This is a genomic window from Mesorhizobium sp. (genome assembly GCF_004962245.1).
GTDB lineage: Bacteria > Pseudomonadota > Alphaproteobacteria > Rhizobiales > Rhizobiaceae > Mesorhizobium.
The window spans coordinates 56,598-109,676 of sequence record NZ_SUHQ01000027.1 but is presented as its reverse complement, the minus strand read 5'-3'; the positions used below and the strand labels follow the sequence as shown (position 1 = coordinate 109,676).

The following is a 53,079-nucleotide window of genomic DNA, read 5'->3' as shown; positions in this document are numbered from 1 at the left end:
CGCCCTCCCTGATGATCCAGCGAAGTCCCTTGATATCGGGATGCCCGCGCGAGACTTCAGCGATCTCGGGATGCGAATGCGCCACGACCAGCATCAGGCGATCCACACCGACCTTGGCGCGCCGCAATATATCGGATTCAGTGCGCCCCTCGACCAGGCCGAAATCCGCCGTGCCGTCGAGGACATTGGTCTCGACCTGTCTGGTGTTGCCGATGGTCACGCTCAGCCTGACGGCGGGATAGGCCTCGTGGAAGGAGGCCAGCCGGCGCGGCAGCCAGTAGCTGGCGATGGTCTGGCTGGCGGCGATCGAAAGGCTGCCGGTGATCGTCTGCGAGACGTGCTCCAGCACATTGTGGGCGGCAGCCGCCCGTTCGAGCACGGCCTTGGCCTCGGGCAAGAACCGGCGCCCGGTCTGCGCAAGCTCGATGTTGCGGCCGACCCGGTTGAACAGCTGGACGCCATGCTGGTGTTCGAGCGAGCGGATGGCGGCCGACGCCGCCGACTGGGAAATACCCAGCAACTCGGCCGCCTTGGTCATATGCCCTCGTTCGGCGACAGCAACGAAGATCCGCAATTGGTCCAGGGTCATGTCTGATTAAGAAGCAAATTCGATCGGAATTACAAGAGCAACTTGTTAGACGGATCGATTGTTTTATTCTAAGTTCTTGCGCGAAATTGGAAAAATATCGCGACCAGGCCGCGAAGGGTAGAAAGTGATCGGGCGGTTCAAATCCCTGTTTGCCCATTGGACCCGCGGCCTCAGGCGGCGGTTTGCCGGCGACCGCTATCACCCGGAAGAGCACTACATGCGCGGCCCCGGGCCAAAAACGCGAGCCAAATACTCGGACCAAAAAAGCAGATCATGAGCCAAGTACCGCTGCGCGGCGCCAATTCCGCACCGTCCCAACGGCCGCTAGCCGACACGCGCGCGCCCGACGAGGGCGACGGCGTCGATACTTCGCCTGATGTCTCCGACAGCATCGCCAAGACCACCTGCTATATGTGCGCCTGCCGCTGCGGCATCGACGTCCACATCAAGGATGGCAAGGTCCGCTACATCAATGGCAACAAGGATCATCCGGTCAATCGCGGCGTGCTCTGCGGCAAGGGCAGCGCCGGCATCATGCAGCACTACAGTCCGGCCCGGCTGAAGAAGCCCTTGCTGCGCACAGGTCCGCGCGGCTCGGGAGAATTCCGTGAAATCGAGTGGGAGGAAGCCTTCTCGATCGCGACGGAGCGGCTTTTGAAAATTCGCCGGACCGATCCGAAGAAACTCGCCTTCTTCACCGGCCGCGACCAGTCGCAATCCTTGACCGGCTGGTGGGCGAGCCAGTTCGGCACGCCGAATTTCGCCGCCCATGGCGGCTTCTGCTCGGTCAATATGGCGGCCGGCGGCCTCTACACGATCGGCGGCTCGTTCTGGGAATTCGGTGAGCCCGACTGGGACAACACCAAATACTTCATGCTGTTCGGCGTTGCCGAGGACCATGATTCCAATCCGATCAAGATCGGCCTCGGCAAGCTCAAGGCGCGCGGCGCCAAGGTGGTTTCGATCAATCCGTGCCGCACCGGCTACAACGCCATTGCCGATGACTGGATCGGCATCCGGCCCGGCACCGACGGCCTGTTCGTGTTCGCCCTCATCCACGAATTGCTGAAGGCCGGCCGCGTCGACCTCGACTATCTCTTGCGCTACACCAACGCCCATGCGCTCGTCATCCAGGAGCCGGATGTTGCCGATGACGGCCTGTTCGTGCGCGACAGTGACGGCAATCCGCTGGCCTGGGACAGGGTGGCGAAAGTGCCCGTCAGCGCCACCGATACCGATGCAAAACCGGCGCTGACCGGTAGCTTCACGATCGATGGCTGCCGCTGCGTGCCGGTCTTCCAGCTCATCGCCGACCGCTATCTGCACGAGAGCTATTCTCCCGATGCGGTCGCCGAACGCTGCGGCATTTCAGCCGACACCATCCGCCGGATCGCTGCCGAACTGGCGCATGTCGCTTTCGAACAGGCGATCGAGCTGCCGGTGGCATGGACCGACTGGGCCGGCCGCCGCCACGAGACGATCAAGGGGCGGCCTGTTTCGATGCATGCGATGCGCGGCATCTCAGCCCATTCGAACGGTTTTCACACCTGCCGCGCCATCCACCTGCTCCAGGTGCTTCTCGGCACGGTGGACGTGCCGGGTGGGTTCCGCTTTAAGCCGCCCTATCCCCGTTCGGCGCCGCCGGGACCGAAGCCCGCGGGCAAGACCGTCAGGCCGATGATGCCGCTGGAGGGTATGCCGCTCGGCTTTGTCTGCGGCCCGGACGATCTGCTGGTCGATGACGCCGGCACACCGATCCGTATCGACAAGGCCTATTCCTGGGACGCGCCGCTCGCAGCACATGGCCTCATGCACACGGTCATCCGCAACGCCTGGGCCGGCGATCCCTACAGGATCGACACGCTGATGATGTACATGTCGAATGTGGCCTGGAATTCCTCGATGAACACCGTCGAGACGATGGCGATGCTGACCGACAGCGACGAGGCCGGCAAGTACAAGATCCCCTTCATCATCTATTCCGACGCCTATTATTCCGAGACCGTGCCGTTCGCCGATCTCGTGCTTCCCGACACCACCTATCTCGAGAGGCATGACTGCATCAGCCTGCTCGACCGGCCGATCAGTCATGCCGACGGGCCGGGAGACGCCATCCGCCATCCCGTCGTCGAGCCGGACCGCGACGTCAGGCCATTCCAGACGGTGCTGATAGAGCTCGGCGCACGGCTCGGCCTGCCCGGCTTCGTCGACGACGATGGCTCGGCCAAATACCACGGCTATGCCGACTACATCGTCAACCACGAGCGCACGCCGGGCATCGGCCCACTCGCCGGTTGGCGCGGCAAGGACGGAAACGCGATCGGCAAAGGCGAAGCCAATCCCGATCAGCTTCAGCGCTACATCGACAATGGCGGCTTCTGGCACCACGACTTCGCTGATGACCAGCGCTACTACAAGATGGCCAACCGCTCCTATCTCGCCTTTGCCGAGAACATGGGCTTCATCCCGAAAGCAGAGCCGATCGTCTTCCAGCTTTATTCCGAGCCGATTCAGCGGTTTCGCCTTGCCGCGCGCGGCCATGGACGGATGCTGCCGCCAGAGGCGGAGCGTGGCCGCATCGAGACCTATATGGACCCGCTGCCGTTCTGGTACGCGCCGTTCGAGGAAGCCACTGTCGACACCCAGACCTATCCGCTGCATGCGCTAACGCAGCGACCGATGCACATGTATCATTCCTGGGGCTCGCAGAACGCCTGGCTTCGGCAGATCACCAGCCAGAACCGGCTGTTCGTACACAATCGAACGGCAGCAAGCCTCGGGCTTGTCGATGACGACTGGGTTTGGATCGAGAGCATCAACGGCAAGGTCAAGGGACAGATCAAGCTGATCGACGGCGTCAACGCAGACACGGTGTGGACGTGGAATGCCATCGGTAAGCGGCGCGGCAGTTGGGGGCTGAAGGACGACGCGGCCGAATCCAATCGCGGCTTCCTGCTCAACCATATCATCGGCGACCAGACTTCCGCTGACGCCAATGGCAAGCGCTATTCGAATTCGGACCCGGTTACCGGCCAGGCGGCATGGTTCGACCTGCGCGTGCGCATCGTCAAATGCGCGGCTGAGGAAGCCGGCTTCACGGAGCCACGGTTCGAACGGTTCCAGCAGCCGCCGCGTTTCGAGCCTTCGCCGGACAAGCTCAGTTTTGGCGCCGAGTTCCGCATGAAAAGAGAAGCTGCCGAATGACCTGCCTTCCCGCCCATACCGACAAGAAGCTCGGCCTGGTCATCGACCTCGACACCTGTGTCGGCTGCCAGGCCTGCGTCACCGCCTGCAAGGAATGGAATACCGGCGGCCACATGGCGCCGCTGACCGACATCGATCCCTATGGCGGCAATGCCGACGGGGTCTGGTTCAATCGCGTGCACAGCTATGAGCACACCACCGAGATGGGCGGGCGCACCGTGAACTTCCCACGTTCCTGCCTGCATTGCGAACAGCCGGCCTGCGTCACCGTCTGCCCGACCGGCGCCTCCTACAAGCGCGCCTCGGACGGCATCGTGCTGGTCGACGAGGACAAGTGCATCGGCTGCAAATTGTGCAGTTGGGCCTGTCCCTACGGCGCGCGCGAATTCGACACCGATATCGGCGTGATGAAGAAATGCACGCTGTGCGTCGACCGCATCTATAACGACAACCTCGCCGAAGAAGATCGCGTGCCGGCCTGCGTCGCCGCCTGTCCAACCAGCGCGCGGCATTTCGGCGATCTCGGCGATCCGGAATCTGCGGTCTCGCGACTGGTGGTCGAGCGTAGCGGCGTCGACCTGATGCCCGAACTCGGCTATCGTCCGACCAACAAATACCTGCCACCGCGCGCCCACACGCAGCGCGCCGCATCGGTGCCGGCTCCGGCGCTCGAGCCGGTGCGGGCCGAAGGCGGTTTCCTCGGCTGGGTCGACCGCATGCTTTCGAACTGACCAGCAACCCGCCTCATGCATCCAGCCTTCTCCGTCGTCTTTTTCACCACCGCCACGGGCGCCGGTTACGGCCTGCTCGCGCTGCTCGGCGTGCTGGCAGGACAGGGATTTGTCCCGCCCGATTTCTGGTTCGGCCTCGTCGGCATGGGGCTGGCGCTCGGCCTGATCTTGGCCGGCCTGCTGTCGTCGGCCGGCCATCTCGGCCGGCCAGAACGCGCCTGGCGCGCCTTCTCGCAATGGCGCAGCTCATGGTTGTCACGCGAAGGCGTTGCGTCGGTCGCCACTTTCGTGCCGGCTGGGCTGTTCGCCGTCGGCTGGGTGTTTCTCGGTCGCACGGACGGCTGGATGGCCATCGCCGGGCTGCTGGCTGCCATCGGCGCGGTCGTCACCGTCTGTACCACCGGTATGATCTACGCCTCGCTGAAGCCGATCGCCCAGTGGCACAGCCGCTTCACTCTGCCCGGCTATCTGATCTTTTCGGCGATGACCGGCAGCGTGCTTTTGAATGCGCTGCTGCAGGGTTTTGCCATCGGCTCGAACACCCTTCTGGCGGTCTCCGTGCTGCTGACCTTGCTCGGCTGGGGCTGGAAACTGGCAACCTGGCGATACAATGACAGGCTGGAGATCCCGACAACCGCCAACACCGCGACGGGCTTGGCCCATGGTACGGTGCGATCGCTGGAATGGCCGCACACCGAGGAAAACTACCTGCTCAAGGAAATGGGCTTTCGCATCGCGCGCAAGCACAAGGCGCGGCTGCGCCAGATCACGCAAGTGCTGGCCTTCGCTCTGCCCACCTTGCTGCTGATTGCCGCGTTCGCCTTGCCATGGCCTTATGCGGCGGTGCTGTCGGCACTCGCAGCAATCGTCCAGTTCGCCGGCATGCTGGTCGAACGTTGGCTGTTCTTCGCCGAAGCGAAGCACACTGTCACCCTCTATTACGGCAGGTAGAGCCGCTCAGCCGGGCCTGAGCATCGCATGGGAGATCGCAAAAATGCGCTCAGTGCCGAGCATGTAGGCCATCAGCGTTTCGCGGCGAAACAGCCCGGCATAGGCGCGGTCGAGCACATTGAGCGAGCCGGTATAGGCGCCGAAGGCCGGCATGATCATGCGGCCGCCATCGCCGGCAAAGCAGCGTCGCCGCACCGAGCGGCCGCGCTGCACGATGCGGGCGCAAGGGTGCAGATGGCCAGCGACCTCGCCCTCCACCCTCACCGCCGAAGGCTCATGCCGGAAGACCAGGGAACCGACGGCCAGTTCGCGCACCGTCTCGCCGGGCAAATCGGCCGGCGCGTCAGGGTCGTGATTGCCGGCGACCCAGAACCAGTCGCGGCCGGCGATCAGCCCTTCCAGTCGTTCGCGGAAGCTCGAATGCATGCGCTCGGCGCCGCCGCCATCGTGAAAGCTGTCGCCAAGGCTGATGACGATCGCCGGCTGATAATCGGCAATCACCGCCTGCAGACGCAGCAATGTCGCGCCGGTGTCGTAAGGCGGAATCAGCGCGCCGCGCCGTGCCAGGGACGAGCCCTTTTCCAGATGCAGGTCCGACACCGCCAGCAATCTCAACTCGGGGAAGTAGAGCACGCCACGCGGATCGCAGACCGCGCGCTCATCGGCGATGCCGACCCGATCGGCTTCCGCGAATGTCGATGCCCTCGCCGCGAAATTCATATCAAACCAAGCTCATTCCCGGACCCATGGCCTCCTCGACCAGATCAGCCGCCTCCATCAGCAGCGTCTCGTTGGCGCCGCCGTTCACCGATTCCTTGCCGATCTCCAGCATGATCGGCACGGCGAGCGGCGAAATCTGCTCAAGGTGCTTATGCACGATTCGACCGCGGACACGCGAGAGCATCTCGGCAAGTCTGCTGACATCGAGCAGTCCGGCCGCGGCATCCGTCCGCGTCGCCTGCAGCAGGATATGGTCAGGCTCGTGACTGCGCAGTACGTCATAGATCAGGTCGGCCGAGACCGTCACTTGCCGCCCGCTCTTCTCCTGCCCTGGGAAGCGCTTCTCGATCAGTCCGGCGATCACCGCGCAGGTGCGGAAGGTACGCTTCAGCATCCAGCTGTCGTTCAGCCATGCTTCGAGATCGTCGCCTAGCATGTCCTCGTCGAACAAGGCAGCCAGCGAAGGCTTCCCGGCCTTGAACAGCGATGCCATGTCGTCCAGCGCCCAGACGGCCAGCGAATAATCGGTGGCGACAAAGCCGAGCGGCCGCGCACCGGCCCGCTCCAGCCGCCGCGTCAAAAGCATGCCGAGTGTCTGGTGCGCCAGCCGCCCTTCGAATGGATAGGCGACCATGTAGTGCCGGTTGCCACGTGGGAAGGTCTCGACCAGCAGGTCGCCGCGCTTGGGCAGCACCGATTTTTCCTTCTGTAATCTCAACCAGTCGGCCACCTGTTCGGGCAGCGCCCGCCAGCGATTCGAATCGGCCAGCATTCCGCGCACCTGATCGGCGAGATAGGTCGACAGCGGGAATTTGCCACCGGCGTAGGACGGCACGATGATGTTGGCGCCGGCACCATTGGAGACGACGCACTCGTTCTCCCGGATGCCCTCGAAACGAAGAACTTTGCCGGCAAATAAGAAACTGTCGCCGATGCGCAGCGTCTCGGCAAAATATTCCTCGATCTTGCCGAGCACCGGACCGCCCCGCCCGGCAAGGCCACGCCCTTGCCTGACATAGCGCACGTTCAGCTCCGGCATTTCCACGATGGTGCCGACATTCAGCCGATACTGCTGGGCGATGCGCGGGTGCGAGACGCGCCACATCCCGTCATTCGTCTTTCGAATACGAGCGTAGCGCTCATAACTCTTGAGCGCATAGCCGCCGGTGGCGACGAAGTCGACGACACGGTCGAAGGTGCTGCGTTCCAGCCTGGCATAGGGCGCGGCACTCCGCACCTCCTGAAACAGAAGGTCGGCGTCGAACGGTGCCGCGCAGGCGCTGCCCAGCACGTGCTGCGAGAGCACGTCGAGCGCGCCATCAATCAGAGGCGGCGTATCCTGCGCGCCGAGATAGTTGGCGTCGAGTGCTGCCCGGCATTCCAGCACCTCGAAGCGGTTAGCGGGAATCAGGATCGCCTTGGACGGTTCGTCCATGCGGTGATTGGCGCGACCGATACGTTGAGCCAGCCGGCTCGCACCCTTCGGCGCACCGACATGCACGACCAGGTCAACGTCGCCCCAGTCGATGCCGAGATCGAGCGTCGAGGTGGCGACGATGGCGCGCAGCGCATTCTCGCCCATCGCCTTTTCAACCCGCCGGCGCTGGCCGACATCGAGCGAGCCGTGATGCAAGGCGATCGGCAGAGAGTCCTCGTTTGCCCGCCACAGTTCCTGGAACAGCAGCTCGGCCTGGCTGCGGGTGTTGACGAACAAGAGCGTCGTGCGATGGCGCTTGATCGCCTCGTAGATTTCGGGAATGGCGTAGCGAGCCAAGTGTCCGGACCACGGCACGTGCTGTTCCGAGTCGAGGATGGAAATGTCGGGCTTGGCACCGCCGGCAACGGTGATCAGACTGGCCATCGCGGGCTTTGTTGAGATTTCGGGTGGATTCTGGCCGACCAGCCAGCGGCGCAATTCGTCGGGCTCAGCCACGGTAGCGGAAAGCCCGATCGTCTGCAGGCCGGGCACGAAGCTGCGCAGCCGCGCCAGGCCGAGTGCCAGAAGATGTCCGCGCTTCGACGTCACCAGCGAATGCAATTCATCGAGCACGACATAGCGCAGATCCTCAAAGAAACGCCTGGCGTCGGATGCCGCGATCAGCAGCGCCAGTTGCTCGGGCGTGGTCAGGAGGATGTCGGGCGGCACCAGCTTTTGCCGCTGGCGTTTATGCGCGGGCGTGTCGCCGGTGCGCGTCTCGATGGTGACAGGCAGGCCGATCTCTTCCACCGGTTTGCCGAGATTGCGCTCGATGTCGACGGCCAGCGCCTTCAGCGGCGAGATGTAGAGCGTGTGGATGCCGCGACGCGCCTGCCCCGGCTTTCTCCTTGGCCGGCCAGCCAGCTCGGTCAACGAGGGCAAGAACCCGGCCAGCGTCTTGCCGGCACCAGTCGGCGCGATCAGCAAGACCGACTGCCCCGCTTGGACGGTCGCCAGCAATTCGACCTGATGGGCGCGCGGCGACCAGCCCTTTTCCGCGAACCATTTGAGGAACGGCTCGGGCAAGTGCACGGCTGCATTCTGTTCGGCAAGGCGCGGCTGTTCTGTCACGCGCCAGAGGTAGCGCGACGGCGCGCAATCGCCAAGAAGAATCGGAACAAAAGGTGATCGAGCGTCTTCTTCCTTCTCCCCTTATGAGGGCTTGCGAGGGGAGAAGGGAAGGTTTGCGTCCTAAGGCCGTCGAAACCCAGTCGGCCCGCCATAGAGAAATCCGATGCGAGCTACGGCTTCCTTGAGCCCCTCTCGCGACACCAGCATGGTGTGGCCGTTGGCGTGGATCATGGTCTTTGCGTCGGTCATGATCGCGACATGGCCCTTCCAGAACACCAGGTCGCCGCGCCGCAGTCCGACAAAATCTGGCCCAGGTTCGAGCGGCTCACCGATGGTCGCCGCCTGCATATCGGAATCGCGCAACACGTTCTTGCCGGCCATGCGCATCGACAATTGCACAAGGCCGGAACAGTCGATGCCGAAACCGGAAGTGCCGCCCCATAGATAGGGTGTCCCGAGGAACGTCTCCGCGACCGTGACATAGTCAGCGGCAGCCTCGGCGACAGACCGCAAATGGCCCGATATGATCGCCTCGCCGGACGGCAGCAACGCATAATGCGTGCCGCGTGTTTCAGCAGCGCCCGTCACCGTCACCGCGGATCCCATCGACAGTTGCCCACTCACCGGAAACCGCAGATCCGGTCCCGGATAGAGGAAGGTGCGCGGCACCGAGACGATGTGGGTCGGCGCATGATACCGCCCGTCCAGCACCGTGTCAGCGACATAGCCGACATAGCCGTCGTGCTCAGCCTGGACCCAGGCCCAGCCCTCAACGTTCTCGAAGACGAGGACGTCGTCGCCGAACAGGGCTTGCGTGTTGACGCCAGCATCCGGGCGCGGCGCTTTGCGCATATCGGCCACGGACGCTGAAATCCGCGCTGGCCGGCCGGCGACAAAGCGGTCGGCGGCGACCTCGCCTTTCAGCCTGGCATCGGCGAGATCGGAACGAAAGGCGTGAAGGCGAGCATCCCTGGCGGTCAAATCGGCAACTCTTCAGAAGGGCGGTTCGGTCAGATGGGCAGTTCCTGGGCTTTGGCGATGATAACATCGCCGAAGCGCTCGACAAAGAGTGCGCCCTCGACGGTGCGCTTGACCAGCACATTGCGCTTGTCGAGTTCGTCGCGATGGCGCGACACCAGCTTCAGCGCACCCATTGTGTCGAGCGCGCGGGTGATCACCGGCTTGGTGACATTGAGCCGGGCGGCGAGCCCGCGCACGGTATGCGGTGGCGGGTCGAGATAGATGGTGAACAGGATCGCCGTCTGGCGCATGGTGAGGTCCGGCGCGTCGTCGCGCACCTGCGACAGCATCACCTGCTGCCACAGTCGCAAAGCCTGGCTCGGACGCATCGAAATCGACATCCGGCCAGCATGACGGCAAATTGTTTCGGTTCCGTTTCAGTCCTGAGGCCTGTTGTGGTGCCTTGGAACGTCAGGCGTAACGGTTCGAGATGACCCGCTCCAATGTCCGGATGCCTTGCGCCTCGCCACCAGCCAGCCCATGCGGGCGATCGGACGGGTTCCAGGCGAAGATGTCGAAATGCGCCCAGGCGGCGGTCTTCTCGACGAAGCGCTTCAGGAACAGCGCCGCTGTAATCGAGCCGGCGAACCCGTCCGACGTGACGTTGTTGATGTCGGCAACCTTCGAGGACAGTTTTGCGTCGTAGGGCCGCCATAGCGGCATGCGCCACAGCGGGTCCTCGACCGCGACGGAAGCCGCAATCAGATCGGACGCCAACGCTTCATCGCCAGTGTAAAAGGGCGGCAGGTCGGGACCGAGCGCAACGCGAGCAGCCCCCGTCAAGGTCGCCATATCGATCAGCAACTGCGGCTCGTCGTCGTCGGCCAGCGACAGGGCATCCGCCAGCACCAGCCGACCCTCGGCATCGGTGTTGCCGATCTCGACAGTGATGCCCTTGCGGCTCACCAGCACGTCGCCGGGCCGGAAGGCGTTGCCGGCAATCGAATTCTCGACCGCCGGGATCAGCACGCGCAGCCGGACCCTCAGCCCGGCGGCCATGATCATCGAAGCGAGGCCCAGGACGTTGGCGGCGCCGCCCATGTCCTTCTTCATCAAAAGCATACCCGAGGACGGCTTGATGTCGAGACCGCCCGTGTCGAAGCAGACGCCCTTGCCGACCAGCGTCACCTTCGGTGCATTCTTCGGCCCCCAAATCATGTCGATCAGACGCGGCGCACCGACCGATGCGCGGCCGACCGCATGGATCATCGGGAAATTCTTCCTGAGCAGGTCGTCGCCCTTGGTCACCGACATTTCGGCCTTGTAAGTCCTGGCCAGGGTCCGGACCGCCTTCTCCAGCTCGTCCGGTCCCATGTCGTTGGTCGGCGTGTTGACCAGATCGCGCGTCAGGAAGACGCCGTCGGCGATGCTGCGAACACGCGCCGCGTCGGCGCCGGACGGCAGCGAAAAACGCAGCGCCTTGCCGGGCTTCTTGCCGTAGCGGGTGAAAACATAGCCGCCGAGCGCCAGTGCGATGGCCCCGAGCTCCGGTTCGGCGGGCGCCGAGGCGAAATGCCAGTCGCCTTCCGGCAAGGCTCTCGCCAGCGTGCCGATAACAAGTGCGCCTTCGCTGTCGCCTATGCCGAACAGCGCCCCGGCAACCGCACCGTTTTCGCCAGGCACGACCAGCGTCCTGCCCGCCTCGCCGGAAAAGCCGTTGGCCCTGGCCCAGGCTAGCGTGGAGGGCGCCAGGCCTGCTGCCTCCAGTCTGTCCTTCGCAACCAAATGGACCGGTAGCGCGGCCTTCAGTTTTTTCTCAACGAGTTCGACAGGCATTCAGTGGTCTCCGGCTTCCGAGTCGGCGTTTCTTAACTATCCGTTAGGGTTAACAGAATATTTCTGCGGGAGGGAAGATGGCCGTTCAATGGCTACGCCTACGACTGGAGGGTCCGGTGCCGATGTCGATCAAACGCATGATGAACGCCACGGGAAAGCGGCTGATCACCACAGCGTTCACAATGGCGCTCGCGGCCAGCGTTGCCGGCTGCGGGACCAGCAAGTTGACGACCGGCTCTATCTCTCGCACCAGCGGCAAGCCGCTGGAAACCATGTCGGCCGGCGAGTTGCACAACGCGACGATCGCGCTCGGTCAGTCCTACGCCAAGAATCCGAACGACAAGCGGATCGCGACAAACTATGCAGCGGCGCTGCAGATGGATGGGGACGCCGACCAGTCGCTCGCCGTAATGCGCAAGCTGGCGATCGCCCTGCCGAAGGACCGCGACGTGCTCGCCGCCTATGGTAAGGCGCTCGCTGCCAACGGCCAGTTCGAGCCGGCGCTCGACGCGGTGCGCCGCGCGCAGACTCCGGAATATCCCGATTGGAAGCTGGTGTCGGCGGAAGCCGCGATTCTCGACCAGCTCGGCCAGAGAGACGAAGCGCGCCAGAATTACCGCAAGGCGCTGGACCTCAAGCCGAACGAACCTTCGATCCTTTCCAATCTCGGCATGTCCTACCTGTTGGAAGGCGATCTGCGCACGGCAGAGACCTATATGCGCTCGGCCGCCCAGCAGCCGAACGCCGACAGCCGCGTCCGCCAGAACCTGGCGCTGGTGGTCGGCCTGCAGGGCCGCTTCGACGAGGCCGAGAAGATCGCCTCGCAGGAGCTCTCGACCGAACAGGCGCAGGCGAACGTGGCTTACCTTCGCCAGATGCTCGCCCAGCAGAATGCCTGGAGCCAGCTCAAGGACCAGGACAAGGCGAAGCCTGCCACCAACTGACCGCCCCCCAACACTCATTCGATATGCCGAAAATGCCAAAGCCGCGTTGCATCAGCACCGCGGCTTTCGCGTGTATTGGCGCCTAGGCGAGGCTACTCGCTGCTGGATCTCGACTGATCGCCGAAGACGCCGCGCTGACTCACCTGGATGCCTGCAGGGCCTAGAATGATGGCGAACAGCACCGGCAGGAAGAACAGGATCATCGGCACGGTGAGCTTCGGTGGCAAGGCCGCTGCTTTCTTCTCGGCGACGTTCATGCGCATGTCGCGGCTTTCGCCGGCAAGCACGCGCAGCGCGTGCGCCACCGGCGTGCCGTAGCGCTCGGCCTGGACCAGCGCCTGCGACACCGACTTGACCGACTCCAGGCCGGTGCGACTTGCAAGGTTCTCGTAAGCCTGTTTGCGTTCCTGCAAGTAGGAAAGTTCAGCATTGGTGAGGATGAACTCTTCCGCAAGTGCCACCGATTGCGAGCCGATCTCGTCGGCGACCTTACGAAACGCCGCCTCCACCGACATGCCGGATTCGACGCAGATCAACATCAGATCGAGCGCGTCCGGCCACGCCATCTGGATCGACTGCTTGCGCTTGGTGGCGCGGTTGTTGACATAGAGCACCGGCGCGTAAAAACCCGCATAGGCGACGACGACGCAGACGAACAATTTGATGAGAGGCGGCTGCTCGGACAATCCTCCGAGCACGAACACATACATCGCGGCCAGCGCGAAGCCGACAAAGGGCAGGACCAGACGGAAGAAAAGGAACCGCGTCAGCGGATTCTGCCCGCGAAAGCCCGCCACTTTGAGTTTCTGCAACGTGCCTTCATCGGCCAGGGCGCGCCTCAGGTCCAGCCGGTCGACAATATTGCGCATGCCGATCGACTGTTCCTCGCGCAGGCCCTTGCGGCGGCGATCGGCCTCGACGGCAAGCCGCGCACGCTGCTTGGCGCGCAGTTCGTCACGCTCCAGCGCCACGGATTTCATGCGCGCCTTGAGCTGGTTTCCGCCAAAGGCCGGCAGCAGCGTGAAGACGGTCGCAAACACCGCGATGCCGACCAGCAAGGCAATCAGGAATGCCGGATCCGTAAGGGTTTTGACGACTTGGTCGGTCATGCCATCTCAATCCTAAACTTCGAAGTTCATCATCTTGCGCATCACCAGGATGCCGATCGACATCCAGACCGCTGAACAACCGAGGATCAGATTGCCGACGCTGGTGGTGAACAATGGCATGATGTAGTTCGGGCTTGTCAGGTAGACGAGAAAGGCGACGACGAAAGGCAAGGCGCCGATGATCACGGCGGACGCCTTCGCCTCCATGGACAGCGCCTGGACCTTGGCTTTCATTTTCTTGCGGTCGCGAAGCACGCGCGAAAGATTGCCCAGCGCCTCGGAAAGGTTGCCGCCGGCCTGTGACTGGATTTGGATGACGATGCCGAAGAAGCTCGCCTCCGTGCATGGCATCGTTTCGGCCATGCGGAGGCTGGCGTCGGGAATCGACAGGCCCATCTGCTGCGAATCGACGATGCGGCGAAACTCGGTCTTGACCGGTTCGGGAGATTCGTTGGCGATCAGGCGGATGGCGTCATTCAGCGGCAGGCCGGATTTGACAGCACGCACGATGATGTCGAGCGCGTTCGGAAATTCGTTCAGGAACGCCTTGACCCGGCGTGCACGGCAAAACGAGACGAACCAGCGTGGCAGGCCGAGGGCGCCGACCAGCAGAACACCCGGCAAGATAAGCAGCGGTGCGCCGATGAAATAGACAAGAAACGTCAGGACGACACCGCAAACGGCCGAGTAGAGATAGAAGCGCTCGAGCGAGACCTTCATGCCCGCCTGACGGATCTGGGCCTTCAATGGCGGCTTCTTGACGACGCGCTGGTTGGTTTTCTGCTTCTGCTCAAGATCCTTCAGCGAATCCTGGACCGACTTGCGCCGCTTGGCCGCTTCCGCCACGCGATCACGCGAGGCCTTGACGACGGCACCATCCGTCTCTGCGGTCTTGATCGTCTCAAGCCGCCTGCCGACTTGCTTCTCGGTGCTAATCCGGTTGAACAAAAGAGCATAGGCGACTGCGCCGGCGCTGAAGCCGGCGAGCACGATGAATGCCAATACGGTGCCGTCAATTCCGAACATCGACCCTGGCCCCTACGCCTCCAAACGCATCAGTCAGCGCGCTTCTCCATCGCCTCGAGCGCATTGGCGAGGCGCTGTTCCTCACCATAGTAGCGGGCGCGCTCCCAGAAATGCGGGCGACCAATGCCTGTCGACACGTGCTCACCCAGCAGCCTGCCGTTCGCGTCCTCGCCTTTTATATTGTAGAGGACGATGTCCTGCGTGATGATGACGTCGCCCTCCATTCCGATCACCTCGGTGATGTGAGTGATACGCCGCGATCCGTCACGCAGGCGTGCAGCCTGGATGATCACGTCCACGGAACCGACCACGATTTCACGCACGGTTCTCTGCGGCAGCGTGTAGCCGCCCATGGCGATCATCGATTCGATACGGTTCAGGCATTCACGCGGGCTGTTCGAGTGGATCGTGCCCATCGAGCCGTCATGGCCGGTGTTCATCGCCTGCAGAAGATCGAACACTTCAGGTCCGCGCACTTCACCGACGATGATACGCTCGGGCCGCATGCGCAGGCAGTTCTTGACCAGATCGCGCATGGTCACCTCGCCTTCGCCCTCGAGGTTGGGCGGGCGGGTTTCCAGACGCACGACATGCGGCTGCTGCAATTGCAGCTCGGCCGAATCCTCGCAGGTGATGACGCGTTCCTCGCGGTCGATATAGTTGGTCAGGCAATTGAGCAGCGTCGTCTTGCCCGAGCCGGTACCGCCTGAAATGACGATGTTGCAGCGGACGCGGCCGATGATCTTGAGAATCTCGGCGCCGTGCGGCGAAATGGCGCCGAACTTGACCAGCTGATCGAGCGTCAGCTTGTCCTTTTTGAACTTGCGGATGGTGAGCGCGGTGCCGTCGATGGCGAGCGGCGGCGCGATGACGTTGACGCGGGAACCATCGGGAAGGCGTGCGTCGCAAATCGGGCTCGATTCATCGACGCGGCGGCCAACCTGGCTGACGATGCGCTGACAGATGTTGAGGAGCTGCTGGTTGTCGCGGAAACGAATGCCGGTCTGCTCGACCTTGCCGTTGACCTCGATGTAGACATTCTTGGAACCGTTGACCATGATGTCGGCGATGTCGTCGCGGGCTAGCAGCGGCTCCAGCGGCCCGTAACCCAGCACGTCATTGCAGATATCCTCGAGCAGTTCTTCCTGCTCGGCGATCGACATCGCGAAATTCTTGATCGCGATGATGTCGTTGACGATATCGCGGATTTCCTCGCGTGCGCTTTCGGGATCGAGCTTGGCAAGCTGCGACAGGTCGATCGTGTCGATGAGCGCGGAGAAGACCTGGCTCTTGGTGTCGTAGTAGGTTTCGCTCTTCTCGCGCTGGAGCCTTTTTGGCTCCGGCGCCAATGGCGGCGCCTCGACCGCACGGCGCACGGGCGGCGGCGCAGCAGACGCGCCAATCGTGCCGGATGGTGGCGGCGCGGGCTTGACAAGAGCCGCCGTTTCCACAGGGTTTGCGGCAGGCGCGGGTGCCGGCTGACGGAATTCCGGCGTGAACCGGCTGCCGTCGTCGCTGCCTCTTTTACCAAACATGATCGAGTACCAACTCCGCTACGGAAGCATCACTTCTTGCTGCGCGAAAGCTTGCCAAGGAAATTGCCGAGGCTCGCCTTCTTTTTTACCTTGATTTCGCTGCGTCCGGTCAGCACATGCGCAATCTCGTTGATTGTGCCGACGATCGGGTTCTTGGCATCCATTTCGCCGAGCATGCGCCCGTTGTTGGCGGCGTTTCCAAACAGCAGCGGCTCGAAGGGAATGACCGACATCGGTGACAGGCCGAGCGAGTCGGCGAAGTCGGATGACGCGATCTCCGGACGCTTTGGCACGCCGGCCTGATTGATGATCAGCTTCGGCGGCGGATCGTTCGGGCGAAGCCGTTTGAACATGTCGACCAGATTCTTGGTGTTGCGCAGATTGGCCAGTTCCGGCGTCGCCGTGATCACGATGTCGTCGGCCTTGACCAGCGTATTCTTGGTCCAGCCTGCCCAGATGTGCGGGACATCGAGCACCAGAAGCGGCACACTGCGCTGGGCCATATCGATAAGCTGCGTGAAGGCATCGGGATCGAAATCGTAGACGCGGTCGAGCGTTGAAGGCGCCGCAAGCAGCGACAGGTGCTCCGCGCACTGGGCAAGCAGCCGATCGAGATAGACCTCGTCGACGCGTTCCGGTGAGAAGACGGCCTCGGCAATGCCTTGTGCCGGATCCTGATCGAAATTGATGTTGGCCGTTCCGAAAGCCAGGTCAAGATCGGCGACAACCACTTCGGACTTGAACAGGGACGACATCGCCCAGGCCACATTGTGGGCAATGGTCGAGGAGCCGACGCCACCCTTGGCGCCGATGAAGGCGATCGAGCGGCCGATCGGCTCGGCTTCCGGATCAACGAAAATCGACGATATCACGCTGACGATGTCGGCCATCGACACCGGCGCGATGACATATTCGGAAATGCCGGACCGGATGAGCTCGCGGTAAAGGCCGACATCATTATAGTGGCCGATGACCACGACCTTCGAGGTCGGATCGCAATATTCGGAGAGCTGCATGAGCTGCTCCAGCAATTGCGTCGGCTCGCTGCGCGATTCCAGCAGGATCAGGTTCGGTGTCGGTGCCGATTGATAGAATTCGATGGCGGTGGCGATGCCGCCCATATGGACCTTCAGATGGGCCTTTGCCATGCGGCGATCCTCGCCGGCGCGCTCGACCGGACCGGCAACGCCCTCGGTCTCGCAAAATGCCTGGATCGAAATGCGCGGAACCGGCCGCAACGCCTGCATGGCGGCGATATCCTGCTGCGAGATTTCGCCGCCATCCACCCCTGTGTCGTAGGCAAGATTGCTCATCGTCATTTCTTTCCGTGACTTGCGCGGCCCAAGCTCAATAATCCACTTCCGAATTGCCCAGGAACTCGTCCGAAATGCCTCTCTGGCGGTAGATGTCGATCACCTCGCCGCGATTTTCCGCATCGATATCGGATTGCTTGCGCGGCCCGATCAGATCGGCCGGATTGGCCATCTGGGCGGCAAGATTGTTCTGATAAGAGCAGCCGAAATCGGCATAGTGCTTGTTTTCCGACGTCTGCAGCAGATCTTCGGGCCAGCGCCCGCATCTATCGGTCTGGGCCTTCACCGAGACATAGGCGACGCGGATCGGCGCGGACGCTTCGGCCGAAGCCGACTGGTAGGTGGTCATGACGATCCGGTTCCGGCTGATGCCGCTGGCAATCGCCAGCCTGGCAAAATCGCGACCCGCCGCGGTCGCGGCGATCTCGTTGGCCGAACCGCTCGGGATCGAGATCGTCAGGGTCGGAGCGGCGCTCTTGTCGTACCCGTCCAGGAAACCCAGAAGCGTGTCGCGCTGAGACTTGGTCATGCCGCGATCGCCGGCGCCCACCGGAAGGTCGATCTTCTCGTTTTTCTCCGCAATCACGATCGGGTGGTTGGTGCGATAGTCGTCCGGAACAGCGCCGACCGTGATGCTGTCCCGTTTGAGGTTGGCGCAGCCCGCCAGCAATGCCGCGACCGCAACCGCCAGGACCGTAATGGCCGGCCGGGAGATCCGCGAACGGCCGGACCGCATCGCTGCGGTGATCGTGCTTGCCTTCAACGCTGACTGGGACATGTCGCTTCCCCGTTTACTTGTAGATGAAGCCGACAACGCCGTGATAGCGGCCGTTGGGCTTATCGGTCTGCATGGTGCCGTAGACGCGATTGACGCGACCAAGGAACATGCCGGCGCCATCGCTGGCGGCGTTGAAATTGTCGTCCGGCTTGGCAAGCGCATTGCGCGCCACCGGCTTCACGAGGTAGGGCGTGATGATGATGACGAGTTCGGTCTCGTTGCGGACGAAGTCCCTGCTGCGGAACAGCGTGCCGAGCACCGGTATCTTGGTCAGGCCAGGCAAGCCGTTGACGGCTTGCCTGAGATCGTCGCGGACAAGGCCGGCGATCATCATTGAGCCGCCGGAAGGCAGTTCCACTGTCGTATCGGCCAAGCGTTTACGGAGCGACAAGGCATTCATACCGCTGCTTTGTCCGCCGTTGGAAAAAGACACAGACCCCTCGGTCGTCGGCTCGGAAACCGATGTCCTGACCTTCAAGCTGATACGGCCGGGGGACAACACCACCGGCTGGAATTCCAGGCCGATGCCGTATTCGATCGTCTCGACCGAATAGGTCCTCTGGCCGGTCTGGTTGTCGTCGGATACATTCGACGTCACGCCGCTTACCAGGTTGTATTCACCGCCGACCCTGAAGGTTGCCTTCTCGCCGGACACGGCAGTCAACGTCGGCTCGGCCAGCGTTTTCATGACACCGGACTGTTCCATGGCGTTGATGTACGCCTGCAGCGTCGATGTGCCGATACTGAAGCCCGAGTTCGACAGCGGCTTGCCCAAGCCTGTGAAGTTGTCACTGATCGCGCTCCAGCTGATGCCGTTGCTGCTGCCGTCGCCGATCATGTTGACGCCGAGCTGCTTCATCACCGAGCGGCTGACTTCCGCGACCGTCACCTTCAGCGTCACCTGGTCGTCGCCGATGATCTGCAAAAGGTTGACGATCTTGCTGACGCGACGCTCGGAATCCGGATTGTCGATGTCGACACCGGCTTCGGCCGAACCGCCGGAGGCGGTCTGCGAATATTGTCCCGTGGTCGCTTCACCGCCGGACACGAAGATGGTCGCCAGATCGACTGCGCGCTTGGCATCCAGGGGCGTGTCCACGGTTCCGGTCAGGACGACGTTGTCGTTCAGCAATTCGACCTTGATGGTCGATGACGGGATGAAGCGCCTGATATAGTCTTCCAGTCCGGCGACGTCGCGTTCAACCGCCAGATCCAGGCTGACGATCTGCTCGCCATTGGGGCCGAAGACGAAGATGTTGGTGTCGCCCACCGCCTTTCCGAACAGATAGATGCGCCTGGCGGTGCGGGTCACCGCATCGGCGACCGCCGGGTTGGCGACGAGAATATCATAGGCATCGCTCGGCAGCTCGATGACAACCGATTTGTTGAGACCGAGCTTGACGCGCTGGGTGGCGGTCGAGGCCGACACCTCGGCATTCTTGCCTGCCGCATTCGCCTCGACGAGGCCATGCGCATTCGTTCCAAGAAGAAACAGGCCGATTGCCGCAGCCAGGGTAACCGGCAGTCTAGCGTTTAGCCTCATTGCCTTGCCCCCACTTCGGAAACTTCGCCAGACTTGATCAATCGTACTGTTCCGCGCCGCCCATTGCCGGAAACGAGATAATCGGCTTCGCCCAGATTCTTCTCCTGGGTGTCGTTGATCGACCGCAGCGCCAATGTCAGGCGATCGGCCATCTGCTGGGCGACGGTGATGATTTCCGCCTGCTGCGGTGTCAATTCCAGTGTGGCGGTCTGGCCGACCCTAGTCCTCTTGCCTTCCTCGTCCTCCTGGATGGTCTGGTCGATCGCCAGGACGCGAATGTTCTTGAGGATGGTTTCAGTCGTAAAACCGCTGCCGCCGTTCCCGGCATCAGACCTGCGGGTCATGATGACGTCGACGAAATCGTTGGGAAGAATGAAGCCGCCGGCCGAAGTGTCGGCCGATACGGCTGTGGCGACGGCCCGCATGCCGGAGGGCAGGATCGACGACATGAAGCTCTGTCCCTCGCCGATCAGCTTGGAGCGCCGCAACGGCTCACCGGCATACATCGCCACACGGGCGACGCCGCCCTTCAGCTTCTCCAGCGCTTCGGGCTCCGCGGCGCGGGTGATGAAATTCGCGTTGATGCCGTCGGCCGGCCAGGACTGCCATCTGATGTTGTTTTCGAGTGGACTGCCCATCGGAACGTCGCCGGACAAGACAAGGACGTCCTGCAGCGCGATTGCCGGCGCCTCGGGGCCGGAATCGACGATTTGAGGCGGCGGAGCCGCCACCATATTTTTCGCAACATATCCTGCGCCACCCGCCGCGGCCACCGCCACGCTCAGAATGATCAGTCGGGATGCTGGCATTCGTCCGAACCTCGCCTTGGCAAACCACCTAGCCAAGCCGGACCTTGCAGCGGCAATCGTCAAAACAAGGTTAATTTAATACTTACGATCGTGATTAATTTAAGGTTTACATAAATTGGAACGATCCGGCCGGCGTATAAAAAAGGCGGCTAGGCCGCCTGTTTTGCAACGCCAAATCCGAGTGTGGAAGGCTGGTCTGACGAGGGAAGGTTGGCGGCGGGAATTAGGCCGCCAGCCTTGCGAGTGCCCACGCCATCAACGGCGAATTCGGAAAGGTGAGCAGCCCGCCAATGCCGAGCGCGATGCCATAGGGGACGCCGGTCGCCTCGTCGGCGAAGTGGCGTAAGAATGGGTTGTGGCTTGTAATGGCTGCAAGCGGCGATTTCCGATAGACGAGAATGGCGAGCGTCAGCAGCCCACCGATGAATGTCGAGACCACGAGATATTGAATGAGATGGACATTGAGTCCCATCCAGATGGCGGTGGCGGCCAGCAGTTTGGCGTCGCCGCCTCCCATGCCGCCGAGCGCGAACAGACCGAAGGTCACGGCGAGAACCAGGCCGCCGGCCGCGAAATGCCAGCCATAGGTTGCCCAGTCCATGCCAGTCAACGGCGCGACCAGGGCGAAGACAGCCACAAGCAGCACCGGCACGCGATTGGCGATCGTCATCGACAGCATGTCGGAGATCGCGGCAAAAAGCATGCAGAACGGAAAGACGACGAAGATCAGGGCTTCAAGCATGGGCGTGGCGCCTGTGGTCAAACTGTGCCTGGTCCCAGCCTAGGCATGTTCGATTAACGATCGATGAGGCCGAAATTTCAAAATCGCGCGGTACGATTGGAAAAGGGCCGCCAGCGCGGCGGCCCTGTACCTGGAAAACAACTGAACGTCGTTGTCTATTACGGGGTGGGGGCGGGGGCAGGCGTAGTTGTGCCGGCGTTATTGAGGGTGTCGGCAATATTCTCGAACTTGTCGTTGATGCTATTGCCCAGCGCGCCGGCGCCGACCATGATGGCGAGTGCGATGAGGGCGGCGATCAGACCATATTCGATGGCGGTCGCGCCGGATTCGTCTTTCACAAAACGTGCAATGAGATTAGACATTTGAGAGCTCCTACTCCACGTGTTACAGCAATTCCGTCAACTTCTCTTGGCGGCTGATCGGATGCTGCCAATCTATGGAGAAGCTCTTTCGATCGGCTTAATAAACAGCCTTACCGATTCCTTTCCCGCTTCGAATGCATTGCGTGGTTAACCGTAAACTAAATGACGTCCAGGAGCCCGACAGGCTCGTCAAAGGCCGCGAAAAGCGCAATTTGCCGATTCGAAAAACGGGGTGGCCCGCTCCAGGCGATCACGATGCCGATCCTGGCATCATCCATCGATCCCATCCGCTTAACCGTTGGTTCACCAATCTCGTTCATGTTCCGTTGAGCAGTTTGCCGCCGTGGAGCGCTTCGATGACCGGGCCGAGATCGTCATTTCCGATTGCCGCGCTTCTTGCCGCCGCAGCCTTCGTCGCGCCGGCCAATGCTGGCGCCGGCATCGAGGTCACGATGAACCAGGCGAAGATCGTCAAATTGTCGCGCGCCGCCGACACGATCGTCATCGGCAATCCGGCGATCGCCGACGCCTCCGTGCAGGATGCTTCGACGATCGTGCTGACGGGCAAGGGCTTTGGCGTCACCAACCTCGTCGTCCTCGATCAGGAGGGCCAGCCGATCGTCGACGAGCAGGTCACCGTGGTGCGACAGGACGCGTCGTCGGTGCGCATCTATCGACGTGCCGAAATACAGACCATGTCCTGCACGCCGTATTGCGAGAGCTCGTATAAAAGCGATGCGGAGAAGGTCTCCGAAGCCGAGATGAGCGCCGGCCGGTAGGCGGCTGGGCCGTGTCGCTCGCCAAAATGCCGCCTCGGTTATCGGCCGGTTAAAACCTTCCCGTCGAACTTAACGATCATCCAAACCGCACTTCAATGGGTTTCCGCTAATGTTCCCTCCGACACCCCTTCAGGATCGGTAGAGACGGGACATGAGCAAAGCAGGACGAGCGAGCTTTTCCGCGCGGTTCCTTGGCGACCGGCGCGGCAGCACCGCTTTGGAATTCGCGATGCTTGCGGTGCCGTTTGCGCTCCTCGTCTTTGCCATCCTGGAGAGCTGCATTTCATTTGCCGGTCAGGAGGTGATGGCCAACATCACTGACGACGTCGCGCGCCAACTGCGGACGGGCCAGATAAGAAGGGCCGACATGACCGAGGCCACGCTGAAGGACATGATCTGCAGCCGGCTGGAGATCATGGTCGCCAAGGACTGCCCCGGATTGGAGGTGGATCTGCGCGAATATCCGACCTTTGCCGATGCGGCCAAGGCGGGCTTCAAGATACAGGACCGCGAAATCGTGCTGACGGGCACGAACCCCGCGACTTTTACGGTATCCCCAGGATTGGCTGAATCAATAAACATGCTGCGGGTTTTTTACAAATGGCCGGTCATGACCGATTTCATGGCCAAGTCGATGGCCAATCTGAAAGACGGCAACACGCTGCATTTTACATCGGTAACCTGGCAGAACGAGCCATTCGACAACTGAAAACGCACCGTTGCGTGGGTGGGAAAGGACGAGGGCATGGGGCGTGCGGGGGCACATAGGAGGATCGCCGGGATTTGCACGAAAGCAATCCGGTTCTGCCGCGATCGCCGCGGTGTCGCAGCCGTTGAGTTTGCCTTCATCGTGCCTGTACTGCTGATCATGTACTTCATGACCATGGAAGCCTCGCAAGCCATCGAGACCAGCAAGAAAGTCAGCCGCGTCGGCAGCATGGTGGCGGATCTCGTCACCCAGCGGCAGACCATCGAGGCAGCCGAACTCGATGCGATCATGCAGATCGGCAACTCCAGCCTTCAGCCCTACAATCGATCGACCCCGGAAATCACCATCACCGCGATAGAGGTCACCAACGAAACGACGCCGAAGGTGCTGGTCGTGTGGTCACGCAAGATGGTCGGCGGTGTTTTTAGCGCCGGCGCCGCCAAGAACTCCGTCACCACGGTTCCACCGGCGCTCGAAATCAAAGGCACCTTTCTCATTCGCGTCGAAGGCAATCTCGCATACAAGCCGATCATCACCTGGTCGGCGGACAGTGAGAAGCGGCTTGGATTGAGTTCGGCCTTCGACACGATATCGATGGGCGAAACCTATTATCTCAGGCCCCGCAGAAGCCCGACGATTCCCTGCGGCTCCTGCTGAAACGACCGCTTCCGACCCGATCGCCATTGCTATCGACCGTTGCCTGACACAAAACGCACCATGGCCGCCGCCATCGCGTAATCCTTTGGGCTGGCAACGGCGAAGCCGCCGGAATGTTTCGATTCCAGAAGATCGTAGACATCCGGCGTCATCGATCTGAGATTGGTGAGGAACACGGTGAGCCGACGCTTGGCCTCGGGGTCGAGGTCGCTGCGGACAGCATGGGGACCGTATCGCAGCAGGCCGGACGTCCACACGACCTGAAGCGCTGCTTTCGAAAGCCCTGCCACTTCCAGCCTTGCCGCCGTGCCGCCCGGAACTTCAGGCTGGCCGTCGGCCACCGCCGGCATCCAGCCGAACATGGCATCGGCCTCACCTTCGACCAGCATCGTTTCAGCTGCCGCAGCCGAACTGGCGTGCGTCAGAAATGGCGCGTTCTCAGGGACCTTAACGCCTTCGGCGGCCAGCCCGGCAAGCGGCAAGAGAGAACCGCCGACGCTGTCGGGAGGCGCCATGGCGACCCGATATGCTTCCATCGCGGCCAGATCGGGGACCTTGCCATCCCGCCTCAGCAGGACGGAACGGATGCCGATCGCGCCGTCGGAATCGACAGGCGCCACAAGAGGCTCTACGCAGTCGCAGCGTTCGGAGGCAGTGGCGTAGGCCATCGCCGAATAGATCGCATAGTCGACGCGGGCGTCGGCCTGCGCGTCGATCAGCGCCGCGTAATCGCGGGCAACGACAAACTCCACCTTCATGCCGAGCGCCTTGGTGTAGGCATCCGTCAGCAGCGCCAGACCCGGAACCGTGCCACCGGTGCCGGGCTCGGCGACGATGCCGACACGAAACGTGCCGATGTCGTCCCGCCAATCGGCGCGTACCGGGTTTGACCAGGACACGCCCAGTATCGTCATGACGGCTGCAGAGGCCTTCAAGGCGCGCGCCATGTGAATCCCATCCGTTTTTTCGTCGATCCGTGCATAAGCAGGCATTTCGCCACATCTCAACTATCGCGCCAAGCCGCCTGGTTCCGAATTGCCAATGGCGGCGCAGATCCCTATGTCTGGGCGGACAGACAATAATAACGAATCCCTGCAATGGCGCGCGCCTTCCTTTTCGTTCTCGATTCCTTCGGCATCGGCGGCGCGGCCGACGCCGAGCGCTATGGCGACGCCGGTTCCAACACGTTCGGACACATCGCTAAAGCCTGTGCGGAAGGGCGCGCGGATCGCGTGGGGCTGCGCAAAGGGCCGCTCTTCGTACCCAACATGCTCTCGCTCGGTCTGGGCCACGCGGCGAAAACCGCGACGGGATTTAGCTTCGGCGACAGCGCCAAGGCCCAGCTCGCCTCCGCCTTCCATGGGGCGGCGCAGGAGATTTCGAGCGGCAAGGACACACCATCGGGCCATTGGGAAATCGCCGCCCTGCCAGTCCGCTTCGACTGGGGCTATTTCCCGGACACGGTTCCCGCCTTTCCGGCCGAACTGACCGAAGCGATCATCCGTGAAGGAGGGGTGCCGGGCATTCTCGGCAATTGCCATGCCCCGGGTACCGAGATCATCGAGCGGTTCGGCGAGGAGCATATCCGCACCGGCAAGCCGATCTGTTACACTTCGGTCGACTCCGTCCTGCAGATCGCCGCCCATGAAACTCACTTCGGCCTGGAGCGGCTCTACGAGTTCTGCAAGGTGGTGCGCAGGCTGGTCGATCCGCTGAATATCGGCCGCGTCATCGCACGGCCCTTCATCGGGGAAACCGCGGGCAGCTTCGAACGGACGCACAACCGCCGCGACTACGCCGTGCCGCCGCCGGAACCGACCTTGCTCGACCGGCTGACGGCGCGCGGCAGCCGGGTCATCGCGGTCGGCAAGATCGGCGATATCTTCGCCCACCGCGGCATTTCGGAGGTGCGCAAGGCCGCCGGCAACATGGCGATGTTCGACAAGGCGCTGGGCGCGATGAACGACGCGGGCGACGGCGATCTCGTCTTCGCCAATTTCGTCGATTTCGACACCGAGTTCGGCCACCGCCGCGACGTTGCCGGCTACGCCGCCGCGCTGGAGGCTTTCGACCGGCGGCTGCCGGAGGCGCTTGCGCAGTTGAGGCAGGGCGATCTTCTCATCCTCACGGCCGACCATGGCAACGATCCGACCTGGCACGGCACCGATCATACGCGCGAACGCATTCCGGTGATCGGCACGGGACCGGGTTTTGGCGGCGATATTGGGCTCCGTGTGACGTTCGCCGACATCGGTGAAACCGTCGCCGAACATCTTGGGCTGACACGCGGCCGCCACGGCACTTCCTTCTATGCAGCGATAGGCGGCCATGCCTGAGTTGCCTGAGGTCGAAACGGTCCGGCGCGGCCTGCAGCCGGTCCTTGAAGGCGCCCTCATCGCCCGCGTCGAGGCGCGCCGGCCCGATCTGCGCTTTCCTTTTCCCGAAAAATTCTTGGAGAGGCTGACCGGCAAGACGATTACGGCGCTCGGTCGCCGGGCAAAATACCTGACGATGCACCTGGAAGGCGGTCCAGTGCTGATCTGCCATCTCGGCATGTCGGGATCGTTCCGCATCGAGACGTTCGATGGCAGCGAAATGCCCGATAGCAGCGAAATGTTGGGCGCGTTTTATCACGAGCGCTCGAAAAATGCGGTGCACGATCATGTCGTCTTCCATGTCGTCTCTCCCGAAGGCGCCCGATCCCGCGTGATCTTCAACGACCCGCGCCGTTTCGGCTTCATGCTGTTTTCGGAAGGGGCGCCCGACACGCATCCGATGCTGGCAGGACTGGGCGTCGAGCCGACAGGCAACACATTGGACGGCGGGCTGCTCGCCTCGCTGTTAAAAGGCCGGAAGTCACCGCTGAAGGCAGCACTTCTCGACCAGCGGCTGATCGCCGGGCTCGGTAATATCTATGTGTCGGAGGCCCTATGGCGGGCCGGCTTGTCGCCGTTGCGCGAGGCGGGCACTGTCGCAAAGCCTGGAAAGAAGGCCAGGCAGCAGAGCGATGCCCTGGCCGAAGCAATCCGCTCGGTGATCGCCGATGCGGTCGCCGCCGGCGGATCGTCGCTGCGCGACTATATGCAGACCGACGGGTCCCTGGGTTACTTCCAGCATTCCTTCGCGGTCTATGATCGCGAGGGCGAACCCTGCTCCAAACCCGGCTGCGGCGGCCAGATAGAGCGCATCGTGCAAAGCGGACGTTCCACCTTCTATTGCCGGACCTGTCAGTTGTGAGTTAGGTGCCAGGTATGAGCCAGGTGCCGGGTGTGAGCTAGATGACCGAGCGAGGAGACACAGTCATGGCCTTTGAAACGATCATCGTGGAGACACGCGGCAAGGTCGGTCTGATCACGCTGAACCGGCCGAAGGCGCTCAATGCGCTGAACTCCCAGGTCCTGGCGGAAGTGGTGGCGGCCGTGAAGGGCTTCTGCGCGGATGCCGACATCGGCGCGATGGTCATCACCGGCTCCGAGAAAGCCTTCGCGGCAGGTGCGGACATCAAGGAAATGCAGGCGATCTCCTTTGTCGATGCCTATGTCCAGGATTTCTTTGTCGGCTGGGAAGAGTTCACCCGGACGCGCAAGCCTGTCATCGCGGCGGTGGCCGGCTATGCGCTCGGTGGCGGCTGCGAACTGGCAATGATGTGCGATTTCATCATCGCCGCCGACAACGCCAAGTTCGGCCAGCCCGAGATCACGCTCGGCGTCATGCCGGGCATGGGCGGATCGCAGCGCCTGACCCGCTTCGTCGGCAAGTCGAAGGCGATGGACATGTGCCTGACCGGGCGGATGATGGATGCCGCAGAGGCCGAGCGTTCCGGCCTGGTGTCTCGCGTCGTGCCTGCCGGCGAGTTGATCGAGGAAGCGCTGCAGGCGGCGGCCAAGATAGCCGATTTTTCGCTGCCGTCGGTGATGATGGCGAAAGAGGCCGTTAACCGCGCTTATGAAACGACATTGGCCGAAGGGCTGCGGTTCGAGCGCCGGCTGTTTCACTCGCTGTTTGCGCTCGACGACCAGAAGGAAGGCATGGCGGCCTTTGCCGAGAAGCGGAAGCCGAATTTCACGAATCGGTAGATCGTGTTGGCGGCGGCCGGAAGCGAGCGACAGCAGCAGCCAAAAAGAAGCCGAAGCAGCGTTGACGCGCCGGAAAAGCTGAACTATAAGCCGCACCAACCGAGGCGGCCCTGTGGCTGCCCGTTTGTTTTTTGCGCCCTGCGGCATCCCGCAAGCGCCCACCAGATCAGAAGAGAGGCATCATGGCCAATACCTCCTCGGCCAAAAAGGCAACGCGCAAGATCGCCCGCCGCACGGCGATCAACAAGAATCGCCGCTCGCGCGTACGGACTTATGTCCGCCAAGTTGAAGAGGCGCTCGCCTCAGGCGACAAGGCTGCCGCGCAGGCTGCTTTCAAGGTGGCGGAGCCGGAGTTGATGCGCGCCGCGACCAAGGGCGTGATACATAAGAATACGGCATCCCGGAAGGTGTCGCGCCTGGCCCAGCGACTCAAGGTGCTGTCGGCCTGATATCCCTTTCCTGAATTGGTCTTCTTCAAGCCCGGCCGCTAACGCCGGGTTTTTTCGTTTGCCGGCAAGTACTTAAAAAGAAAGCCCGCGAACGACACTCTGCATGGATTTCAAACTCCGAAATGCTTTGCCGGCATATACATGCCCACTGATATTCGCCGTCGCTGAAAGCGCCCATGGCCAAAATATCGACTGTCAAAAATTTCCGTTATTTTTCAATAATTTATAGGTGGTCATCCACAACTTATTCACATCGTGCGCGAGGGATGGGGGACAAGTGGCTGTCAAGAAAATTATTTCAGAAAATTTCGTGCGGTGCGGCCTTTTTCATATTCGCCGGAAAAGGGTTTGAATCACAATGGCTTTGTCAAAATATGCCCGTGCGACACCCGGTCCGAAGCCGTCTGCGGTAACCACATTCCTTAAAAATCCGTTAGTCGTGGCCTTGCCCTATCCACAACGATTTCGTTAATGTCGGTCTATCGAGAGGGACGGGCCGTTGGCCCTTAACCCAGCCTGAATCGGCCAGCTCAAAATGGCAGAATTCACGACGTGGATCATTTCCGCGCCGGGTTTGGTTTGCCTTTCGATACGGTAGGGGATTGGCGTAACTGTAAATGGCAGATCAATGACGCGCCGGCGTTTCGCCGGACGGAATTGTATTGCCCTGACATGACCCAAACGGGCTGGCTCTGAGGAGCCGGCGCCGGTTCCTGACAACGAGGCGACATCATCTGCCGGCGGCGGCGATGGTGTCGCAGCGAAGACACGGTCGCCGGAAACATGGATGCAGGAGGCGCATTCCCGGCGGAAAACAGGTACAAAAGGACAAGGAACTCGATCATGCAGAGCGGCATCGAAAGGGAGCTTACGGGCGACCTCCCATTTCCTGGAACCTTAACCGGAGGGGACGCTATATTGGCTTCCAGCGACGCGGAACAGAAGTTCGACCGGGTCAAGGCCCAGTTGAAGGCGCGTCTGGGAACCGAGGTCTATTCGAGCTGGTTCGGACGCATGAAGGTCGCCGAGGCGTCCCGTGGCATTGTCCGCATCTCGGTGCCCACCGCCTTCCTGCGCTCGTGGATCAACGGTCACTATCTCGACCTCATCGCCGAGCTGTGGAAACACGAGGATCCCGAAATCCTCAAGGTCGAGATCGTCGTGCGCACCGCTACCCGCCCGGGGCGCAACAGCGTCGAGCCCGAAGTGGCGCCGGCGCGCAAGATGACCAGGCAAGCGCAGACGGCGCTGGCCGCGGGCACAGCGGGTCCCGGCAGGGTGGAGCGGGTACCGGCACCTCGCCCGGGAATGCCGGCAGAGACCGAGTTCAGGCACAATGTGCTCGGTTCGCCGCTTGACCCGCGCTACACGTTCGGCTCCTTCATCGAGGGACCGTCGAACCGGGTCGCCTTCGCCGCCGCCAAGGCGGTTGCGGAATCGCAGTCGAGCGCGGTGCGCTTCAACCCGCTCTTTCTTCACGCGACGGTGGGGCTGGGCAAGACGCACCTGTTGCAGGCGATCGCGGCGGAATCGCTGAAGCAGAATCCGAAGTCGCGCGTCGTCTATCTCACGGCCGAATATTTCATGTGGCGGTTCGCCACCGCGATCCGCGACAACAACGCCCTGACGCTGAAGGAACAGCTGCGCGACATCGACCTGCTCATCATCGACGACATGCAGTTCCTGCAAGGCAAGTCGATCCAGCATGAATTCTGCCATCTGATCAACATGCTGCTCGACAGCGCCAAACAGGTGGTGGTCGCCGCCGACCGGCCGCCGTCGGAACTGGAATCGCTGGAGCCCCGTGTCCGCTCCCGCCTCAACGGCGGCGTCGCGCTCGAAATGTCGGCGCCGGATTTCGCCATGCGCATCGGCATGCTCAAGCTGCGCCTTGCCACCGCCAAGGCCGACGATGCGTCGCTCGACATCTCGGAGGAGATCCTCAACCACGTCGCCCGCACGGTGACCGGCAGCGGGCGCGAGCTTGAAGGCGCGTTCAACCAGCTTCTGTTCCGCCAGTCATTCGAACCGCAGATCACCATTGACCGCATCGACGAGATCCTCGGCCACATCTATCGTTCGGGCGAACCGAAGCGGGTGCGCATCGAGGACATCCAGCGCATCGTCGCGCGCCACTACAATGTGTCGAAGACAGAACTTCTGTCCAACCGGCGCACGCGCACCATCGTCAAGCCGCGGCAGGTCGCCATGTACCTGTCGAAGGTGATGACACCGCGCTCCCTGCCGGAGATCGGGCGGCGTTTCGGTGGCCGCGACCACACGACGGTGCTGCATGCCGTGCGCAAGATCGAGGATCTTTCGGGCGTCGACAACACGCTGGCGCAGGAACTCGAATTGCTGAGAAGGCTGATCAACGATCAGGCCTGACCGGCCCGAAAAATGCCTGCTTGCGGACTTCGCCAGCTTTATCCCCAGAAAGCCCGCGTAACCGGCCCGAACCGGTCGCGCGGGCTTGCGCTTGCAGGGTTTTTCCTATCAGTTTATGCAGATTCTGAGCCTGTTCAGACCTTTCGCGGGGCACCGCTTGCCGGAGACCCGCTCATTCATTCAAGCGAGCCTGTTTCGTCATGCGTGTTATCCTGGAACGGTCAAATCTCCTGAAGTCGCTGAACCACGTTCATCGCGTGGTCGAGCGGCGCAACACCATACCGATCCTATCGAACGTGCTGCTGAGCGCCGAGGGCGCCACTCTTGAGATGAAGGCGACCGACCTCGATCTGGAGGTGACCGAAGCCACGCCGGCCAAGGTCGAGCGTGGCGGGGCGACGACGGTTCCCGCGCATCTGCTCTACGATATCGTGCGCAAGCTCGCCGACGGCGCGGAGGTCATGCTGAAGACCGACGAGGACGGCAATGCCATGACGGTGACCTCGGGCCGCTCGAGTTTCCGTCTCCAATGCCTGCCGCAATCCGATTTCCCGGAACTTTCGGCCGGATCATTCTCGCATATCTTCCGGGTCGATTCGGTTGCTCTGAAGGGCCTGATCGAGAAGACCCAATTCGCCATCTCCACCGAAGAAACGCGCTACTACCTGAACGGCATCTATCTGCACACGCATGACGCCGACGGCAAGCTGAAGCTGCGCTCGGTGGCGACCGACGGCCATCGGCTGGCGCGCGCCGAGATCGACGCGCCGGCAGGATCCGAGGGCATGCCGGGCATCATTATTCCGCGCAAGACGGTCAGCGAGTTGCAGAAGCTTGTCGACGACCCGGACGTCGCCGTGACCACCGAATTGTCCGACACCAAGATCCGCTTCACCATCGGCAGCGTCGTCTTGACCTCGAAGCTGATCGACGGCACCTTCCCGGACTATCAGCGGGTCATCCCCACCGGCAACGACAAGAAGCTGATCATCGACCGCCAGAGTTTCGCCGCCGCCGTAGACCGCGTCTCGACCATTTCCTCCGAACGCGGCCGCGCGGTGAAGCTTTCGATTGGAGAAGGCCAGGTCACGCTTGCGGTCAACAATCCGGATTCGGGCAGCGCCACCGAGGAACTGGCCGCGGACTATTCGTCCGACCCGATCGAAATCGGCTTCAACGCCAAATATCTGCTCGACGTCGCCGCCCAGTTGACCGGCACGGAGGCAAGATTCATGCTGGCGGATGCCGGTTCGCCAACGCTGATCCACGACATGACCGACGAAACCACACTCTATGTGCTGATGCCGATGCGGGTATAGCCCGAACGAGGCCATCTTGCTGTCATGACCGGAGTTGCGAAGCAGTCTGAGCACGACCAGCAGACTCATATAAGTAAGCTGTCACTTACAAATTTTCGCAATTACGCAAAGCTGTCGATCGACCTCGACCCCGGCGCGGTGGTTTTTTCCGGCGACAATGGCGCCGGCAAAACCAATTTGCTGGAAGCGATTTCCTTGCTGACACCGGGGCGCGGCCTGCGCCGCGCACCTTATGCCGACGTGGCGCGTGAAGGCGGCGACGGCGGCTTTGCCCTCCATGCCAGGCTCGATGGGCCGGACGGCCCGGTCGAGATCGGTACCGGGATTACAGGCGGCGACACCGCCGGCGAGGGCGGCCGGCGGGTGCGGATCAATGGCGCGGCGGCGCGCTCGGCGGAGGACATGCTGGAATGGCTGCGCGTCGTCTGGCTGACACCGGCGATGGATGCATTGTTCACCGGGCCGGCCGCGGACCGCCGGCGCTTTCTCGACCGGCTGGTGCTGGCGATCGATCCCGGCCACGGCCAGCGCGCGCTCGATTACGAAAAAGCGATGCGCGGCCGCAATCGGCTGCTCGCCGAGGGCTCCCGTGACGGCGCCTGGTTCGACGCGATCGAGACGCAAATGGCAGAAACCGGCGTGGCGATTGCCGCGGCGCGTGCCGAACTGGTGCGCCTGCTCGCCGCCATGATCGACAGGCTGCCAAGCGCCGGCCCGTTTCCGCAGGCCGACATCGGCCTGTCGGGTGCATTGGAAAGCGAAGTCGGCACCACCGCGGCTGTCGATGTCGAGGAGCGGTTCCGCCGCGCCCTTACCGAAGGCCGCGATCGCGACCGCGCCGCCGGGCGCACGCTCGACGGCCCGCACCGTTCGGATCTCCTGGTGCGGCACCGGCCCAAGGCGATGCCGGCCGAACTCTGTTCGACCGGCGAGCAGAAGGCGCTGCTGGTCGGCATGGTCCTGTCGCATGCCCGGCTGACCGGCGAGATGTCGGGCATGACACCGATCCTGCTGCTCGACGAGATTGCCGCCCATCTCGACAGTGGTCGGCGTGCCGCATTGTTCTCGATCCTGGAAGAGCTGAACTGCCAGGCTTTCATGACCGGGACCGACGCGGCGCTGTTTTCCAGTCTCAAGGGGCGCGCGCAGTTCCTAACCGTCGATCACGGCACGGTTGGGCCAACCAAAGACCCCTGACAAGGTTTTTGCGCCGCTATAAGGTTTGGCCATGACCGCCTTCACCGACGAAGAACTCGAACGCTACGCCCGCCACATCGTGCTGCCCGAAATCGGCGGCGCCGGCCAGCAGCGACTGAAGCGTGCGCGGGTCCTGGTCATCGGCGCCGGCGGGCTGGGGGCGCCGGTGCTCGAATATCTTGCCGCCGCCGGCGTCGGCACACTTGGGATCGTTGACGACGACAGCGTCTCGCTGTCGAACCTGCAAAGACAGGTGATCCACGGCACCGAAACCGTCGGCATGGCGAAAACCGACAGTGCCAAAGCGGCGATCGCCCGCATCAATCCCCATGTCGCCGTGCAACTGCACAATCTCAGGCTGACGGCGGACAACGCCCCTGCCCTCGTCGCCCGCTATGACATCGTCGTCGACGGCTCCGACAATTTCGAAACACGCTATGCCGTGGCCGACGCCTGCGCCGCGGAAAAGCGACCATTGGTGCATGCCGCTGTCGGCCGCTTCGATGGCTCGGTGACAGTGCTGAAACCATTTGAGACCGGCACGGACGGCAGGCCGAATCCAAGCTACCGCGATCTTTTTCCGGAACCGCCGCCACCCGGCCTGGTGCCATCCTGCGCTGTGGCCGGCGTGCTCGGCGCGCTGACCGGCGTCGTCGGCACGCTGCAGGCGATGGAGGCGATCAAGCTGATTACCGGCATTGGCGAGCCGCTGGTCGGCCGGCTACTGCTTTACGACGCGTTGACCGCGCGCTTCGACACGATCCGCTACAAGAGAAACTAGATCTTGGTCAGCTTGGTTTCCGTTGCGCAGCTTCCGGCCGATTTCGACCGTTGGGACGAGGTGCTGGCGCTGATCATGCGCGCCTTCGCCTCCATGGACAGCGTCATCGATCCGCCATCCTCGACGCATCGGCTCACCGTCGAAAATCTCCGGGACAAGGCCCGGCAAGAGACAGGCTTTGCTGCGATGAAGGACGGCAGGACCGTCGGCTGCGTTTTTGTTCTGGAGCGGGCCAACGATTTCTATGTCGGAAAGCTTGCAGTCGAACCGGGCTTTCAGGGACAGGGCATTGGCAGACAGCTGATGCAAGCTGTCGAGGATCTCGCCCGCAACCGCGGCAAGCCCACGGTCGAGCTTCAGACGCGAATCGAGCTGACCGGGAATCATGCGGCCTTCGCCCGCCTCGGCTTTCGCGAAACGGAACGGACGGCGCACAAGGGCTACGATCGGCCGACTTCGATCACCATGCGTAAGGTTCTTCCGTAAGCCTTTCTGACCTAAGATGGGCGGCCGGTCACGTCCGCAGCGGCAGTACGCGATCCGGCGGGCGGTGACCGTCGAAGAAGGCGCGGATGTTGATGATCACCTTCTCGCCCATGTCGATGCGGCCTTCGAGCGTCGCCGATCCCATATGCGGCAACAGCACGACCTTGCCCTTGGCGGCGAGCTTCAGCAATTTGCTGTTCAGCGCCGGCTCATGCTCGTAGACGTCGAGGCCGGCGCCGGCGATCTTGCCGTCCTGGATCAGCTTGACCAGAGAGTCCTCGTCAATGATGTCGCCGCGCGCCGTGTTGACGATGTAAGCGGTCGGTTGCAGAAGCGCCAGCCGACGCGCCGAAAGCAGATGGAAGGTTGCCGGCGTCGATGGACAGTTGACCGAGATGATGTCCATACGGGCAAGCATCTGGTCGAGGCTTTCCCAGTAGGTCGCCTCCAGCTCGTCCTCGACCGTCGGCAGCACGCGATGGCGGTTGTGGTAGTGGATCGACAGGCCAAAAGCCTTGGCCCGCCGGGCGACGGCGGTGCCGATGCGGCCCATGCCGACAATGCCGAGGCGTTTGCCCCAGATACGCCGGCCGAGCATCCACGTCGGTGACCAGCCGGCCCATTTCTTGTCGCCGGTCAGCACATTGGCACCTTCCGCCAACCGCCGTGGCACCGCCAGCATCAGCGCCATGGTCATGTCGGCCGTATCTTCGGTCAGCACGTTCGGCGTGTTGGTGACGGTGATTCCGCGCTTTGCCGCTGCCGCCACGTCGATCTTGTCGACGCCGTTGCCGAAATTGGCGATCAGCTTGAGGTTGTCGCCGGCCTGGGCGATCAGCGCCGCGTCGATATGATCGGTTATGGTCGGCACCAGAACATCGGCTTCCTTGACCGCTGCGCCCAGTTCCGGCTGCGTCATCGGCCTGTCCTCGACATTCAGCCGGGCATCGAACAGCTCGCGCATACGGGTCTCGACCGGGTCGGGCAGCTTGCGCGTGATGACGACGAGGGGCCTTTTTCTGCCTACCATTGTTTCCTCAAACCCGATCTCGTTGAGACCTCTTTAACCAAGACGGGCGAAACTGGAAGCCGGTCGCGGTGCCAGTTATCCATGTAACAAGAGGTTCCGCCGAAGACAAAGAAAAAGGGGCGCCAAAGGCCGATAGGCCGGTGCCGAAAGGAATGAAAGTGTCCGGTTTCGCGTCGCTCCGCCTGATCCTCAGCGCAGCATTTCTCGGCGCTCTCCTCTACTCCCCGCTTGTGGCGGCACAGGGTGCGGCAGCACCGGCCCAGAGCGTCACGCTCGGACCGAGCGGCCTGCCGCTGCCGCGTTTCGTCAGCCTGAAAGCGGCCCGCGTCAACTCCCGCGTCGGACCAGGCGTCAACTATTCCGTCGACTGGATGTACATGAAACCCGGCCTGCCTATGGAAATCATCCAGGAATTCGACACCTGGCGTCGTGTGCGCGATGCCGACGGCTCGGAAGGCTGGATCAACCAGTCGCTGCTTTCAGGTCGCCGCACGGCGATCGTGGCGCCCTGGCAGCGCGGCAAGGATGCCCGAATCAACCTTCTCGACGACCCGCAAAAGGATGCCAGCATCATTGCGCTCATCGAGCCAGGCGCCATGGGCACGATCAAGTCCTGTGATGGCCAGTGGTGCGAAATGACTTTCGACGGCCATACCGGCTGGCTCGCCCAGTCGCTCGTCTGGGGTGCCTATCCAGGGGAGCGGGTCAAAAACTGACCCCTTCTTGCCGGTTCGGGATCATGGCCTAGCGGCCGAGACGGTATCTCGCGGCCTCACGAAGCGCCGGTCAACCGCAGCGTTTGGGGCGCAATCTCACCACGATGTCGACATTGGCGATCTCCATGCCTTCCGGCGGCTCCGGCAGGTTGGAAACCGTGACAGGACCGCTGGCGATGTCGAAGATCCTGTTTTCGCCTTCTATGTAGAAGTGATGGTGATCGGAGGTGTTGGTGTCGAAATAGGTCTTCGATCCCTCGACGGCCAGAATGCGCAGAAGGCCTGCCTGGGTGAATTGGTGAAGGGCGTTGTAGACGGTGGCGAGCGACACCGGCACGCCGGCGGCGATCGCCTCCTCGTGCAGTTCCTCGGCCGACAGATGGCGGTCGCCCTTGGCGAAAAGCAGATCGGCCAGCGCAATGCGCTGACGCGTCGGCCTCAGGCCAGCTTCGCGAACCCGCTTGTCCACAGCGACATTTTCCTTCCGGCGGCCCAGATCCATCTATCCGTCCAAGCTCACAGTTTCGCCCCAACATATGCCCAGAATGGCAAAAAACGAACATCCACCGAAACTAGACACTCCCCGACATATATTCTGTCGGCCGAATACGATCAATAGCGCGCATTGACCCAGGCAGACGGGCAGGTTAAGCGCAAACGCCGGTTTCCGGCCCGAAATAGATTGTGTTAGGAAACCAACGACAAGGGCGCCCTACCGCCCGGGACGATTACGGGGACGAGATTTATGGCGGTTTCGAAATCCAGCTACGATTACGAGGAACTGCTTGCCTGCGCCCGCGGCGAGCTGTTCGGACCTGGAAACGCCCAGCTCCCCTATCCGCCGATGCTAATGTTCGACCGTATCACCGAGATCAGCGAGACGGGCGGAGCCTTCGACAAGGGCTTCATCCGTGCGGAATTCGACATCAAGCCGGACCTGTGGTTTTTCGCCTGCCATTTCATCGGGAATCCGATCATGCCGGGGTGCCTAGGCCTCGACGCCATGTGGCAGTTGACGGGATTCTACCTCGGCTGGCTGGGTGAGCCGGGCAAGGGAATGGCGCTCTCGACCGGCGAGGTCAAGTTCAAGGGCATGGTGACCCCGTCGGTCAAGAAGGTGGAGTATGGTGTGGACTTCAAGCGCGTGATGCGCGGGCGGCTGGTGCTTGGTATCGCCGATGGCTGGCTGAAGGCGGATGGCGAACCCATATACGCAGCATCGGACCTCAAGGTGGGTCTGTCCAAGCAATCGGCCGCCGCCTGACCGGCGCCTGCACAGCGCCGCGAGCCCCCGGGACGCGCAAAGGTAGAATTTTAATGTGCGCATGATCCTTGTCCGACAGGTTCGGACTCATGCGCCGGAAGGAGTTGCGAATGAGACGGGTCGTAGTGACAGGCCTCGGCATCGTGTCGTCGATCGGCAACAATGCCAACGAGGTGCAGGCCTCGCTCCACGATGCCAAATCCGGCATCAGCTTCTCCGATTCCTTCGCCGAACACGGTTTCCGCTGCCAGGTCTGGGGGGCACCGACGCTCGACCCCTCAGCCATGATCGATCGTCGCGCCATGCGCTTCCTGTCGCAGGGTGCGGCCTGGAACCATGTCGCCATGGATCAGGCGATCGCGGACGCCGGACTTGGCGAGAGCGACATCACCAATGAGCGCACCGGCATCGTCATGGGATCGGGCGGACCATCGACCCGAACCATCGTCGAGGCAGCCGAAACCACCCTCAAGAACGGTAGCCCCAAACGCATCGGTCCGTTCGCGGTGCCGAAGGCGATGTCGTCGACCGCTTCGGCGACGCTCGCCACATGGTTCAAGATCCACGGCGTCAATTACTCGATCTCTTCAGCCTGCTCGACCTCGGCGCATTGCATCGGCAATGGCTATGAACTGATCCAGTGGGGCAAGCAGGACATGGTCTTCGCCGGCGGTCATGAGGATCTCGACTGGACGATGTCGGACCTGTTCGACGCGATGGGCGCCATGTCCTCCAAGTTCAACGACAGGGCATCGGCCGCCTCGCGCGCCTATGACGTCGATCGCGACGGTTTCGTCATTGCCGGCGGCGCCGGCGTGCTGGTCCTGGAAGAGCTCGAGCACGCCAAGGCGCGCGGCGCCAAGATCTACGCCGAGATCGTCGGCTATGGCGCCACCTCCGACGGCTACGACATGGTGGCGCCTTCGGGCGAAGGCGCAGTGCGCTGCATGCGACAAGCGCTGGCGACGGTCTCTTCGCCGGTCGACTACATCAACACGCACGGCACCTCGACGCCGGTCGGCGACTCCAAGGAAATGGGTGCGATCCGCGAGGTGTTCGGCGAAAAGATGCCTTTCATCACCTCGACGAAATCGCTGACCGGCCATTCGCTGGGTGCGGCCGGCGTGCAGGAATCGATCTACTCGATCCTGATGATGCAAGGCGGCTTCATCGGCGAGAGCGCCCATATCGAGCATCTCGATCCGGAATTCGAAGGCATGCCGATCGTGCGAGAACGCATCGATAACGCCAGGATCGACACTGTTTTGTCCAATTCGTTCGGTTTCGGTGGCACCAACGCTACGCTGATTTTCCAGCGCTATTCCGCATAAGGATCTGCCGATCATGGACGGATTGATGAAGGGCAAGCGCGGGCTTGTCATGGGTGTCGCCAACGACCATTCGATCGCCTGGGGCATCGCCCGGAAACTGTCCGAACATGGAGCGGAACTCGCCTTCACCTATCAGGGCGAAGCCTTCGGGCGCCGGGTCAAGCCGCTCGCCGACAAACTCGGCGCCTCGCTGGTCGTCCCTTGCGACGTCGAGGACAGCGCATCGGTTGCCGCCACCTTCGAGACCTTGGGCGAGGCTTGGGGCGGGTTGGACTTCGTCGTCCATGCCATCGGCTTTTCCGACAAGAACGAGTTGAAGGGCCTTTACGCCGACACCAGCCGCGACAATTTCGTCCGCACCATGGTCATCTCCTGCTACTCCTTCACCGAGATCGCCCGTCATGCCGCCACGCTGATGAAGGACAGCGGTTCGATGATCACGCTGACCTACGCGGGTTCCGTCCGCGTCATGCCGAACTACAACGTCATGGGCGTCGCCAAGGCCGGACTGGAAGCCAGCGTCCGCTATCTCGCCAACGACTACGGCCCGCGCGGCATCAGAGTGAATGGCATATCGGCGGGACCGGTGCGGACATTGGCCGGCGCCGGGATTTCCGATGCACGCCACATGTTTTCCTACCAGCAGCGCAACTCGCCGCTCCGCCGTACAGTGACCATCGACGAAGTCGGTGGTTCCGCACTCTACCTCCTGTCCGACCTGTCGTCCGGCGTCACCGGCGAAATCCACTATGTCGATTCCGGCTACCACATCGTTTCGATGCCGACGCTCGACGAGTTGAAGCAGACCGACACCAGCCGGGACTAATTCTGCCGGCAGGATGCATTGGTGGAAAAGTCCCATGATTTGGGACTCCGCAACGCTGCGTCGCATCAATCCTTTCAGATCGCCGCACTTTAAGATCGCGAACGACGCCTGTTAAGATCGCGAACGACGCCTGGCCAATCTGCACCGGCTCAGCGGCGTGCCGCGAAAATCTTGAACATACCGTCGCGGGCGATCTCGGCGTGGCTGGAGAATGCGGCCGCCAGCACCGGTTCGTAGGGAAGCTGGCGATTCGCCACCATAAACAGCCGGCCGCCCGGTTTCAGGGCCTTCGCCGCAGCCCGGATCATGCCGGCGCCGATCTCCGGCTCGGCTGCCCGGCTGCGATGGAAGGGCGGGTTCATGACGATTGCGTCATAGCGGCGCTCGACCGGCTCGCTCAAAAGATCGATCCAGAAGAAATTGGGTTCCGCCATCGTGCTGCCGATGTTGCCTTTCGCCGCCTCCAGCGCATCGAAATCGGCCTCGTAGAGATCGAGCGCCGATAGGCCGGGCGAGCCTGCGGCGACCTCGGCCGCCACATAGCCCCAGCCGGCGCAGAAATCGGCAACGCTGCCACGCAGGTCGTTAGGCAGGTTTTCCACCAGCAATTTCGAACCTGCGTCGATCTTGTCAAAAGAGAACATGCCTGGCGCTGTGCGGAAACGGCCCTCGACCAGAAGCCCCGGATTGCCTGCGCGAAGCGCCACCGCGGCCGCAGCATCTGCCGGCCGACGGAACCAGAAGGCGATGCCGTGATGTTTCGGCAAATGGCCATCGAGCGGCACAAGCTCGTCGATGCGCTTGCGCAAGCTGGCAATGCCATCGTCCTTGGCGCCGGCGATGACGATCAACCCGCCCGGCGCCACACGCTCCACCGCCTCAGCGATACGCAATTCGTTTTGCCCGCGATGACGGCCGGCAAGCACCAGTGCCGCATCGAAACCTTCGCCCTCCAGGCGCGGCGTGACCGTGAAGCCCGCCCCCTGCAGCGCGCGGAAATGCGGCCGGAAGCCTTGCACCAGATGCAGTGCGGCATCGAAGCCTTCGGGCAAGCGCAAACCCGGCACGGCGCCAAGAAAGAGGACACGCTCGCTCTTGCGCGGCAAGGAGACAGCCTCTGCCTCGAAAGGGTGGAACAGTGTTTTCAGCGGCTCGGCGGACATTCATTAATCTCGAAATGCAGCTGGCTTGTCTTGAAAATGAAAACGGGCGCGACCTTCCGGCGCGCCCGCTTCGATGGTGTGGTCAGACCCGCTCAGGCGGCGTCTTCTTCGCCTTCCGCCTTCTTGTCGCGGGCGATTTCCTTGCCCGTGGCCTGGTCGACGACCTTCATCGACAGACGGACCTTGCCGCGCTCGTCGAAGCCCATCAGCTTGACCCAGACCTTGTCGCCTTCCTTGACGACGTCGGAGGTCTTGGCGACGCGATCATTGGCGAGCTGCGAAATGTGGACGAGGCCGTCACGCGGGCCGAAGAAGTTGACGAAAGCGCCGAAGTCAGCGGTCTTGACGACCGTTCCCTCGTAGATCTCGCCGACTTCCGGCTCGGCGACGATGGTGTGGATCCACTTCTTCGCCGCCTCGATCTCCTTGGCGTTGGACGAAGCGATCTTGACCGTGCCGTCGTCCTCGATGTTGATCTTGGCGCCGGTCTTTTCGACGATCTCGCGGATGACCTTGCCGCCCGAGCCGATCACGTCGCGGATCTTGTCGGTCGGGATGTGCATGACCTCGATGCGCGGCGCGAATTCGCCGAGTTCGGCACGCGCGCCGGAGAGCGCATGACCCATTTCGCCGAGGATGTGCTGGCGACCATCCTTGGCCTGGTCCAGCGCGATCTTCATGATCTCCTCGGTGATGCCCTCGATCTTGATGTCCATCTGCAGCGAGGTGATGCCGTTGGCGGTACCGGCAACCTTGAAGTCCATGTCGCCGAGATGATCCTCGTCGCCGAGGATGTCGGAGAGCACCGCGAAGCGCTCGCCCTCCTTGATGAGACCCATGGCGATGCCGGCGACGGGCTTCGCCAGCGGCACGCCGGCATCCATCAGCGCCAGCGAGGTGCCGCAGACGGTGGCCATCGACGACGAGCCGTTGGACTCGGTGATCTCCGAGACGACGCGCAGCGTGTAGGGGAACTGGTCGGCGGTTGGCAGCATCGGGCGGATCGCGCGCCAGGCGAGCTTGCCGTGGCCGATTTCGCGGCGGCCGGGCGAACCCATGCGGCCGGTTTCACCGACCGAATAGGGGGGGAAGTTGTAGTGCAGGAGGAACTTCTCCTTGTACATGCCGGTCAGCGAATCGACATACTGCTCGTCTTCGCCGGTGCCGAGCGTGGCGACGACCAGCGCCTGGGTCTCGCCGCGGGTGAACAGCGCCGAGCCATGGGTGCGCGGCAGGACGCCGACTTCGGAGACGATCTTGCGAACCGTCTTCAGGTCGCGGCCGTCGATGCGCGAACCGGTGTCGAGAATGTTCCAGCGCACGACCTTGGCCTGGAGCTCCTTGAACACGGTGCCGATCTGCTCGGACGTGTACTTGGCTTCCTCACCTTCGGTCGGCGCGAACGCTGCCTTGACCTTCGCCTTGACGGCGTCGACGGCGGCATAGCGCTTCTGCTTGTCGGTGATCTTGTAGGCATCGCGAAGCTCGCCTTCGACGATCTTCAGCATCTCGGCTTCAAGCGCCGAATAGTCGGGCGCAGTGAAATCGCGCGGGTCCTTGGCGGCGACCTCGGCCAGCTTGATGATCGCGTCGATCACCGGCTGGAAGCCACGATGGCCGAACATGACGGCGCCGAGCATCAGATCCTCGCCGAGTTCCTTGGCTTCGGACTCGACCATCAGCACGGCGTCGGCGGTGCCGGCGACGATCAGGTCAAGCTTGGATTCCTGCATCTCGTCGACATGCGGATTGAGCACATACTCGCCGTTGATGTAACCGACGCGGGCGCCGCCGATCGGGCCCATGAAGGGCACGCCGGACAGCGTCAAGGCCGCCGAGGTGGCGACGATCGACAGGATGTCCGGATCGTTTTCGAGATCATGCTGGACGACGGTGACGACGATCTGCGTGTCGTTCTTGTAGCCTTCGGCAAAGAGCGGGCGGATCGGACGGTCGATGAGGCGGGAGACCAGGGTTTCCTTTTCGCTCGGACGGCCTTCGCGCTTGAAATAGCCGCCCGGGATCTTGCCGGCGGCATAGGTCTTTTCCTGGTAGTTGACGGTCAGCGGGAAGAAATCGAGGCCGGGCTTCGGTTCCTTCATCGAAACGACGGTGGCGAGAACCTTGGTTTCGCCGTAGGTGGCGAGCACCGCGCCGTCAGCCTGACGCGCGATCTTGCCGGTTTCGAGGATGAGCGGACGGCCGCCCCATTCGATTTCCACTTTGTGGTGATTGAACATGTCTTGTCCTTCATATGCGGAAAGGGCCGCGCCGTTTCACCGTGCGCGAATGCCCCTTTCCCTTGGCTTCGTTTCTCGGGCAGCCACGGGCAAGACAACGGGAAGCTCGGGTGAATCGGCGCGGTGGCCGCGCGAGCGTCCTGCAATCCTGCCCCATGACCGTCCATGGGCGGTTTCGAATGGCCCTGTGCTATCTCGAAACCGGGTCTAGCCAATCGATTCGATTGGCCTTGCGCATGACCCCGAAAACCGCGGCTCTCGGAAAGTGCCTTGCGCAAATTCAAACTTTTAGAGCGTCCCTTTGCGCATCCAAATCGATGCGCGGCGCTCTATTTCCTTCATTGGAGCAATGGCTTGCTCCAATGCGCGACCGGCGGGCTCTCGAAAGAACCCGCCGGTCAATTCGTCAACGGCGCAGACCGAGCTTCTCGATCAGCGTCTGATAGCGCGCGTCATCCTTGCGCTTGAGATAATCAAGCAGGCTGCGGCGCTGGGAGACGAGAGCGAGCAGACCACGGCGGGAATGGTTATCCTTCTTGTGGTCCTTGAAATGGTCGGTCAGGTTCTTGATGCGCTCGGAAAGGATGGCCACCTGGACTTCCGGAGACCCGGTATCGCCCTTGGCGGTTGCGAATTCACCCATCAATTCCTTCTTGCGCTCGGCAGTAATCGACATCGTGTTTTTCCTTATCTGTTTGAGGAAACGGGACGCCCTCAGCCGGGATGTCGTCCAGCAGGGGCCGGTACAAGCAACGTGTCATTACACGATGCTGCGGCGCATATAGTGCAATTCAGGAAAAAACACCAGCCCAATTCACAAGCCGGCTTTTTGCTGCACAAACGAAGATTTCCCTTCGGCTAAAGCCACTTCTTCCATCTGAAGAAAGCGATAAGCCCGAGCGCGACAAGGGCCATGAACGCGAGCGCTGCCGGATAGCCGTAATGGGCCTTCAGCTCCGGCATGTTCCATGGCGACGTTTCGGGATCGAAATTCATGCCCCACACGCCGACGAGAAAGGTGAGCGGGATGAAAATCACCGAGACGATCGTCAGATAGCTGATGACGTCGCTGGTGCGCGCTTGGCTCAGCGACAGATGCATCTCGATCAGACCGGTCAGCATGTCGCGCTGGGTTTCAACCAGTTCGATGAGCCGAAGCGCGTGATCGAGCGTGTCGTTCAGAAAAACCTTGGTCTCGGGCTTCACATAGGGCACGTCGTTGCGGATCAGCGTCGCCAGCGCATCGCGCATCGGCCAAAGCACCCCCTTCAGCACATTGGCGTCGCGCCGCAACTCGTGAAGCCGCCGCATCTGGTGCTTGTCCGCCGCGCGCAGCATCTGATCCTCGATGCTGTCGACCAATTCGCCGGCAGCCTCGATCGGCGGAAAATAGCTGTCGACGATGGCGTCGATCAGCGCATAGGCGAGATAGTCTGGGCCGCGTGTGCGCAACCGGTTGGGCATCGAGCTTTCGATGCGCTTGCGCACGGGATCGAACGGATCGCCTTCGCGCTCCTGGAAGGTGACGACGAAGTTCTTGCCGAAGAAGACGGCGATCTGCTCGTAACGATGCGCGGTGACGTCATCGATCATCCTGACGACGACGAAGGCATGATCCTCGAAGAAGTCCACCTTTGGCCGCTGGCCGGTGTTGACGACATCTTCCAGCGCCAGCGGGTGCAGGCTGAAAATCCGGCCGATCTCCTCGATCAGAGGGATGCTGGCGAGACCCGTGCAGTCGAGCCAGATGACCGGCCATGTGTCGCAATTGGCGTTGACGTCATCGATGCTGGCGTTGTCGATCGTCTTGAACTTGTCGGGCGAGATCAGCGTCAGCCGCAGTTCGGTCCGGCGCGCCGCTGGATCGGCGATCAGCGTGCCAGGTGATGCGCCGATTGGCGGCCGCCGTGTTGTCGTCGACGCCCGCCTCTTGATCGTCTCGGCCTTTGCCATGTGCCCCTCGGATGTTGCGTCTGATCGAGATTAGACGACAGGACTCACCCGGCAAAGACCCGCTTCGGCTTGAACATGCCTTGTTCGATGGCGCCGATGGCGACCAGTTTACCGCGCGCCGTGGCGCAGGCTTCCTCGGCTTCCACCGGCGCGTCGCGGCCGCGGATGATGACCGGATTGCCGAGGCGGATTTTTGTCGCGGCATCGTCGCTGATCGCCACCTGCGGCAGACAGTCGAGCGCGGCGGCCGTGTCGACTAGAAGCGCGTCGATGGCGTCGAAGTCGACTGGCACATCCGCCGTGTCCGCTGATTCCGAACCTTCATCGCCCTGCTCGCCGAAACGGGCGGCTTCCAGTTCGGCGATGGTGACGAAGTCTTCCTGCGTGAACGGTTCGACCTCGATCCGGCGCAGTTCGGCGATGTGGCCGAAACAGCCGAGGTCGCGGCCCATGTCACGGGCCAGCGAGCGCACATAGGTGCCCTTGCCGCATTCGACCTCGAAAATGGTGCGATCCGCATTGTGCTCGATCAGGTCGAGACGGCCAATCTCGACTTCCCGCGCCGGGATGTCGACCGTCGCGCCGTCGCGAGCAAGGTCGTAGGCGCGCTCGCCTGATATCTTGATGGCCGAAAACTGCGGCGGCGTCTGCATGATGACGCCAGTGTATTTCGGCATCAGCAAGAGCACGTCGGCTTCGGCCGGACGCCGGTCGGAATTTTTCGTCACCGGCCCTTCGAGGTCATCGGTCGAACGCTCTTCACCCCAGGCAACCGTGAAGCGGTAGACCTTTGCGCCGTCCTGGACATAAGGCACGGTCTTGGTCGCTTCGCCGAGCGCGATCGGCAGCATGCCGGAAGCGAGCGGGTCGAGCGTGCCGGCATGGCCGGCCTTTTCCGCCTGGAACAGCCATTTGATCTTGGAGACCGCTTCGGTCGAACCCATGCCGACGGGCTTGTCCAACACCAGCCAGCCGGAGATCGGCCGGCCTTTCTTCTTGCCGCGACGCGCCACTATTTTTCGTCCTTGTCTTTGTTCTGGTCGTCCGGGGCGAGGTCGCGCGCCACTTCGGGCGATTTCAGCAATTCGTTGATCTTGGCGAAATTGTCGAAGGAGGTGTCGAGCCGGAAGCGGAATTCCGGCATGTACTTCATCTGCCGGAGCGCGCCTGAGACGCGGCCGCGCACGAATTTCGCATGCTTGTTGAGCGCCTCGACCACCGCACCGGCATCGCCAGCGCCGAGCGGCGAGACGAAGGCGGTGGCGATCTTCAGATCAGGCGACATGCGCACTTCCGAAACCGAAACCACCGCGTTCTCGATCAGCGGATCGATGATCTCGCCGCGCTGCAAGGTTTCGGACAACGCATGGCGCACCTGCTCGCCGACGCGAAGCATGCGCTGAGATGGGCCTGATGTGGATGAACGGGGCATTTTCCCTAATCCTGAAATCATGAGACACGGGATGGGACCGTGCCGCATGTCTCATATACTTTGGGCGGCGGTCTTTCGACCACCGCCCGGCTTGGCCTGAGATACTCGAACTCAGAGCGTCCTGGTCACCATCTCGACGCGGAAGCACTCGATGATGTCGCCGACGCGCATGTCTTCGTAGTTCTGGAAGGCCATGCCGCATTCCTGGCCACCCGGGACTTCCGCTACTTCGTCCTTGAAGCGCTTCAGGGTCTTCAGCGTACCTTCGTGGATGACGACGTTGTCGCGGATCAGGCGAACGCCCGCACCGCGCTCGACCTTGCCTTCGGTGACACGGCAGCCGGCGATCTTGCCGACCTTGGTGATGTCGAATATCTCGAGGATCTCCGCATTGCCGATGAAGGTCTCGCGACGCTCCGGCGAAAGCAGGCCGGAGAGCGCCGCCTTCACGTCATCCACGAGATTGTAGATGATGGAGTAGTAGCGGATCTCGATGCCCGCCGCGGCGGCGGCGGCGCGCGCCTGCACATTGGCGCGGACGTTGAAGCCGATGATCGCGGCACCCGATGTTTCCGCCAGCGACACGTCGCTTTCGGTGATGCCGCCAGCGCCCGCATGGACGATGCGCGCACGCACCTCATCGGTGCCAAGCTTGTCCAACGCCGCACTGATCGCCTCGATCGAGCCCTGCACGTCGCCCTTGATGACCAGCGGGAATTCCTTCAGCCCGCTCGTCTGCAGTTGCGACATCATCTGTTCGAGCGAACCACGCTGGCCGGCATGCTTGGCCACCGCCTTCTCGCGCGCCAGGCGCTGACGGTATTCGGTGATCTCGCGAGCGCGAGCCTCGTTGTTGACCACGGCGAAGCGGTCGCCGGCCTGCGGGGTTCCCTGCAGACCGAGCACTTCCACCGGCATCGCCGGCGGCGCTTCCTTGATCTGCTCGCCGCGGTCGTTGACCAGCGCGCGCACCCGGCCCCATTCGTTGCCGGCAACAAGGATATCGCCGGGCATCAGCGTGCCGGTCTGCACCAGCACCGTGGCGACGGGACCGCGACCCTTGTCGAGCTGGGCCTCGATGACGACGCCCTCGGCGGTGCGGTCCGGATTGGCCTTCAGGTCAAGGATTTCGGCCTGCAGCAGGATCGCTTCGAGCAGCTTGTCGAGATTGGTGCCCTTGGTCGCCGACACTTCGACGTCCAGCACCTCGCCGCCCATCGATTCGACGAAGACTTCGTGGCGCAACAGTTCCGAGCGCACCTTCTGCGGGTCGGCGTCATGCTTGTCGATCTTGTTGATCGCCACGATGATCGGAACGCCGGCCGCCTTGGCATGGCTGATCGACTCGATCGTCTGCGGCATCACGCTGTCGTCGGCCGCCACCACGAGAATGGCGATATCGGTCGCCTGAGCGCCGCGGGCGCGCATCGCAGTGAAGGCGGCGTGGCCGGGCGTGTCGATGAAGGTGATCTTGTGACCATTCTTCTCGACCTGATAGGCGCCGATATGCTGGGTGATGCCGCCGGCCTCGCCGGACACGACATTGGCGCTGCGGATTGCATCGAGCAGCGACGTCTTGCCGTGGTCGACATGGCCCATGATCGTCACCACCGGCGGACGCGGCTCGAGATCTTCGGGACGATCGGCGATGTTGAACAGGCCTTCTTCGATGTCGGACTCGGCAACGCGGCGAACCGTGTGGCCGAATTCGGTGGCGACCAGCTCGGCGGTGTCGGCGTCGATGACGTCGCCCGGCTTCAGGATCTGGCCCTGTTTCATGAAGAACTTGACCACATCGACAGCGCGCTCGGACATGCGCTGCGCCAGTTCCTGGATGGTGATGGTTTCGGGCAGAATCACTTCGCGCATGACTTTCTCGCGCGGTTCGTTATGCAGCGCGCGCTTGAATTTCTCCTGACGCCGACGCATCGACGACAGCGAACGAGCCCGCGCATCCTCATCGGAAAGTGCGGCATTCAATGTCAGCTTGCCGCGGCGGCGATCTTCCTCGCCCTTGGTCGGCTTGGCCGGACGCGCCACTTCGGGCGTGACCGGACGGCGCACCGGGGCACCGGCGCCGGTCCGCTTCGGCTTGATATCCTCGTCGTCGACTGTCGCCAATTCGGCGGCCAGCGGCGCGCGCCGGCGCGCCTCTTCCTCGGCACGCCGGCGGGACTCGGCCTCGGCCTGCAACCGGGCTTCTTCCTCGGCCTGGCGGCGCGCGGATTCCTCGCGCTCGCGACGGCGGCGCTCTTCCTCCTCGGCGCGGCGCTTGGCCTCCTCGATGGCGCGCTGGCGATCCTCGACGTCGCGCACCTTCGAACCTTCCAGGGCCCGGCGGCGCGCCTCCATCTCGTTACGCGACAATTCGTTCAGCACCATGCCACCGCGTTCGACGGGCGAAGGCGGCGGCGCCTTGGGCGCCTCCTGCACAGCGGGCGCTGCCGCGACCGGCGGCTTCGGCGTGAAGACGGACGCAGGGGTAACGGCCGGCTCCGGCTTGTCACCGGGCAGCGAGAACTTGCGCTTCTTGGTCTCGACCACAACCGCTTTGGTGCGGCCATGCGAGAAGCTCTGGCGCACTGTGCCCTGTTCCGTACCGGGGCGCTTCAGCGTCAAGGTCTTCTTCGGCGTAACACTCAACGTCTTGTCGTCGCCCGATTTCGTATCGCTCATTCCATATCCTCTGCGGCATCATCTTCGTCAGCAACGGCCGCAAGCATTGCCAGATCGTCCGGGGAACCGCCCCGATATCGGTCGAGCGCAACCATGCGCTTCTGGACCGCCCTGCCCGCGTCTCCCGCGAGAACGGCAGCATGTATCACATTTGTACCCCCCAATGCCAAGCTCAACTCGGCCTCGGAGAAAAGTTTGTAGGCAAGGATGGCGGGACCGCCGAGGTGGACGGTTGCCCGCCGCGCCTGGCTGATCTTGCGCACGCCGTCTTCGGACGCCTCGGCTGCATGGAGCACGAAAAGCGCCAGCCCGCCACGCACCGCGCTCTCGACCTTGGTAGCGCCGAGCGCAATCGCGCCTGCCTTGCGGGCAAGACCGAGCATTCCCAGAGCGGATCTGGAAAGCAGCCCGTCGACCATGCCGCCGAGATCGGTCGGCACGGCCACCTGCGCCTTAAAGGCGCGAGCGAACAGGTTCTTCGCTGCCGCCTTGTCGATATGTAGGCGGTCGGCCGTCACCCAGCAACCGCGGCCGGGCAGGTTTTTCTTGATATCCGGAACGACGGCCGAATCCGGGCCGACGACGAAGCGGATCAGTTCATCCGGTTCGGCCTGTCTGCGTGTGACGATGCAAGTGCGATCGTTCATCTCGTCCAAGGGCGGGTTGTGTGCGATGCGGTTTCACCTCACACACCAACGGCTTCGTCAGCCGGCACCTCTTCGGCCGCAAGCTCGTCTTCGGTGATCCAGCCGGCCTTGAGGCGGGCGGCCAGCACCATCTGCTCGGCATCGGCACGCGACACGCCGTGATTGGCAAGCACACCGGGGAACACCTTCGTCTCGCCGTCCTTGCGTTCCTTCCAGCCGGTCAGGTCATCGGCTGCATAGCCGGCGAAATCCTCGATCGTCTTCACGCCGTCCTCGCCGAGCGTCACCATCATGGCGGTGGTCACGCCGGGAATCTCGCGCAACTCGTCCTTAACGCCCAATGCCTTGCGCTTGTCGTCGTGCTCGGCTTCGATCTTCTCCAGATATTCGCGGGCGCGAGCCTGGATTTCCGAGGCGGTGTCCTCGTCGAAGCCGTCGATCGACGCGATTTCGCCGGCATCGACATAGGCGACTTCCTCGACGCTGGTGAAGCCTTCGGAGGCGAGTACCTGGCCGACCATCTCGTCGACGTTGAGCGCGTCCATGAACAGTGCCGAGCGCTCGACGAACTCCTTCTGGCGGCGTTCGCTCTCTTCCTGCTCGGTCAGGATGTCGATATCCCAGCCGGTGAGCTGCGAGGCGAGCCGGACGTTCTGGCCGCGGCGGCCGATGGCCAGCGACAGCTGGTCGTCCGGCACCACGACTTCGATGCGCTCGGCGTCCTCGTCGAGCACGACCTTGGCGACTTCCGCCGGCTGCAGCGCATTGACGATGAAGGAAGCGGCCGAAGGCGACCACGGAATGATGTCGATCTTCTCGCCCTGCAATTCGCCGACCACTGCCTGAACGCGGCTGCCGCGCATACCGACGCAGGCGCCGACCGGATCGATGGAACTGTCACGCGAGATGACGGCAATCTTGGCGCGCGAACCCGGATCGCGGGCGACCGACTTGATCTCGATGATGCCGTCGTAGATTTCGGGCACTTCCATGGTGAACAGCTTCGCCATGAACTGCGGATGGGTGCGCGACAGGAATATCTGGGGACCGCGCTGCTCGCGGCGTACGTCATAGACATAGGCGCGGACGCGATCGCCATATTTGTAGTTCTCGCGCGGGATCAGCTCGTCGCGGCGGATGATCGCCTCGCCACGGCCGAGATCGACGATGACGTTGCCGTATTCGACGCGCTTGACGGTGCCGTTGACGATCTCGCCGATGCGGTCCTTGTATTCGTCATACTGGCGGTCACGCTCGGCTTCGCGCACCTTCTGCACGATGACCTGCTTGGCCGACTGGGCGGCGATGCGGCCGAAATCCATCGGCGGCAGCTGTTCGGCAATGAAGTCGCCGAGCTGGGCGTCGGGATTGCGCTCACGCGCCGAGGAAATGGCGATCTGCGTCGCATAGTCGTCGACCTTCTCGACCACTTCCATCAGCCGCTGCAGCTTCATCTCGCCGGTATTCGGATTGATGTCGGCACGGATGTTGGTTTCCTGGCCATAGCGCGAGCGCGCCGCCTTCTGGATCGCATCGGCCATGGCGGCGATGACGATCGACTTGTCGATCGACTTTTCACGCGCGACCGCGTCGGCGATCTGCAGCAGTTCAAGCCTGTTGGCGCTTACAACCATCTTTTTTCTCCCGAGCTTGTTGCCGAGCCTTTGCGCCCGGCAGCCCAATCACATTTCCTGTTCGGTTTCGTCTTCCGCGCCCTGTCCCAGCCCCTCTGGCACGCCCTCTGGCGCGTCTTCGGGTTCGCCGCGGCGTTTCTTGGCTTCCTTGCGCGCCCTGTTGTCCTTCGACAGTGCATCGCGGATGAGGTCGTCGGTCAGGATCAGCCGCGCTTCTGCGATCGCATCGTAGGGCACGCGCACCGCCGGCTCCTCGCCATAGGCCGCCTTGTCGCGCTCGATCAGCACGCCGTCCGCATCGCTCTCGCCGATCTTGCCCTTGAAACGCTTGCGGTCGGCGACAAGGATCGATGTTTCCATCTTCACCAGATGGCCCGTCCAGGTCGCGAAATCCGACTTGCGGACCAGCGGCCGGTCGATACCGGGCGACGACACTTCGAGATGATACGCCTTTTCGATCGGATCATCTACATCGAGCGCAGGCGACACCGCCCGGCTGACTTCTTCGCAATCCTCGACGGTCATCGTGCCGTCTTCGCGCTCGGCCATGATCTGCAGCGTCAGCCCGTTCTGGCCCGACAGATGCACCCTGACAAGGCGGAAGCCGATGGCACGCAATACCGGCTGTACGATCAGCGCGATGCGCGCATCGATGCCGCTTTCGCGGATGATGCGGTCGTCGCTATCGCTTGCCGTTGTTGTCATTCGATCTCTGTCGCTCGCTTCGTGCGGCTCGGCAGGTAACAAAAAAGAGCGGGACCGGGTGGACCCACTCTTCGCCATACCGACCAAGAATTTGAGCCTGATATAGACGATCGCGGCCGTCGTTTCAAGTCCGCATGCAGAGCCGGGCGAAAGTGCCGGAGGCGGCAGCGTTGCACAGGACGCATGGCGGCCATGCGGCAACGTCCCTGGGATATCAGCGAACACGCGCCTATCTATGTTGCGCTGCACAAATTCAATCACGCATGCAGCAGAAAAAAAGGCATAAATCATGAGCAACCGAAAGGTTTTCTCGGCTATCGGCGATTTCTTCACAGTGTTCGGCAGCGCCGTCGCCGCTTCGCGGGCCGTCGAAGCCGGACGCAAGCCGCGCGCGCACGACCTGCGCAATCTCGGTGTGGATCCGGGCGCCTTCGACAAGATCGGCCGCTTCTAGGCCTGACGAAAGACGAGGGGTATCTCCAGCCTCGGCAAAGCGCGCGATGCGTGCTGTCGAAACTATGCCTATCTTCGGACGAAGGTAAGATAGGCTGGCCGCCGGCCTTCGCGAACAGCTTTCGCCTCGTAGCGCGTACCCGGCCACCCCTCATAGGGACGATGCCAGTCGGCCGCCTCTTCAGCCTGCCACGCAAACGCATCATGCGCCCGGCAGTGCAGCAGCGTCCAGTTCACATAGCTATCGATATCGGAGGCAAAGCGGAATTTTCCGCCTGACTTCAGGACACGCGCGAAACGGTCGAGATTGACCGGGCTGACAAAGCGACGCTTCCAGTGCTTCTTCTTTGGCCAGGGATCGGGATAGAGAAGGTCGATGCCATCGAGCGAGGCTTGCGGGAGCCAGTCGAGCAGGCGGGTGGCGTCGTCGTCATAGACCCGAAGATTGGCAAGCGGCCGTTTCCTGAC

The 53,079-nt window shown here is 62.5% G+C and carries 50 protein-coding genes (1 of these 50 cut by a window edge); 21 read left to right on the top strand and 29 right to left on the bottom strand.

The window, feature by feature from the left end:
- The coding region (locus E5X88_RS25395) for a LysR substrate-binding domain-containing protein (protein ID WP_292166152.1) at positions 1-589 on the bottom strand (589 nt) is incomplete at its 3' end.
- Positions 590-862: 273 nt separating this feature from the next.
- Here E5X88_RS25395 and E5X88_RS25390 point away from each other — a divergent pair.
- From E5X88_RS25390 to E5X88_RS25380, 3 genes are read left to right on the top strand one after another with little or no spacing between them, the layout of a single operon-like run.
- Positions 863-3,793, top strand: coding sequence for a molybdopterin oxidoreductase family protein (locus tag E5X88_RS25390; RefSeq protein WP_292166150.1), 2,931 nt, complete (start codon positions 863-865; stop codon positions 3,791-3,793).
- The gene (locus E5X88_RS25385; RefSeq protein ID WP_292166148.1) at positions 3,790-4,524 is read left to right on the top strand and encodes a 4Fe-4S dicluster domain-containing protein; all 735 of its coding nucleotides are present in this window, start codon (positions 3,790-3,792) and stop codon (positions 4,522-4,524) included. The genes E5X88_RS25390 and E5X88_RS25385 overlap by 4 nt, the downstream gene beginning before the upstream one ends.
- Before the next feature lie 15 nt (positions 4,525-4,539).
- Positions 4,540-5,475 (top strand): DmsC/YnfH family molybdoenzyme membrane anchor subunit, encoded by a 936-nt coding sequence (locus E5X88_RS25380; RefSeq protein ID WP_292166146.1) that lies wholly within the window; start codon positions 4,540-4,542, stop codon positions 5,473-5,475.
- Between the two features lie 6 nt (positions 5,476-5,481).
- Here E5X88_RS25380 and pdeM read toward each other — a convergent pair whose 3' ends face one another.
- From pdeM to E5X88_RS25355, 5 genes are all read right to left on the bottom strand, one after another.
- Positions 5,482-6,195, bottom strand: coding sequence for a ligase-associated DNA damage response endonuclease PdeM (gene pdeM / locus E5X88_RS25375; protein ID WP_292166144.1), 714 nt, complete (start codon positions 6,193-6,195; stop codon positions 5,482-5,484).
- A gap of 1 nt (position 6,196) precedes the next feature.
- Complete coding sequence (locus E5X88_RS25370; protein ID WP_292166142.1) at positions 6,197-8,743, bottom strand: ligase-associated DNA damage response DEXH box helicase; 2,547 nt, start codon at positions 8,741-8,743, stop codon at positions 6,197-6,199.
- A gap of 120 nt (positions 8,744-8,863) precedes the next feature.
- A complete protein-coding gene (locus E5X88_RS25365; protein WP_292166140.1) occupies positions 8,864-9,724 on the bottom strand; it encodes an NlpC/P60 family protein in 861 nt (286 codons plus the stop codon).
- Between the two features lie 29 nt (positions 9,725-9,753).
- A complete protein-coding gene (locus E5X88_RS25360) occupies positions 9,754-10,104 on the bottom strand; it encodes a MarR family winged helix-turn-helix transcriptional regulator (protein ID WP_127317369.1) in 351 nt (116 codons plus the stop codon).
- A 70-nt stretch (positions 10,105-10,174) separates the two neighbouring features.
- Complete coding sequence (locus tag E5X88_RS25355) at positions 10,175-11,539, bottom strand: M17 family metallopeptidase (RefSeq protein WP_292166138.1); 1,365 nt, start codon at positions 11,537-11,539, stop codon at positions 10,175-10,177.
- 122 nt (positions 11,540-11,661) lie between these two features.
- Here E5X88_RS25355 and E5X88_RS25350 point away from each other — a divergent pair, with 122 nt between their 5' ends.
- A complete protein-coding gene (locus E5X88_RS25350) occupies positions 11,662-12,483 on the top strand; it encodes a tetratricopeptide repeat protein (RefSeq protein WP_292166136.1) in 822 nt (273 codons plus the stop codon).
- Positions 12,484-12,575: 92 nt separating this feature from the next.
- On the opposite strand, the gene E5X88_RS25345 is transcribed toward E5X88_RS25350, so the two are convergent.
- From E5X88_RS25345 to E5X88_RS25305, 9 genes are all read right to left on the bottom strand, one after another.
- Positions 12,576-13,592 (bottom strand): type II secretion system F family protein, encoded by a 1,017-nt coding sequence (locus tag E5X88_RS25345; RefSeq protein ID WP_292166134.1) that lies wholly within the window; start codon positions 13,590-13,592, stop codon positions 12,576-12,578.
- Positions 13,593-13,604: 12 nt separating this feature from the next.
- On the bottom strand, positions 13,605-14,618 hold the full coding sequence (locus E5X88_RS25340; RefSeq protein WP_292166132.1) for a type II secretion system F family protein: 1,014 nt from the start codon (positions 14,616-14,618) through the stop codon (positions 13,605-13,607).
- Positions 14,619-14,647: 29 nt separating this feature from the next.
- Entirely contained in the window at positions 14,648-16,153 is a 1,506-nt protein-coding gene (locus E5X88_RS25335; protein ID WP_292166130.1) for a CpaF family protein, read from the bottom strand.
- A gap of 29 nt (positions 16,154-16,182) precedes the next feature.
- The gene (locus tag E5X88_RS25330) at positions 16,183-17,466 is read right to left on the bottom strand and encodes a CpaE family protein (protein ID WP_292166129.1); all 1,284 of its coding nucleotides are present in this window, start codon (positions 17,464-17,466) and stop codon (positions 16,183-16,185) included.
- A gap of 34 nt (positions 17,467-17,500) precedes the next feature.
- The gene (locus E5X88_RS25325) at positions 17,501-18,244 is read right to left on the bottom strand and encodes a CpaD family pilus assembly protein (protein WP_292166127.1); all 744 of its coding nucleotides are present in this window, start codon (positions 18,242-18,244) and stop codon (positions 17,501-17,503) included.
- A 13-nt stretch (positions 18,245-18,257) separates the two neighbouring features.
- Positions 18,258-19,787, bottom strand: a complete 1,530-nt coding sequence (locus E5X88_RS25320) for a type II and III secretion system protein family protein (RefSeq protein ID WP_292166125.1) — start codon at positions 19,785-19,787, stop codon at positions 18,258-18,260.
- A complete protein-coding gene (cpaB, locus tag E5X88_RS25315; RefSeq protein WP_292166123.1) occupies positions 19,784-20,596 on the bottom strand; it encodes a Flp pilus assembly protein CpaB in 813 nt (270 codons plus the stop codon). The genes E5X88_RS25320 and cpaB overlap by 4 nt, the downstream gene beginning before the upstream one ends.
- A gap of 223 nt (positions 20,597-20,819) precedes the next feature.
- Positions 20,820-21,338, bottom strand: a complete 519-nt coding sequence (locus E5X88_RS25310; RefSeq protein ID WP_292166121.1) for a prepilin peptidase — start codon at positions 21,336-21,338, stop codon at positions 20,820-20,822.
- Between the two features lie 158 nt (positions 21,339-21,496).
- Positions 21,497-21,700: a Flp family type IVb pilin gene (locus tag E5X88_RS25305; protein ID WP_292166120.1), complete on the bottom strand. Its 204-nt coding sequence runs from the start codon at positions 21,698-21,700 to the stop codon at positions 21,497-21,499.
- 356 nt (positions 21,701-22,056) lie between these two features.
- On the opposite strand from E5X88_RS25305, the gene E5X88_RS25300 reads away from it, so the two are divergent.
- The 3 genes from E5X88_RS25300 (at position 22,057) to E5X88_RS25290 (ending at position 23,845) form a co-directional block, all read left to right on the top strand.
- Entirely contained in the window at positions 22,057-22,479 is a 423-nt protein-coding gene (locus E5X88_RS25300) for a pilus assembly protein N-terminal domain-containing protein (RefSeq protein WP_292166118.1), read from the top strand.
- 151 nt (positions 22,480-22,630) lie between these two features.
- Positions 22,631-23,188, top strand: a complete 558-nt coding sequence (locus E5X88_RS25295; protein ID WP_292166116.1) for a TadE/TadG family type IV pilus assembly protein — start codon at positions 22,631-22,633, stop codon at positions 23,186-23,188.
- Between the two features lie 36 nt (positions 23,189-23,224).
- On the top strand, positions 23,225-23,845 hold the full coding sequence (locus E5X88_RS25290; RefSeq protein ID WP_292166114.1) for a TadE/TadG family type IV pilus assembly protein: 621 nt from the start codon (positions 23,225-23,227) through the stop codon (positions 23,843-23,845).
- Positions 23,846-23,874: 29 nt separating this feature from the next.
- Here the strand turns inward: E5X88_RS25290 and E5X88_RS25285 are convergent, their stop codons facing one another.
- Entirely contained in the window at positions 23,875-24,792 is a 918-nt protein-coding gene (locus tag E5X88_RS25285) for a PhnD/SsuA/transferrin family substrate-binding protein (RefSeq protein ID WP_292166112.1), read from the bottom strand.
- Positions 24,793-24,942: 150 nt separating this feature from the next.
- On the opposite strand from E5X88_RS25285, the gene E5X88_RS25280 reads away from it, so the two are divergent.
- The 9 genes from E5X88_RS25280 to E5X88_RS25240 all read left to right on the top strand — a co-directional run bounded on the left by E5X88_RS25280 (position 24,943) and on the right by E5X88_RS25240 (position 34,541).
- Positions 24,943-26,181, top strand: coding sequence for a phosphopentomutase (locus tag E5X88_RS25280; RefSeq protein WP_292166110.1), 1,239 nt, complete (start codon positions 24,943-24,945; stop codon positions 26,179-26,181).
- On the top strand, positions 26,174-27,082 hold the full coding sequence (gene mutM, locus E5X88_RS25275) for a bifunctional DNA-formamidopyrimidine glycosylase/DNA-(apurinic or apyrimidinic site) lyase (RefSeq protein ID WP_292166108.1): 909 nt from the start codon (positions 26,174-26,176) through the stop codon (positions 27,080-27,082). Before E5X88_RS25280 ends, mutM begins: the two co-directional genes overlap by 8 nt.
- A gap of 65 nt (positions 27,083-27,147) precedes the next feature.
- Positions 27,148-27,921 (top strand): enoyl-CoA hydratase, encoded by a 774-nt coding sequence (locus E5X88_RS25270; RefSeq protein WP_292166106.1) that lies wholly within the window; start codon positions 27,148-27,150, stop codon positions 27,919-27,921.
- Between the two features lie 182 nt (positions 27,922-28,103).
- On the top strand, positions 28,104-28,370 hold the full coding sequence (rpsT, locus tag E5X88_RS25265; protein ID WP_145715330.1) for a 30S ribosomal protein S20: 267 nt from the start codon (positions 28,104-28,106) through the stop codon (positions 28,368-28,370).
- 843 nt (positions 28,371-29,213) lie between these two features.
- Entirely contained in the window at positions 29,214-30,758 is a 1,545-nt protein-coding gene (gene dnaA / locus E5X88_RS25260) for a chromosomal replication initiator protein DnaA (protein WP_292166104.1), read from the top strand.
- 200 nt (positions 30,759-30,958) lie between these two features.
- Positions 30,959-32,077, top strand: a complete 1,119-nt coding sequence (gene dnaN / locus E5X88_RS25255; RefSeq protein ID WP_292166102.1) for a DNA polymerase III subunit beta — start codon at positions 30,959-30,961, stop codon at positions 32,075-32,077.
- A gap of 24 nt (positions 32,078-32,101) precedes the next feature.
- Entirely contained in the window at positions 32,102-33,274 is a 1,173-nt protein-coding gene (recF, locus tag E5X88_RS25250) for a DNA replication/repair protein RecF (RefSeq protein WP_292166100.1), read from the top strand.
- A 31-nt stretch (positions 33,275-33,305) separates the two neighbouring features.
- Positions 33,306-34,055, top strand: coding sequence for a molybdopterin-synthase adenylyltransferase MoeB (locus E5X88_RS25245; RefSeq protein WP_292166098.1), 750 nt, complete (start codon positions 33,306-33,308; stop codon positions 34,053-34,055).
- Positions 34,056-34,058: 3 nt separating this feature from the next.
- On the top strand, positions 34,059-34,541 hold the full coding sequence (locus tag E5X88_RS25240) for a GNAT family N-acetyltransferase (RefSeq protein WP_292166096.1): 483 nt from the start codon (positions 34,059-34,061) through the stop codon (positions 34,539-34,541).
- A gap of 28 nt (positions 34,542-34,569) precedes the next feature.
- Here E5X88_RS25240 and E5X88_RS25235 read toward each other — a convergent pair whose 3' ends face one another.
- Positions 34,570-35,571, bottom strand: coding sequence for a D-glycerate dehydrogenase (locus E5X88_RS25235; RefSeq protein WP_292166094.1), 1,002 nt, complete (start codon positions 35,569-35,571; stop codon positions 34,570-34,572).
- 158 nt (positions 35,572-35,729) lie between these two features.
- Between E5X88_RS25235 and E5X88_RS25230 the strand changes: the two genes are divergently transcribed.
- Positions 35,730-36,287 carry an SH3 domain-containing protein gene (locus tag E5X88_RS25230; protein WP_292166092.1) on the top strand — a complete coding sequence of 186 codons (558 nt, stop codon included), beginning with the start codon at positions 35,730-35,732 and terminating at the stop codon, positions 36,285-36,287.
- A 70-nt stretch (positions 36,288-36,357) separates the two neighbouring features.
- Here the strand turns inward: E5X88_RS25230 and irrA are convergent, their stop codons facing one another.
- On the bottom strand, positions 36,358-36,789 hold the full coding sequence (irrA, locus tag E5X88_RS25225; protein WP_292166091.1) for an iron response transcriptional regulator IrrA: 432 nt from the start codon (positions 36,787-36,789) through the stop codon (positions 36,358-36,360).
- Positions 36,790-37,032: 243 nt separating this feature from the next.
- Between irrA and fabA the strand changes: the two genes are divergently transcribed.
- From fabA to fabI, 3 genes are all read left to right on the top strand, one after another.
- Positions 37,033-37,551 (top strand): 3-hydroxyacyl-[acyl-carrier-protein] dehydratase FabA, encoded by a 519-nt coding sequence (gene fabA / locus E5X88_RS25220; protein ID WP_292166090.1) that lies wholly within the window; start codon positions 37,033-37,035, stop codon positions 37,549-37,551.
- 110 nt (positions 37,552-37,661) lie between these two features.
- A complete protein-coding gene (gene fabB, locus E5X88_RS25215) occupies positions 37,662-38,882 on the top strand; it encodes a beta-ketoacyl-ACP synthase I (protein ID WP_292166088.1) in 1,221 nt (406 codons plus the stop codon).
- A 13-nt stretch (positions 38,883-38,895) separates the two neighbouring features.
- The gene (fabI, locus tag E5X88_RS25210) at positions 38,896-39,708 is read left to right on the top strand and encodes an enoyl-ACP reductase FabI (RefSeq protein WP_292166086.1); all 813 of its coding nucleotides are present in this window, start codon (positions 38,896-38,898) and stop codon (positions 39,706-39,708) included.
- 149 nt (positions 39,709-39,857) lie between these two features.
- On the opposite strand, the gene E5X88_RS25205 is transcribed toward fabI, so the two are convergent.
- The 10 genes from E5X88_RS25205 to rimP form a co-directional block, all read right to left on the bottom strand.
- Positions 39,858-40,871 (bottom strand): class I SAM-dependent methyltransferase, encoded by a 1,014-nt coding sequence (locus E5X88_RS25205; protein ID WP_292166084.1) that lies wholly within the window; start codon positions 40,869-40,871, stop codon positions 39,858-39,860.
- Positions 40,872-40,963: 92 nt separating this feature from the next.
- Entirely contained in the window at positions 40,964-43,111 is a 2,148-nt protein-coding gene (gene pnp / locus E5X88_RS25200) for a polyribonucleotide nucleotidyltransferase (RefSeq protein WP_292166082.1), read from the bottom strand.
- A 406-nt stretch (positions 43,112-43,517) separates the two neighbouring features.
- Positions 43,518-43,829 carry a 30S ribosomal protein S15 gene (gene rpsO / locus E5X88_RS25195; protein ID WP_280953385.1) on the bottom strand — a complete coding sequence of 104 codons (312 nt, stop codon included), beginning with the start codon at positions 43,827-43,829 and terminating at the stop codon, positions 43,518-43,520.
- Between the two features lie 140 nt (positions 43,830-43,969).
- Positions 43,970-45,064 carry a magnesium/cobalt transporter CorA gene (corA, locus tag E5X88_RS25190; RefSeq protein ID WP_292166080.1) on the bottom strand — a complete coding sequence of 365 codons (1,095 nt, stop codon included), beginning with the start codon at positions 45,062-45,064 and terminating at the stop codon, positions 43,970-43,972.
- Between the two features lie 44 nt (positions 45,065-45,108).
- Positions 45,109-46,077, bottom strand: a complete 969-nt coding sequence (gene truB, locus E5X88_RS25185) for a tRNA pseudouridine(55) synthase TruB (protein ID WP_292166078.1) — start codon at positions 46,075-46,077, stop codon at positions 45,109-45,111.
- Positions 46,077-46,496 (bottom strand): 30S ribosome-binding factor RbfA, encoded by a 420-nt coding sequence (gene rbfA, locus E5X88_RS25180; RefSeq protein ID WP_292166076.1) that lies wholly within the window; start codon positions 46,494-46,496, stop codon positions 46,077-46,079. Before rbfA ends, truB begins: the two co-directional genes overlap by 1 nt.
- Positions 46,497-46,607: 111 nt before the next feature.
- On the bottom strand, positions 46,608-49,172 hold the full coding sequence (gene infB / locus E5X88_RS25175) for a translation initiation factor IF-2 (protein ID WP_292166074.1): 2,565 nt from the start codon (positions 49,170-49,172) through the stop codon (positions 46,608-46,610).
- Complete coding sequence (locus E5X88_RS25170; RefSeq protein ID WP_292166073.1) at positions 49,169-49,819, bottom strand: RNA-binding protein; 651 nt, start codon at positions 49,817-49,819, stop codon at positions 49,169-49,171. The genes infB and E5X88_RS25170 overlap by 4 nt, the downstream gene beginning before the upstream one ends.
- Positions 49,820-49,857: 38 nt before the next feature.
- Positions 49,858-51,453 (bottom strand): transcription termination factor NusA, encoded by a 1,596-nt coding sequence (gene nusA, locus E5X88_RS25165; RefSeq protein ID WP_292166071.1) that lies wholly within the window; start codon positions 51,451-51,453, stop codon positions 49,858-49,860.
- A gap of 48 nt (positions 51,454-51,501) precedes the next feature.
- Positions 51,502-52,158, bottom strand: a complete 657-nt coding sequence (rimP, locus tag E5X88_RS25160; RefSeq protein ID WP_292166070.1) for a ribosome maturation factor RimP — start codon at positions 52,156-52,158, stop codon at positions 51,502-51,504.
- A gap of 289 nt (positions 52,159-52,447) precedes the next feature.
- Between rimP and E5X88_RS25155 the strand changes: the two genes are divergently transcribed.
- Complete coding sequence (locus E5X88_RS25155; RefSeq protein WP_292166069.1) at positions 52,448-52,612, top strand: hypothetical protein; 165 nt, start codon at positions 52,448-52,450, stop codon at positions 52,610-52,612.
- Between the two features lie 68 nt (positions 52,613-52,680).
- On the opposite strand, the gene trmB is transcribed toward E5X88_RS25155, so the two are convergent.
- Positions 52,681-53,079: the 3' portion of a tRNA (guanosine(46)-N7)-methyltransferase TrmB gene (gene trmB, locus E5X88_RS25150; RefSeq protein WP_292166068.1), read on the bottom strand. Its footprint extends 303 nt past the window's final position; 399 of the gene's 702 nt are visible here — the last part of the coding sequence; the start codon falls outside the window, past its right edge — the gene reads right to left on this strand; it ends in the stop codon at positions 52,681-52,683.

Coding starts and splice junctions, on each gene's coding strand:
- E5X88_RS25390 (WP_292166150.1), top strand. CDS start 863: ATGAGCCAAGTACCGCTGCGCGGCGCCAATTCCGCACCGTCCCAACGG.
- E5X88_RS25385 (WP_292166148.1), top strand. CDS start 3,790: ATGACCTGCCTTCCCGCCCATACCGACAAGAAGCTCGGCCTGGTCATC.
- E5X88_RS25380 (WP_292166146.1), top strand. CDS start 4,540: ATGCATCCAGCCTTCTCCGTCGTCTTTTTCACCACCGCCACGGGCGCC.
- pdeM (WP_292166144.1), bottom strand. CDS start 6,195: ATGAATTTCGCGGCGAGGGCATCGACATTCGCGGAAGCCGATCGGGTC.
- E5X88_RS25360 (WP_127317369.1), bottom strand. CDS start 10,104: ATGTCGATTTCGATGCGTCCGAGCCAGGCTTTGCGACTGTGGCAGCAG.
- E5X88_RS25355 (WP_292166138.1), bottom strand. CDS start 11,539: ATGCCTGTCGAACTCGTTGAGAAAAAACTGAAGGCCGCGCTACCGGTC.
- E5X88_RS25350 (WP_292166136.1), top strand. CDS start 11,662: ATGTCGATCAAACGCATGATGAACGCCACGGGAAAGCGGCTGATCACC.
- E5X88_RS25345 (WP_292166134.1), bottom strand. CDS start 13,592: ATGACCGACCAAGTCGTCAAAACCCTTACGGATCCGGCATTCCTGATT.
- E5X88_RS25340 (WP_292166132.1), bottom strand. CDS start 14,618: ATGTTCGGAATTGACGGCACCGTATTGGCATTCATCGTGCTCGCCGGC.
- E5X88_RS25335 (WP_292166130.1), bottom strand. CDS start 16,153: ATGTTTGGTAAAAGAGGCAGCGACGACGGCAGCCGGTTCACGCCGGAA.
- E5X88_RS25330 (WP_292166129.1), bottom strand. CDS start 17,466: ATGAGCAATCTTGCCTACGACACAGGGGTGGATGGCGGCGAAATCTCG.
- E5X88_RS25325 (WP_292166127.1), bottom strand. CDS start 18,244: ATGTCCCAGTCAGCGTTGAAGGCAAGCACGATCACCGCAGCGATGCGG.
- E5X88_RS25320 (WP_292166125.1), bottom strand. CDS start 19,787: ATGAGGCTAAACGCTAGACTGCCGGTTACCCTGGCTGCGGCAATCGGC.
- cpaB (WP_292166123.1), bottom strand. CDS start 20,596: ATGCCAGCATCCCGACTGATCATTCTGAGCGTGGCGGTGGCCGCGGCG.
- E5X88_RS25310 (WP_292166121.1), bottom strand. CDS start 21,338: ATGCTTGAAGCCCTGATCTTCGTCGTCTTTCCGTTCTGCATGCTTTTT.
- E5X88_RS25305 (WP_292166120.1), bottom strand. CDS start 21,700: ATGTCTAATCTCATTGCACGTTTTGTGAAAGACGAATCCGGCGCGACC.
- E5X88_RS25300 (WP_292166118.1), top strand. CDS start 22,057: ATGACCGGGCCGAGATCGTCATTTCCGATTGCCGCGCTTCTTGCCGCC.
- E5X88_RS25295 (WP_292166116.1), top strand. CDS start 22,631: ATGAGCAAAGCAGGACGAGCGAGCTTTTCCGCGCGGTTCCTTGGCGAC.
- E5X88_RS25290 (WP_292166114.1), top strand. CDS start 23,225: ATGGGGCGTGCGGGGGCACATAGGAGGATCGCCGGGATTTGCACGAAA.
- E5X88_RS25285 (WP_292166112.1), bottom strand. CDS start 24,792: ATGGCGCGCGCCTTGAAGGCCTCTGCAGCCGTCATGACGATACTGGGC.
- E5X88_RS25280 (WP_292166110.1), top strand. CDS start 24,943: ATGGCGCGCGCCTTCCTTTTCGTTCTCGATTCCTTCGGCATCGGCGGC.
- mutM (WP_292166108.1), top strand. CDS start 26,174: ATGCCTGAGTTGCCTGAGGTCGAAACGGTCCGGCGCGGCCTGCAGCCG.
- E5X88_RS25270 (WP_292166106.1), top strand. CDS start 27,148: ATGGCCTTTGAAACGATCATCGTGGAGACACGCGGCAAGGTCGGTCTG.
- rpsT (WP_145715330.1), top strand. CDS start 28,104: ATGGCCAATACCTCCTCGGCCAAAAAGGCAACGCGCAAGATCGCCCGC.
- dnaA (WP_292166104.1), top strand. CDS start 29,214: ATGCAGAGCGGCATCGAAAGGGAGCTTACGGGCGACCTCCCATTTCCT.
- dnaN (WP_292166102.1), top strand. CDS start 30,959: ATGCGTGTTATCCTGGAACGGTCAAATCTCCTGAAGTCGCTGAACCAC.
- recF (WP_292166100.1), top strand. CDS start 32,102: ATGACCGGAGTTGCGAAGCAGTCTGAGCACGACCAGCAGACTCATATA.
- E5X88_RS25245 (WP_292166098.1), top strand. CDS start 33,306: ATGACCGCCTTCACCGACGAAGAACTCGAACGCTACGCCCGCCACATC.
- E5X88_RS25235 (WP_292166094.1), bottom strand. CDS start 35,571: ATGGTAGGCAGAAAAAGGCCCCTCGTCGTCATCACGCGCAAGCTGCCC.
- irrA (WP_292166091.1), bottom strand. CDS start 36,789: ATGGATCTGGGCCGCCGGAAGGAAAATGTCGCTGTGGACAAGCGGGTT.
- fabA (WP_292166090.1), top strand. CDS start 37,033: ATGGCGGTTTCGAAATCCAGCTACGATTACGAGGAACTGCTTGCCTGC.
- fabB (WP_292166088.1), top strand. CDS start 37,662: ATGAGACGGGTCGTAGTGACAGGCCTCGGCATCGTGTCGTCGATCGGC.
- fabI (WP_292166086.1), top strand. CDS start 38,896: ATGGACGGATTGATGAAGGGCAAGCGCGGGCTTGTCATGGGTGTCGCC.
- E5X88_RS25205 (WP_292166084.1), bottom strand. CDS start 40,871: ATGTCCGCCGAGCCGCTGAAAACACTGTTCCACCCTTTCGAGGCAGAG.
- pnp (WP_292166082.1), bottom strand. CDS start 43,111: ATGTTCAATCACCACAAAGTGGAAATCGAATGGGGCGGCCGTCCGCTC.
- corA (WP_292166080.1), bottom strand. CDS start 45,064: ATGGCAAAGGCCGAGACGATCAAGAGGCGGGCGTCGACGACAACACGG.
- rbfA (WP_292166076.1), bottom strand. CDS start 46,496: ATGCCCCGTTCATCCACATCAGGCCCATCTCAGCGCATGCTTCGCGTC.
- infB (WP_292166074.1), bottom strand. CDS start 49,172: ATGAGCGATACGAAATCGGGCGACGACAAGACGTTGAGTGTTACGCCG.
- E5X88_RS25170 (WP_292166073.1), bottom strand. CDS start 49,819: ATGAACGATCGCACTTGCATCGTCACACGCAGACAGGCCGAACCGGAT.
- nusA (WP_292166071.1), bottom strand. CDS start 51,453: ATGGTTGTAAGCGCCAACAGGCTTGAACTGCTGCAGATCGCCGACGCG.
- rimP (WP_292166070.1), bottom strand. CDS start 52,158: ATGACAACAACGGCAAGCGATAGCGACGACCGCATCATCCGCGAAAGC.
- E5X88_RS25155 (WP_292166069.1), top strand. CDS start 52,448: ATGAGCAACCGAAAGGTTTTCTCGGCTATCGGCGATTTCTTCACAGTG.